Here is a 57671-nt window from a genome sequence, read left to right on the forward strand (position 1 = left end):
CCGTGTCCAGGAAGCCCGGCTTCTCGACCATGGCGATCCGCTCGACCAAGGATCGGTCGTGGTCCATCAAGATGTGGTGCAGCTTGTCCGCCACCGCCATCACCTGCCCGTCGACGGGCAATCGCTCCTGCTCATAGCTGTCCAACAGCGACGCCTTCGCCTTGCCCGTCGCTGTGAGTGCGAGTTTCCAGCCGAGGTTCACCGCGTCCTGAATGCACGCGTTGAGTCCCAAACCACCAGCGATGCTGTGGATGTGCGCGGCATCCCCCGCCAGGAAGATCCGCCCGCGCCGATAGCCCGGGCAGTCTCGCCGCCAAACGGTGAAGATGCTCAGCGAGTCTGGGTGACCGATCCTCGCCCCGGCCACGTGCCGATCGAGAACATGCTGAAAATCGTTTCGCGCGGTCGCCTCGTCGATCGCGGCGGCCCCTCCGGGCTCGCTGAGCAGAACGCGATAGGTCTCGCCGGGCAGCCGACACAGCAGCAGCATTCCCGCCTCGTCGATCAGATAATGCATCCTGTCGTCCGGGAGCGCGAGATCGGTGACCGGCGCGTTCATCATCCGCGTGCGTCCGGCGTAGGAGGGTCCTTCGAACTCCATCCCCAGCTGCTCGCGAACAGTGGAACGGAGGCCATCGCACCCCACCAGCCACTCGGTGCGCACCTCCTCGGTCGTGCCGTCCGGCCGCGACAGCACCGCGGTCACCCCGTCAGAATCCTGACGGACCTGCTGCAGGGCTGTGCCCCAGCGGACTGTGACCCCGCGCGCCGCCAGCCATCCACGCATCAGCTCCTCCGTCTGGTTCTGCGCGATGGCCATCACGTACCGGTGCCGCGTACCGGGCAACTGCTCGAAATCCAGCCGCGCGATCTTGTCGGTGCCCGCGAACCGGTAATCCATCGACCTGATTGGCTGGGCCTGCTCCAGGAAACCATCGACCAGCCCGATGGATGAGAGCCATTCGGCGGTGCGAGCATGAATCGTGAAAGCGCGAGACTGAGGGCACGACGACTCGGCGCTGTCCACGATCTCGAACGGCACACCCCAACGCGCCAACTCGATCGCCAACGCCAAACCAGCAGGACCCGCACCCACAATAAGAACTGGATTTGAAACAGTTCGAGACATAGAATCTCCTGAAATGTCAAGTCGGCCCTAAAGTATCGGCGTCGGAGACGATCGAAACCGGCTTGAGCGGCCCTCACCACGAACTGGGCACTCTTACCCGGCTCGTATGAATGTCGTCAGCCACCATCCCCGGCTCTGGTGCATGCCGCCTGCACCATGCGGTCGAGAATATGGACCGTCGGGGTCAGGCTCAATCGCTATGCACGTACCGGAATTAATTTCCGCGCCTGAATCCCTCGGCGATACCGTTCAGGAAGCAACGGGCCTCGTCGCGCCATAGTGCGTGGGAGCTGAAGAATTCGAATAGGGACAGATAATGAGATGTATCCTTCGGATCACGCAACACGAGCTGACCTGTGAAAAGCTCGATGGTCACCAGTCGTGTGCCATAGACCACGAAGGTGTGATAAGCCCCGTCCGGGATAAGTGCCGACAGAGGTATCACACCGATCTGGATGTTGGGCAGGCGGGATAGCGAGATCAGGCGGTCGATCTGCACCGCCATTATAGAGGCCGTGCTCAGTTGCCATCGCAGGGCTGATTCTGTCAGCAGAAAATCGAACCTTTTGCCCTGATCGTGCAGTACAGCTTGCCTGCGAAGCTTCAGAGAAATCGCTGATTCCGTATTTGCTGTCGCCGGCGCTATCGGCGTGTTCATTGCCGCCTGCATGTACTCTGGGGTTTGAAGAAGGCCGGTAATGAGCGTGGGAAGAAAATACCGGATGTGGGCGGTGCTGCGTTCTAGCGAGGCTAGTTCGCGCTGCCGGTGATGCAGTCCACGGCGTACCGACGCGCGTACGTCTTGATATTCGGAGTTGGCTACTTGTGTGAGTGCGAGTAGCTCGTCTCGGGTTCCCTGATCAACACCCAGGCCGGCGAGAATTTGCTCTACATCGGTCACGGAGGGAAGTAGGCGGCCAGTTTCTATTCTAGATATTTTGCTCTGGCTCAAACCGCAGCGCCGGGCCAGACGGTCGCCGGAAAGGCCCGATGCGGCGCGCAGGTTTCGCAGAGCGGACGCCAAACTTTGGCGGTCCCGCCCGGCCTCTGCTGGGTCGAATTTCACATTTGCAGTCGCGAGCAGTAACTGGTGAACGGCTCTGCATGCTGCAATGCCGTCTGCTTCCACTTGATGTAGGGTGTCGGATTTGCATCTCCGAGCAGCTCTCGTCCGAGCTGGCCGCCGTCGGCATCGTAATCCATCCGCACAACAGCGGTGTTGTCAAAGAGCCAGAAATCTTGCTCCGGAAGTCCTGGGTTCGTCGTGCCGGTCAGATCAAGAATTCGCACGTCCTCCCCGGCCGCAACGGTGTGCCGATAAACTGCGAACTCGTACTGCAGGTAATCTGTCAAGGGCCTGGTGATTACATGGACACGACTCACTTTCCGCCCGGTTTCCCGGAAGCGACGGATCCGCACTAGCCACGGGTCGTCGTCCGGAATATCCAAACGGCCTGTCCGCTGGAAGTCTTCGAACTCGTCCTTCTCGCTATCCACCTTGTAGCTGGGAAGGGTTTCGAGTCGAAAGGCTTCCTGTGTGAATGAATTGAAGAAGTTCCGCCAGGCTTCACCATCCAAGCGCACGGAATGCCTCCCGCAGCACATCCATTGGTATTTCGACGACGGCTTCCCCCGACGGTGTCTCTTTGTCCACGACGTCGCCCTGGACTGCAATTTTTCCTGTCTCAGTTGTGAAAATTGTCGGACAGTCGTCTCGACCGCAATTGCCGCCAGCGATCTTTGTGAACTCCATAACCAACTCCTGATTATGCGGATACGTGACTCGAACGATTGCATATGTCCGGCGAAGCCGTCAAGCGTCATGCACGAAACCGCATAAACGGTACATGGTTGGGTTCGCGGGGCCAGCCTGGGGGCAAGCCGACCGCCTTCCTGTGTGGACGCTGCGATCGACAAGCTGCTCACCAGTGAATGGTCGATCACGGGATGGCGTGGCTGCTTCGGCAACCTCGATGCACCCGAAGGATTTACGGCAGGGCGGTCAGGGTGCTGGGGCTGGAACCTCATACCCGGACGAGAGCAGGGCGTTCCGCAACTGGCGGCCCTCGTCTCGAATGGGCGTGGCTGGTTCGACGGTGTCGAGGTAGTCGACTGCTTCTGCAAGGGCGGCGGCGGTCCGGGTGGAACGTATCTCATCGACGAGGGGCAGTATCCGACAGATGGTATCGGCGGCGTCCCGCCATGCCTGCGCGCGAATCTGCGCGTTGAGGAGTGACGCGAGATGGATGTAACGAGAACGGGTTTGGTCGATCGGGATCGCTTCAACGGAGGCGCGGAAGACGTCAGCGGATTTGGTCCAATCGCCGCGGTCAGCCAGTATGGTTGCCTCGTGCCAGCCCAGTTCATGGTCGCTGATCCACCACACCCACGGGGGATCGTTGTCCTGAATACCGTCGAGGTATAGCGATCGGGCCTTCGCAAGTGCGCGCGCGGAGGACGTTTCGTCGCCGAGGGATGCCAGCGCGCGAGCCTCACGGACGCGAAACATCGCCTCCAGTCGAGGTGACGGGGGCTGTTGCTCTAGGACCATCTGCGCGATCCGCAGCGCTTCAACCGGGCGCCCGAGGTACACCGCGTGCATAGACACGTTCTGCAGGGTGAGCAACTCCATGGTGCGATCGCCTGCCAGCTTGCTCAAATGTAGGGCCTCGTTGTTCACCCGGCGTACCAGCTCGTGCTCGCCCGCGTCGTAGAGCAGCCATCCGGTGACTTCGCCCAGCTCGCCTGCAGCAGCGTAGAGATCGCGCTCGTTCGCCGCATCACATCGCGCCACTCCAAGCTTTTGATGGACGGATCGGAAATATTGCAGCGCCAACCCTGAGGATTGGTCACCGCCAAACGACAGGTCCAGCTGCACCAGCTGTCGGATACGACCGTGGAGGGTCTCGACGTAGTCGCTGCCGAGTTCGACCGGGAAGGCAGGCGGCGGCGCGGTGAACTGTAGACGTCCCGAGATGGATGTGATCTCGCTGGGTGGATGTTTCTTCGCCGTGGAAGGTCGGCTGCCACGGTCGCGCCATCCCGTCTCGCCAGCGGCCACGATCTGTTCGAAGCGTTCCCGGTCCTCCGGCGAAGTGTGCAATTTCAGCGTGGTGTCGAGGATGGCCTGCGTGCTGAATCGGGGTTTCACCGCGCTGAGGCCGTTGCGCCAGTTGGTGATGGTTGTGGTCTCGACACCGAGTAGGGAGGCGAATTCGCGCACGGATTTGCGCATGGCCTCTTGTAGCGCCACGGCTTCGAATCCTGTCCACTGCCTCCCGCGGAGCATCGCCTTCCCCTGGTAACTCGAACGCCCGACCCAGCTAGTACGCGCTTACGCCCACATTACGCCCACATCTCGCGGTTACGCCCGAAACCGCCTGTGCGCCAAGCTCGAAAGCGGTATCCGGCACTGGGGTGACGCCGTACTTCTCGCGGTGCACCGACCTGCCCAGTGGAACGGCATAGCCGGTGGTTCTGGACTTTCTGGAGCCCCCGGTGCCGGGACCTCTGCCCTGATCGACGCACCGTCCAACCCGGAGGTACCAATGGTTCACAGCCTTGCTATGCACCAGACCCTTGCTCTGAACGTACCGCAAACCCATACCGAGCCCGAGATACCGTTGGGCGTGGACGAGGCTCACCTGGAGATGCAGGTGCACATCGAATGCGATGCGAGCAGCTGCCCGCGGAAGGCCGCCGCGGTGCGGACCTTGACCGAGGCAGGGCGCATGGTTCCGTCGACGACCCACCTTCAGTGGTCGCGATGACCGTATTCGCGGACGACGACGACAATCCCCGCCGCGAACAATCGGATTGCTCGCTCGGTCGCCATGATTTGGCCGAGACCTTGGAATGGGCCCCGCACGAACCACTTCCGTCCAGCCAGTTGTTCCTGACGGCCTTCGCAGGGACCGCGCCGCTCACCGCATCAGATATCCTTGATCCCGCAGCCGACCTGGTGGCTTGTCATCGGCAGAGGCGGCTGGCGTTGGAAGTGCTCTCCAGCCGCACCGCGTCGCTCGAACAGCTACGTCACGCTGGCGGCGAACTCGTTGTGGCACAAGAAGATATCCAGATACTTGTCACCGTCATCGACGGTGCGGTGGCCAACCGTCTCACGCCGCTCAGCAGCCATACCGAGCAGATCGAGTCTGTGCTGGATACACAGCCTCTCATCAGAGGGCGAATTCCGGTCCATACCGAATCGATCGGTGAGATCGCTGCTCGGATGGCGCGTTGGTGGGAGGCAATCTTCGACAAGGCCCAGCATGGCCTGACCGAGGATTGTCCCGAAGTGGCGCAGTTGTACGAACTGTGTCAGGGATACGACTGCCTGGCGGCAGAAATCGAATGCGGTCGCCGCTTGCCCACCGGTATGTGATCCGTCATGCGGCCCCCACGGCAGCCTCGGAGGATCCGGCACATCCACATCGAATCTGGTCCCCTGAAGGTGGACTACCAAGCCCCGGCTGAGCAAGCTGAAGAGGTGGCCGATGAACTGGCGGGTCCGTTCGCCGACTTCGAAGTGGTGGTCACGGTCGACGACGAAGTCCGGCCAGACCTACCAACGCTTCCTTGTGGAGAGCTGTGGGACTGACTCCCACACACTGGGGTTGGCCCGGATTGTCGGCCGTCTCGACGGAGGCGTGGTCTGGTGGACGGGACGTCGCGCCAATGAATTGCGGACGCGATGGTTCGCAGGCCCGCGATGTTCACGCCGAGGCCGTCTAGGTACTCGTGGCCCTGTTCCACGGTGTCCAGGGCGCGAGTGTGGGAGCGGCTCGACCTCCGCGCGTGTCGGACCGGATGTGGGTCAGCGTGGCACCTTCGCTACGGCGTCTTCGGGGCTTGAGGCGGTGATCGCCGCGTCGAGGGGGTTGCCGTCCGCGTCGTGGATTCGCCATCCGCCGAGGGAGATGATCGGGACGTTGCCGCGTCGGTTCGCCAGTGCCAGTTCTGACAGGGTTCCCCAGGATCCGCCGATCACGATGACGGCGTCCGCGGACTCGACCAGGATGGCGTTGCGGGCTTCGCCCATGTTGGTGTAGAGGACGGCGGAGAGTCCGTCGCAGATCTTGTTGGGGTCGGTGTCGGGTCGTACGCCGATGACCAGCCCGCCGGCGCGGGAGGCTCCGTCGGCGACGGCGGCCATGACGCCGGTGCCGCCGCCACACAAGACGGTGGCGCCTGCTTCGGCGAGAAGGCGGCCCACCTCGCGCGCGCGGGCGGCGTCGGTGTCGGTGCAGTGGCGGGGGCCGCAGACGGCGACCTGCGTGGGGGGCACGCCTTACTCCTTTGGCGGTCGTGCGGTGTAGGCGCTGAAGAGGCTAATGCGCTCGGACAGCTCGCGCGCGGCGCGGGTGGTGGGCGCGATCGCGGTCAGTTCGGCTGCTGTCTTGGTGACGCGTTCGATGATGGGTGTTGTGCGTCGTTCGACTGGCAGCTGTAGCACCGTGGTGATGCGGTCGGTGGCCGCGTCGAGGTCGCCGAGACCCAGATGTGCTCGGGCAGCGTCGAGTTGGGCTGCGGCCACGAATTCCGCGGGGCTGTCGGTATCGAATTCCTGGAGCGCGTTGTCGGCGTGTTCGAGGGCTAGGCGGTGGTGGTCGCGGCCGCCGAGCGCGAGGTGGACTTCCGCGGCGTAGTAGCGGGCCTTGCCGGGGTGGAACCACATGACGCCCGGTTCCTCGTCGACGGGGCCGACGCGTTCGACGGCGTCGAGCGCGATGTCGAGGGCGGCGAGTGCGGCGTGTGGTTCGAGTTGCGCGGCGCGAGCGCGGGCGAGTTGGCTGGCCAGTCGTAGCCGTGTGGACGGGTCGGTCATGTCGGCGAGGCCGAGGTCGGCGTAGCGGGCTGCTTCGCGGTGGTCGCCTTGCCAGTAGGCGATGAAGCTCTGGAGCCAGCGTACGTAGGCCGCGAGATGCTGGTCGTGGGCGTAGTCGGCGGCGAGCCAGGCTGAGCGGGCGTGGATTTCGGCGTCGTGGGGCCGTCCGAGGTCGGCGCAGGCGTGGGCGAGCAGGGCACAGAGTTGTCCGGCGACCAGATATAGTTCGCCGAGGTATTCCGGACGTTGGCGGCTGTCGATCATCTCGAAGACGTCGCGACGCAAAACAGACAGGGCGGGGATCAGTTCCAGCGGCGCTCGGGTCAGGTAGTCGGCGGCGAAGCGCCGCACGTCGGAGTGGAGCTGGTCGAGGACGGTGCGGTCGACCGCACCGGCGCCGCGCCGAATCCAGCGTGCGGAGTCGTCAGTGGCCATTCTCAGCTCCTGGTCGAGCAAATCGGGTCGGGTCGAGAGCCCTTGTGGGCGAGTGGCTTCGGCCCCGGCGGGTGAGACCAGGACGTCATAGTCCAGTTTCCAGACTTGCTGCGCGACGCGCTTGGCGGCGGGGTGGGGGTGGATCACGGTTCCCGCCATCCAGCGGTGCAGCTGGCGGGGCGACAGCGTCACCGAGGTGCCGCTCTGCGCGGCAAGGGTGTTGAACATGCCGCACCACTCGTCGATGGTCCGGTTTCCGGCGTGGACGAGTCCTTCCAGCACGGTGCGGGGTGTGGCTGCTCTCATCGGCGAATTCACCTCGGTGATGTGCGGTGAAGCCACCGTATCCGCCGAGTGCCAAGTCGCGGGTGTCCTTCGAGCGGAATGTCAGATGGAGGTCAGACAAACGGCGCGACGGCGACATTGTGCCGTCAGAGCCATCCGCGCGATGGTTGTCCCAGCGCTCGCCGCCGTCGAATCCGTCGGAGCTTGTGGCTGGGTACCTGGCAAGAGTGACGCCGCCGACCAGCCGCTGAGCCGAACGTCGCGGCGGCGAGCGCCTTCCACGCTCTTGGGGCCTCCGCGTCTTTGAGGGCCTCGGCGTGGGGAAAGAGCTCGGACGACAGGGGAAGTGCCGGAAATGACACATCGGTATGACTGCATCGTCATCGGTGGCGGAGTCGCGGGATTGATGACGGCGGCGCGGCTGGCCGCTCGAGGTATCGCTGTGGCACTGCTCGAAGGTGACCGTCTCGGCGCGGGCGCGACGACCCGCAATCACGGGATGGTGCATTCCGGGGCGATGTACGCGCGCTGGCATCCCGAGATCGTGGCGGCATGTCGGCGAGCCCAGAGCGCCTACCGGGCCTCGTTTCCCGAGTGCGTGTCCGGCATCGAAACCTGTTGGTACATTGGGAAACCCGACACGATGGCCGAGTACGAGGCGAGGTGGCGGCACCACGACATCGCGGCCCACGGACTCGACGCCGGGCAGCTGCGGGAAGTGCTTTCCGCCGCTCCTGCTGCGGAGGTGCATGGTCGGGCTGTGCGCGAGGTGTTCATCGACACCCACCGGTTGATCATCGACTTGGCCGCGCGTTGCGTCGCGAGCAACGTCGCTGTTCTGGTCGGCGTGTCGGGCTTGCGGGTGGAGGCGGGTCCCGACGGTGTCCGCGGCGTCGAGACGGCCGCCGGTTTCCTTTCGTCGCCGAACGTGGTGTCCTGCAACGGGATGGGCGCACACGAACTGCTCGCTCGGTCGGAGTCGGTGGTGTCGGTCGAGTTGTCGTCCCGGCTCGAGATGATGATGGCTTTTCCCGGCGAATTGCCCTGCGCCATCACCGGTTTGGAATTCGGATGGCCTGCGGTGGCGCCTTCGGCCGCGGGAGGGGCGGTGCTGGCGTCCTGGTACGGCGCGCCGCAGCGGTTCGTGCACGCCCGGGCGCGCTGGCCGGTCCCAGCCGCCGACACCGCCGAGCTGGCCGCGGTCCTGCGGCAGTGGTTGCGGCCGGGCCTGATCGACACCTCGGCCGGGGTGGGGTGGATGTGCAGCAAAACCGAACACACCCGCGGGCGGGGCGATCAGTGGGGCACCGAGCCCGACTTCGCGGTCATCGATCATGGTGCGCGCGATGGGATCGCGGGGTGGTGGACGGTGCTGCCCGGAAAGATGACCCTCGCGTTGCACGCCTCCCAGGCCGTCGTCACCGCGATCGCCAGGGACGAGGAGCCGTTGCCGCTCCCGGGAGAGCATGACGGGTGCGGTGAAGACGTCGCCGAGCTGGTCGAGATCTCGCCGTGGCGTGCCCATTGCGAGGCGGTCGCGCGATGATCGAACCGTTCACCGCCGCGGTGCCCGAGGACGAGATCGCCACCGTCCTCGCCGCGAGCGAGCAGATCCTGCGATCGGGGCAGTTGGTGCTCGGCCCGCACACCCGGGCTCTCGAGGCCGCCGTCGCGGCGATGGCCGGAACAGGATACGCGGTCGCGGTGAACTCCGGGGCCAGCGCGCTGGAGATCATCTTCCGGGCCGTCGACGCGCGCCGGGGCACGGTCCTGATTCCGACGAACACCAATTTCGCCACCGCCGCCGCCGCGGTCAACGCCGGAGCCCGAATACGGTTCTACGACAGCGGCCTATATCCGGACGTGGCCGGGATCGAATGTGCCCTCGACGAGCAGGTCGTCGCGGTCGTCGTCGTGCATATCGGCGGATACCTCAGTCCGGATCTGCCGCGACTGACCCGGTTGTGCCATCAGGCGGGTGTGCGGCTGATCGAAGACGCCGCGCACGCCCACGGGTCGGCCCTCGACCAGCAGCCCGCTGGCGGTTTCGGATACGCGGGGGCGTGGTCGCTGTTCGCGACCAAGGTCGTCAGCACCGGGGAAGGGGGTGTCATCACCACCAACGATCCGGACCTCGATCGGCTCGCTCGCCAGTACCGCGATCAAGGCAAGGACGACCGGGGCCGACATGTGGTCTGGGGCGGAAGCTGGCGCATGACCGAACTCGGCGCCGCGCTCGGTGCCACCCAGCTCGATCATCTCACCCGAGACCGGGACCAGCGGCGCGCCGTGATCGACCGCTACAGCAGCGCGCTCGCCGACACCGGACTCCATTTCCCGACCCCACACGGCCCGGTCAGCGGCCACAAATGCATCGCGCTGCTCGCCGACGGTTCCGCCCCGGAACGGTTTCGTGCCGCGCTGGCGGCGCGCGGTGTGCGGCTCGCGCGTGGAGTCTACGAGCGGCCTCTGCACCGCCAGCCGATCTTCGACACCGTGAGCGTCGCGGAACGGTTCCCCGCCGCTGACGAGTTCGCCGCCCGCCATGTCTGCCTGCCCCTGTGGCGCGGCATGCCCGACGAAACGGTAACGCAGGTCATCGCCGCCGCCCGCACCGTCTTGGAGGAGTGAATTACGTTGCCCAACATTGTCATTCCCGGCGCCGCCGGTTTCGTCGGCACCCACCTACTGGCCCGAATTCTCTCCGATTCGCGGCTGGCCCACTACGAGCGCCTGGTGCTTATCGACCCGCTGCGCCACGGCATACAAACGATTCCGCCTGCGGTGGTGCGCGATCCGCGGGTGCGGTTTGAGGCACAGTCCATCTACGCTCCCGGAGTCGCCGAAAACCTGGTCGGCGCAGGTGATCTGGTGATCCACGTGGCTGCGGAGGCGAACACCGCCGACCACCCCCAGGAGTCCGTCGCCGACGAACCGCTGTCGTATCTGCGGGCGCTCGTCGACGCGGGCATCGGTCGGCTGCTGTTCCTGTCCAGCGCGGATGTCTACGGACACAACGACTCCGACGATCTGACCGAAACCGACCCCGTGCGGCCGACCACCATCTACGCGGCGGCCAAGGCGGCGTTCGAGGCGTACCTGTCGGCCTTCCACGCCCAGCACCGCCTGCCGGCAACGATATTCCGGCCGGTCACCATCTACGGGCCCGGCCAATTTCCCGGCTGGCTGATACCGGTCGTGATCACCCGAGCCTTGGCCGGGCAGCGGGTCACCCTCTTCGGAGACGGCAACGCCCGCCGGGACTGGATCCACGTCCACGACGTCTGCGACCTGCTCCTCGCCGCCGCCCGCACCGACCACGCCGACATCCACGGCCAGATCTACAACATCGGCACCGGCCACGAGTACACCGCCCTCACCGTGACCCGCCGCATCCTCGACATCATCGCCCACCCCGGCACCGGCATCGATTTCGCACCCGCCCGCCCCGGCGATCCGCCCCGTCAGATCACCACCGCGGCGAAGGCGCGCGCCACGTTCGCCTGGACCCCGCGCATCGATCTCGCCGCCGGACTGGACACCACCATCGCCGCCTACCGGGACCACACCGACACTCAGGGGTGACACCGCATGTACGTGTTGGGAATCCACGGCACCTTCGGTCGCGCCGACCACGACGCCGCCGCGGTCCTGATCCACGACGACCGCATCGTCGCCGCCGCCGAGGAAGAACGGTTCGTGCGCTACAAGCACGCCGTGGGCCTCATGCCCGATCACGCGATCCGGTACGTCCTCGGTCAAGCCGCGATCAGCATGCGAGAGGTGGACGTGATCGCCTTCCCGCGCGCCACCTGGCGCGACTTCGCGCCGCGCCTGGAGGCGTACCTGTGGTACCAATTCGGGCATACGCCCCAGATCGAATACGTAGACCACCACCTCGCCCACGCCGCCTCGACCTACCTGATCTCCGGCTTCGACGAAGCCCTCGTGGTGACCGCCGATCAAGCGGGCGACGGCATTTCAGCGGCCGTATTCCGCGCCGCCGCAGGCGAACTCACCGCAATCGAAACCATCGCGTTCCCCGACTCCATCGGCCTCTACGCCGCCGCGATGACCCAATACCTGGGATACCGCAGCAGCCACGACGAATACAAGGTGATGGGCCTGGCCGCACACGGCACCGCGTATGCCCGGCAACCTCTGATGACCGTCGACGCGGGCGTGCCGCATATGAACACCGCCCTGCTGCACCGCGAGGTCTTCCACCGCCACCCGCTGTTCCACACCGACCAACTGCCCATGATCGGCGTCGACGCGCTGCCCGGCTTCCCGCCCCGCCGCCTGCCCAGCGCCCCGCTGACCACCGAGCACGCCAACGTAGCCGCGACGACCCAAGCGGTCATCGAAACCGCCGTGCGCGCGCTGGTCGACCGTCATCGCCGACCGCGCGATAGGCACCTGTGCGTCGCGGGAGGCGTCATGGAGAACTCCGTCGCAGTCGGTGACCTTCTCACCCGCGCCGAATTCGCCGACATCTACGCCGCGCCCGCGTGCGGAGACGCAGGCACAGCCCTCGGCGCAGCCCTGGTGATCGCCGCCGCCAACGGCCATCGTCCCCACAGACTCGACCACACCCACCTCGGGCCCTCCTACACCGACAGCGATATCGCCGCTGTCCTGCGCGACTGCGCCGTTCCCGCCACCACGACCTCCGATCCCGCCGACGCCGCCGCCGAACTCCTCGTCCAAGGCCGGATCGTCGCGTGGTTTCAGGAGCGAATGGAGTACGGACCACGGGCTCTGGGCGCGCGATCTCTGCTGGCCGACCCGTCCAGCCCGGCGACGCGCGACCGGGTCAACCGCATCAAGCGCCGCGAAGAGTTCCGCCCCTTCGGGCCCTCGGTACTCGCCGAACACGTTCCGGAGCTGTTCGGCCGCAGCGACATTCACGCCCCGTTCATGTCGTTCACCCTGCCCACCACCGATCTCTCGCCGATTATCGCGGCGACCCACATCGACGGCAGCAGCCGACCACACACCGTACCAGCAGGCCCGGGCCTGTACCGGCGACTGATCGAACGGTTCCACGCCCGCACCGGGATTCCCGCGGTGCTCAACACCAGCCTCAACTCCGGATGGGAACCGATCATCGCCGACCCCCGACAGGCCCTCGCGTTCTTCTACTCCAGCCCGACCGACGCCCTGGTGATGGGCTCGCACGTCCTCACCAAACCCTCTCCCCGTCGGTGACGGCCGTGTCCGATCCATTGGCGCTGCTCGCCGCGCAGATCGCCACCCACACCCAGTACTCAGAGCACGACCTCGGCAGCGAGGTCCGTACGGCACTGGCACTCAACGGCACCGAAAGAATACTCGACATCGGCTGTGGCACAGGGCGATTCCTGCACACCCTGCGCGACGGCGGACATCATGGCGTGTTGGTCGGAACCGATATCCGCACCGCCGCCGTTGCCGCGGTTACCGCCCTGAACGCTGTCATCGGCGTCCAAGCGGACGCCGTGCGTCTGCCGTTTCGCGACGGAGTGTTCGACCGCGTGGCCGCGATGCACGTGCTGTACTACCTGTCGGATCCCGTGGCGGGGCTGGCGGAACTGCGTCGAGTGACCCGGCCAGGCGGCCGAATCGCGGTTACCCTCAACCACACTCCCACCGCGCCCCGACTACGCGCTCTCGTGACCGAACACGCTGCCCGCCGCGGATTCACACCGCTCTCCGCAACGGGGATATGGGCCGCCAGCACGACCACGGCGGCGTCGTTGGAAGTCGACACCGCTGCGGAGTTGATGCACATCGAGTTCGGGCATGTCACCGTGGACAGGCGAGACGACGCGCTGATCTTTCCCACCCCCGACACGGTACTGGCGTACGCAGACGTGCTGGCCCGCTTCGCCTGCGGCGTCCCAGAGGACTCGCCCCACCGGTCCCAGATCGCCCACAGCGTGGGCCTCGAAGTGCGAGAGTGGTTCCATCGACACGGCGGACCATGGCGCGACCCCAAGGGCTACACCGTGCTGACGGCCGCGCTCTAAACCCTCATCGTCTGCCGACTTCGATCCCAACCTGGCTCAACGGATCCCGAGAGGCACTCCGCTCGCACGGTGCCGAGCACCTGCCTCGCCCAGAGAGGTGGATACTCGGCCCGCCGCCGACCTCGCGCGCCAAACACTCGTCAGCGTGCCGCCGCCGCGTCGCCTGCCCTGCTCCAGTCGATGCCCAGTTCGCCTTTGTCGGCGAGGATCTGCTCCCACCACTCTCGGTGGTCGGCATACCACTTCACCGTCTCGGACAATCCGGCCTCGAACTCGTGCTGGGGCCGCCACCCCAATCCTTCGAGCTTCGCTGAGTCGATCACATACCGCCGATCATGGTTTGGGCGGTCCGTCGTATGCTCGATCACCTTCTCGGGATCGAACCCCAACTCGACGGCCACCCGGCGCGCGATCTCGAGATTGGTGACCTCACAGCGCGCGGAGATGTCGAAGATCGGCAACAGCCCTGGATCGGTCGCCGCCTCAGCCGGAATCGGATCGAGCTCGGCGTGCAACACCCGATGCACCGCGGCACAGTGATCCGCTACATGCAGCCAATCCCGGGTCTGCAGCCCGTCCCCGTAGACCGGGATCTTCCGGCCCCGCAAAAGGTTCGTCACCGCGAGGGGAATCAACTTCTCCGGCAGCTGATACGGGCCGTAGTTATTGGCGCAGTGCGTCATCCGGATATCGAGCTCCGGGTAGGTCTGCATGTAGGCGCGCACCATCTGATCCCCCGCCGCTTTCGCCGCCGAATACGGCGTCTTCGCGTTCAGCGGTGACCGCTCGGTGAACCACTTCTCGTCCGTCCCCAACTCGCCGTACACCTCGATCGTGCTCACATGCACATGTGCCCGCACGCCCACCAGACGGCTGCACTCGGCCATCACCTGCGCCCCCAACGCGTTGCTCCGCATGAACACCGACGGCGCCAGAATCGCCCGATCGTTGTGCGACTCCGCCGCGAAATTGACCACGAACTCCGGGCTGTACCGCCGGTAGACCGCCATCATCGCGTCCAAATCGGCGATATCGGTCCGCTCGAACCGAATACGATCGCGCACCGGCGCGAGGTTCGACAAATGCCCGGCATGACCGATGTAGTCGACAACGACCACCTCCGCGTCCGGCTCCCACTCTGCCAGCAGATGCACATAGTTCGCGCCGATGAACCCGGCAGCTCCGGTCACGAGGTAGGTCATGGTGAACGACTCTAGCCTCCAGCCAGCGGTCCAGTTGGTCACTCTCATTGCCGGGTACCTCAGCGGGACCCGCCCGTGATCGGTGATCACCGGTGTGGCCCTACCACGGTGTGAGCGGGTCTGCGCGCTGTTCGATGGATGCGACAGCGGCTCCCACGAACCTCGGGCGAATGGGGCGTGCCGGAATGGAATTCGTGCTGGCGGCCCCGCCCGAACCCGTCCGCGGGCGGGGAAACGGAGGCGAACGTGTCTATGGTCGCGGGCGTGACCGTCGATAAGGACCTTGCGTCCTGGAAAGTTGCCCACCACAACGCTATTCGAATCCTGTCTGCGATCCCGCCGCGTGACCGCGACATCCTGATCCTGGCCATGACCGGCGACTCCGTCAGCGACATCGCAGCCATGTCGGGCGTGGCGCCGATGAGCGTTTACCGGAGTCTGCTGAAAGCTCGGCGCGCGTGGGTGCGGTGTCTGGTGGCGCGCTGAGCAGGTCGTGCTACCGCCCGCTAGTCCGCACGTGCTGTCGGGAGCGAAACCCCTTGTGGCGAAGAAGTACGAGAATACTCCTGCCGGTCAAGGTTCTTCGCGTTCGTTACACAGGGTGTCGAGACTGTTCATCGTGCAGGTGTGTCCGCTGTCCGCGGCCTTGCGCAGCCAGATCTCTGCCTGGGTCCGGTCGCCGTCCTCGGCGAGCAGATGACCGAGGCTGGTCATCGCGTAGGTGTTTCCGGCGTCGGCGGCCTTGCGCAGCCAGATCTTTGCGTGGGTCCGGTCGCCGTCCTCGGCGAGCAGATGACCGAGGGTGAACATCGCAAAGGTGTCCCCGGCCTCGGCGGCTTTGCGATACCAGGTCTTGGCCTCGGCCCTGCCACCGCTTTCCTCCCACAGACGGCCGAGGCTGAACATTGCAAAGGTGTCTCCAGCAGCGGCGGCCGCGCGCAACCAGATCTCGGCCCGAGCGGGATCGCCGTCCTCGGCGAACAAGCGGCCGAGGCTGAACATTGCGAAGGTGTCCCCAGCAGCGGCGGCCTTGCGCAGCCAGATTTCGGCGTGGGCCCGATCACCGTCCTCGGCGAGCAGACATCCGAAGTTGGTCATTGCGTAGGTGTCCCCGGCCTCGGCGGCTTTGCGATGCCAGGTCTCGGCCTCGGCCCTGTCACCGCTTTCCTCCATCAGACGACCGAGGCTGAACATTGCGAAGGTGTCCCCAGCGTCCGATGCCTTGCGCAACCAGATCTCGGCTTGGGCCCGGTCACCGTCTTCGGTGAACAGACGCCCGAGGTTGAACATGGCGAAGGTATCTCCGGCGTCGGCTGCCTTGCGCAATAGGGTAAACGCCGCCGGGCGGTTGACACGGTCGTAAGCGACCAAGCCGACTGCTATCAGGGTGTGTGCGTCAGTGTCACGGGTCGCGTTGTGCCAGAAACTGTTTGGGATGGGGCGGGGTGCGCGGTGGGCTTGGCCGTCGTCTGCGGCGATGAGGTAGTCGAACGCAGTGTAGCCGCGGGTGCCGTCGTCGATATAGGTGGTCCGCAATGCCGCCGCGCGTCCTCCACCCGGGGGTGGTGTGCGTGCCACGCGAATGGCGTCGCGCACCCCCGTGGCGGTGGCATCGATGTGGGGGTGCGTGGTTCGCAGCTGTCGGAGAGCGAGGTCGATGAGGATGGGTTCTGGGATCGGGTCGGTACGCCCGATTCGAGCCCAGTCCACCGCGACCGCGATCACCGCATACAGCAGCGGGTCGGCGGCGCGGGCATCGTCGTAGCGGGCCAGCAGCTCCGGTGCTCCTGCCAGGACCTCTCCCAGCCCATGGTCACCACCGGCGCGCCCCCCGTAGGCGCGCGCCGCTGCGGCACGCTCGGCAGAGTCCTCGCTCGTGGAAGCCAGGTCGATGATGAGCGCTTGCTCCAGCAGCATTCGGGTCTCCAGCCGCAACTCACCCTCCGCGCGCAACCGTGCGCGCATCTCCGAACGCAACGTCGCCACCAGGATCGTGCGCCCTCGCCGCGCGCGCCATCGGGCGAGCACCGCAGGACTCAGTGGAACACCGCTGGTGAGGTAGATATGCAGGTCATCGAGCCACACCACCAGGGTGTCGCCGGTGTCGGTAACTCCCGGATGGGATGCGAGCTCGGCCATACCTTCTGCCACGGGCCACACCACCCGCGCCTCGCGGTCGAAGGCGCGAATCGCTTCAAACAGGGTGCGGGTCTTGCCCGCTTTCGACGGGCCCACCACGACCACGAGCCGGTTACCGGTCAACGCCTCCGCTAGCCGCTCGTCGACCTGGTTGGCGGTGCGCGGCACGTAGCCGTCGCGGTGGCCGTACTCCCCGGCACGGCCGAACGCCGAACTCGTCGCCCCCAACCGGTACGGATCTAGTTCACCGACCCTGAACAAATCCGAGGTCCCGAACACCTGCACCAAATCACGCAACGACCGCGACGACACCCCCGACACAGGAGTTCCGACGGTCACCGGCCCGTAGAACCGACTCCCGGTTGTGCTGAAACTCGTCCCGCCTCCAAGCGTGACCGGGGCGATCGGCGCGGGAGGTCCGGGTGTCAGTCCCGCGCCGTGGAAGGGCCCGGCGACTGCGCCGCTCCACCCGCCCGTACCCCGTAGATCTCGGTGGCACCCTGGATCCGGGAATCGCGCACCCGCACCCCGTCACCGGTGGAATCGACATCGGCAATCGTCAACGCCGCCGACACCAACCCCGCCACATCCACCCCGACCACCGCCTGGGGGGCGTGCTGCTGCACCGCCTCCAACACCGCGGCCGCTGCGGTCCCCAACTCGACATCACCCGCCGCACCGGCGTCCTCGAGGTCCTCGGCCAAAGAGTCCTTCTTCGACTGCGACTGCGGCTTGCGCTCAAGCGCCATCACGTCCACGTCGCGGTATTTGCGGGAAATCAGGGTTTTCAACCCCGCGTAGGCGTCCTTGATCGCCTGCGCCGCAGTGTCGCCCACCCCCGCGACCGCGCCTGCCGCGATCGCCGAAACCACCACTGCCGTCACCGGATCCATAGCGCTATCCTCCCACGGCACCGGCAAACTCCCCCCGGTTCGCGGACCTACCCCGATTGCGGAGATGTCAGGCCACCACTCGCCGTCCCTTCAGATCCGGGTGAAGTTCGCCCTGTTGGAGCGGGGTGCGCTCGAACCGCGAGCGGACCGACACCTTCAGCGCATCGCCTGAGCTGGGTGTTCTGCGGTTTGGCTACCGTGCCGCAAAGGTGCGCCGCTTCCGACCCTGCCCTCGTACAGGAGGTAAAGTAACCGCGGAAAGTTGAGACACGATTCCACGACGAATCGTATGCGAGATTTTCCGTGAAACTTCCGGGAGAGATCCCACACCGCGCGCTGGCGGCTCCTGGCCGGGGCCGAAGCGCTCGGCACCGAGATCACCGACCCGCTGCCGCCCCTGGTCCCCCTCAGCGTGACCCGAGCCCTGACCGGTAGCGCCGCAGCATTCGGCGCCGCCGAGCCGCGCTACACCTGGCTTCTGGCCACCCTGTGCGCGGCCTGGCACCTGATGCAGCAACCCACCCTCGCCGAGACATCCACCACCAGCGCCGACAAACGCACCGCCCGGGCGCTGGCCCGCGCCGCACGGCCCGCCCCCGCGGTGACCGTGGTCGAGTTGCGCAAGCGCTACCGTCCCACCCGAGCCCAAGGTCGGTCGCACCTACCACCACCGCTGGGTCGTCACCGGGCACTGGCGCAACCAACCCCACGGCACCGGCCGTGCCCTGCCCAAACGCATCTGGATTCCCGACCACCCCAAAGGACCTGACGACGCACCCCTGCTCGTCCACGAACGCGTCAACGTCTGGCGCCGCTGAACCAGCTGGCCACGACGCCCGGCAGCATCCGGAAAGCGACGCCCAGGCGATTCGGGCGCGCCGGGATGTGTCACATGGCAGGCTGTTTCGCGTGTCAGGGGTGGAAACTGCTGCGGTGCGAGGCGTGTCGTCGCTGCTGAAACCGGCAGCGAGGTGGGTGTGGAAGCGATGGCGGCCGGACACCAGCAGGGCAGCTCGCGCGGTACTGGCCGATAACCTGGCGGACCGGGTGCGGCGACAGGAGGAGCGGCTGCGAGATCAGCTGGGGGCGGGTCCTGGCGAATTCATGCACGTCGAGTTCACCGCCGTCGTGGCCCGCCCGCACCGCGACGGAACGATCGAGTCGGCCGAGGTATCGGAGATCGCTACCTACTTCGACCTGATGGCGGCACCGCGGCGGATGGTAATACTCGGCGAGCCGGGAGCCGGAAAGACCGTAGCGGCAACGCATTTGATGCTCGGGCTGCTCGACGCCCGCCGTGGGCTACCCGACGCGCGCCGCGCCGAGGAACCAGTTCCGGTCAAGGTCAACGCGGTGGGCTGGGATGGCACCGAAGCCTTCTCACGATGGTTGGCCACACGCCTGGGATTGGATTACCGGCTCCGTGCGCCGATCGCGCGGGCACTGATCGACGCGGGGTTGGTCCTGCCCGTACTCGATGGCCTCGACGAGATGGACCCCGACCACAGCGACGACCCCAAGGCCCGGGTGATGCTGGACCGGCTCAACGAGACACCGTGGAAGAACCGCCCGGTCGTGGTCGCGTGCCGCAGTGCCGAATTCGATGCACTGGCCCGCCGCGGTCACGACAACGGGCTGCACGGGGCCACCAGCATCACCTTGAAGCCCTTCTCGCAGGATCAGGTCCGAGCCCACCTGGCTGCGTACCGGCGGTCGATCGGCGCCACAGCCCCGGGCTGGGACGCGGTCGACGCCCGCCTCCGCGACCAGCCCGACGGGCCCCTGGCGGCCGCGTTGCGCACCCCGTGGATGCTCGCTCTCGCCGCGAGCACTCTGCGACACGACCCCGATACCGCCACTCGGCTCCTCGATCGCACCGACCTCGACGCTGTTCGCGATCTCTTGTTCACCGCGCAGATCCCCGCCGCGATCGCCGGTACCGAGCGGACCGGTCCGTACCGCGACTACACCGACGACAACGTCCGGGCCTGGCTGCTGGCACTGGCCGGATGTCTCGACCACCGTCGCGATACCGGCCTCGACGGCACCACCATCCGGCTCGACCAAATCTGGGAGATCGCAGGATCTACCCGCATCAGGGTCTTACACGGTGTTGCCGTCGGGCTCGTGTCAGGGCTCGTGTGCGGGCTCGTGCTCGGGGTCGAGCACGGTTTCGGGCGCATACTCGGGCTCACCACGGGAATCGGGTACGGACTCACAGCGGGGCTGATCAACGGCAGCGTTCGTGAGCTACCAGCACAGCGCATTGTGTTGCCAGCCCCGGATCTACCGTGGTGGCGCCGCGGGCCGGCAGTCGGCTCCGCGGCCGGGCTCGTGTTCGGGCTCGTCGTCGGGCTCGCGGCCGGGCCCGCGAACGGGCTGTCGGCCGGGCTCGTGTCCGGGCTTCTAGTCGGGCTCGTGGCCGAGCGCTCCCCCGAGCCCACGGACGGGCGTTTTGCGGATGAGAAGGGTGAGTTGCGTAACCCCGTTCCTGTCGACGAAACACGGCTGATCAAAGACGATATTCGGGCTGCGGCGACCGTAGTTGGATGGACGGTGGTCACATTCGCGCTCTTGGGCTCGCCCATGACCAGCCTTAAGTTCGGTCCCACTGCCTGGCTCGATAAACTGATTGCCTTCCTCGCAAACGGGCTCGCGATCGGGTTCGTTTTCGGGCTCACATTCTTCGGCGCCTCCGTGCGGTATTTCATCGCGACGCTGGTTTTTCGGTTCACGTCCGCCTTTCCTTCTCGACCTCGCCTGTTTCTCGACTGGGCTCGCCGCAGTGGCCTTCTGAGAGTCACCGGCGCCGCGTACCAGTTCAGGCACGAGACCTATCGGCTGTGGCTGCGTCGACATTCAGACCCGGGGACAAAGAACGCGAACCCCGAAGAACAACCGGACGCTACCGTCCTGTAGCTCGACGCCGATCAACAGATCGATGCGCGACCGCGCCATTTGAATGGCCCAGGCTACGTCACGGACTGCGACCCATCACGAAATGTCGGTAGCGTCTCGTCGCGAAATTTCCGCCGACGCCGCGCGGATCGTGTGGACCCATGCCTGCCAGTCGGCGACCGCTCGACCTGCCGCGCCCACACCGGATCGCAGACCAACTCGCCGTCGTACACCTCGCCCAGCGGTGACCCGCGCTCCGGTCCGCCGCGGGTGAGGGCGAGCAGCCAGCCGGGCTCGATTCCGGCCATTCCAAAGGACCCGACGACGCACCCCTGCTAGTTCACGAACGCGTCAACGTCTGGCGCTGAATCTGCCTGTTCCGCCCGGCGAGCGCGTCGCACAGCCCCTGCCGACCACGACCGGAGTGACAGTTCCCCCGAGATGGGGGTGGTGGTTTGTTTACGATACGGGTGCTAACGCACGAGGGGAAAGGGGTGGGGGCCGTGTCGCGTGTGTTCATCAGTCATTCCGGTCGTGACAGCGCGTGGGCGCTGGCTGTGGCGCGGTGGCTTGTCGCGGAACAGCCGGACTTGGCGGGGGAGATCTTCCTCGACATCGATCCCGAGACCGGGATCCGTTCAGGGCAACGCTGGAAGGATGCGCTGCGTACGGCCAGCCAACGCTGCGAGGCTGTAGTGTGCCTGGTGTCGCGGAACTGGTTGGAATCTCGGGAATGCGAAGCGGAGTATCGGGCGGCCGAGTATTTCGGAAAACGGATTTTCTGCGCGCGGATCGAACGTCCCGAGGGCGGGGAAGACATCACCCGCGAGTGGCAGCACTGTGATCTGTTCGGTGAAGGCCCCTACGTCGAGATAGACGTCGGACCGAGCCGTGAGCCGGTACAGGTGCGTACCGCCGGGCTGCAGCAGTTGCTGGCCGGGTTGCGAGCCGCTGGAATCGGCTCCGAGCATTTCTCGTGGCCCCCGCTCGATGAGCCGGATCGCGCGCCGTATCGAGGGTGGGTACCGTTCGCGCCGCAGGACGCGGCGGTGTTCTTCGGACGTGACGGCCAGATCCTGCGCGCGATGGACATGCTGCGGGTAATGCGAAATGACGGGACCCGGCCATTGTTCGTCGTCGTCGGCGCGTCGGGCACCGGCAAGTCATCGTTCCTGCGGGCCGGGCTTATTCCCCGACTGCGGCGCGACGACCGGCATTTTCTCGTGCTGGAAATGATGCGCCCAGGTCGTGACGCGCTCACCGGCACCCACGGACTGGCCGCGTCCCTCCACGCCACCCGTCGGCAATTGGGATTGCACACTCCGGATCTGGGTGTCATCAAAACAGCGCTTGCCCACCACGACACCGCGAGTACGCGGCGGTGGTTGCTCGACATCCAGCAGGCCGCCCACCAGCAACTCGTCGATACCGGTGCGGAGACGGCGACGCTGGTGTTGCCGATCGATCAGGCCGAGGAACTGGTGTCGGCCGACGCTGGAGCCGAGGGTCGCGTGTTACTGGCGTTGCTGGCGGATCTGCTGCGCGTTCCCGTGGATCAACGGCTGCCGCTGATCGTCGCGGTCACCATCCGGACCGACCGCTACCAGCACTTGCAGACTCACCCGGCTCTGACTGGCATCGACTCGGTGCTGTTCGATGACCTGAAACCGATGCCCCGCGACCGGTTTCGCGAGATCATCACCGGTCCCGTTCGCCGCAGTCCCCGTCATCTCGAACTCGCCGCGGATCTGGTCGACCGGCTGATCGACGACTGCGGTGAGGGGACCGACACCCTGCCGCTGCTGTCGCTGACCCTGGCTACTCTCTACCGCGACTACGGCACCGGCGGCGCGCTCACGGTGTCCCACTACACCCGCCTCGGTGGAATCGACACTATCGTCGCGACTGAAGTCGCTGGCGTGCTGTCCCGCGACCCCGCTGTCCGCCAGGAGGAGCTCGCGCTGCTCCGGTCGGCGTTCATTCCGTTTCTGGTCACGATCGCCCCGAATGGTGATCAGCCGCTACGGCGAACCGCGCGCTGGGACGATCTGCCCGCCGACGCCCGCCCGCTGATCGACCGCTTCGTCGACCGGCGCCTGCTCGTCAAGGATCACCGCACCCACGGCGGCCGTATCGAGACCGTGGTCGAGGTCGCGGTTGAGAGCCTGCTGCGGCAGTGGGACGACTTGGCCGCATGGCTGCGGGAAGAAGCCGACGACCTGCGAACCGCCGAGAACATCGAACGCGCCGCCGAGGACTGGCACCGCAACGCCCGCGCCGACGCCTGGCTGGCAACCGGCGCCCGCTTGATCGCCGCCGAAGCCCTGGCGGGCCGACCCGGCTACCGTGAGCGACTCGCCACCACCATCGACTATCTGGTCGCCGCACGGCAGCACGAAGACGCCCGCCGTGCCGACATCTTGCGCGAGGCCATCCGCCACGCCACCGCGTTACGCACCCGTGTCCGGATCGCGATCGCGTTCGCCACCGTCGCGGTACTGGTCGCTGTTACCGCGGGCTTCTACTATTTCCGCGCCGACGCTGCCGAACGCCACGCCACCAGCCTCGCCAACGCAGCCCTCGCCGCGCGCCTGCTGCAAGACGCCCAGCTACGCTTCACCGCCGGTCACCGCGACGACCGCCGCGCTGTCGTGGAAGCCCTCGCCGCGCACGCTCTGTCCCCCGATACCGCCGAGACCGGGCTGATCACCGCGCAATACCAGACCCGCAATGTTGCCAAGATCACTGGTAAGCTGCACATTTCCGCTTTGGCGGTGAGTGAGGAGACCCGCCGGATCGTCAGCGATGACGCTGAGGTGTGGGATCTCACGTCGGATGCTGGTCCGCGCGCGCTGCTCGGTACTAAGGACAGCCATGCCCTCGACGCCACGGCGATGAGCCCAGACGGCCGCTGGCTGGCCAGCGCGAGTAGCGACGTTGGAGTACGGGTGTGGGACCTTGCAACGGAGGCCGAGGCCCGTGTCCTGCCCGACTCAGCGACTCGCGTCGTCAGGGCTGTCGCAGTGAGCACAGATGGCCGCTGGATCGTCGCCGACGACAGCACGGGTGACAACGGGTCGATGCTGGTGTGGGATCTGGCGACGGGCGTCGGGCCCCGTGTCCTGCCCGGTCCCGGGAAGATCGGCACCGCCGCCTCCCTGGCGATCAGCCCGGATGGTCGTTGGATCGTCGCCGCTGGCTATTCGGCGGCAGATGAGTCGGTGCGGATTTGGGATCTTGCCACAGACGCCGGGCCCCGCGCCCTGCCTGATATCAAGCACCACAGCGTCGAGGCTGCGGCCGTGAGTCCGGACGGGCGCTGGGTGGTCACCGCGTACTACGGGGATGCGGTGCGGGTGTGGGATCTCGCAACGGGCGCGGCGCCTCGTGCCCTCCCCGAAACCGCGGCTGGCAACACCTATTCCGTGGCGGTAAGTCCAAATGGTCGCTGGATCGTCGGTGCCGACCGCGCGGGCACAGTGAGGGTGTGGGATCTCACGTCTGACGCTAGCCCTCGCGTCCTGCCCGATACCCGCAGTGGCACGGCCCGCTCCGTGGCGGTGAGTCCGGACGGGCGCTGGGTCATGGACATCGACTCGGAGGGGGTTGTGCGGGTGTGGGATCTCGCGACAAATGCCAGACCTCGCCCCTTGCCCGATCGTAAGACCTCCCCTCCTGAAGCTCTGGCGGTGAGTCCAGATGGTCGCTGGATCGTCGAGGCTGGGTCGATCAGCCCGGATGGTCGCTGGATTGTCGAGTCTGAGACAAGTTTCCAGGGTCGCTCGATCGTCCGCGGCAATGGCTCGGCGCGGGTGTGGGATATGGCGACGAACGCCGAGCCCCGCGTCCTGCACGGTGCAGGAGACGACTGGGGCGAGATTGTGGCGGTGAGTCCGGATGGTCGCTGGGTCGTCAGCGACACCAACGGGGTGGTACGCGTGTGGGATATGGCGACGAACGCCGAGCCCCGCGTCCTGCACGGTGCCGCAGACCACTGGGCCGGGACTGTGGCGGTGAGTCCGGATGGTCGCTGGATCGTCGACAGCGACTTCGTGTATGGGATAGTGCGGGTGTGGGGGGATCTCACGTCGAACGCCGAACCTCGTGTTCTCGACGAGCTGCGCTACACCCAATACCGGCTGACCGCTGTGGCGGTGAGTTCGGACGGGCGCTGGCTGGCCGGAGTCGACCAGGAGGGTGCGGTGCTGATGTGGGACCTCACCTCTCGCAATCGATTCCGTATTTTGCCCGGTCTCGGTTCCAAGGAGACCACGGTTGTGGCGGTGAGTCCAGACGGCCATCTGGTGGCAACCGGCGACGATACAGGTGGGGTGCACATCTGGAGTACTACTGCGAGCCAGGCCGAGACTGCGTCGATCCCGAGCGGCTTGGACGAAATTGGCGGCCTGGCGTTCGATACCGAGAACCGGTCGATCAACGTCGCATCGAGTGGTCGGGTGTCGCGGATCGTCAGTTTCGCCGATCTCCCCTTCGCGGTTCCGAACCCGAAGTCGTTGTGCGCCAAGCTGGCGACACCGATGACCGAGGGCGAATGGGACGCATGGGTGACACCGAGCCTGCCCCCCGCCCGGCTGTGCGACCCCCCGGCCTCACAGCCCCACCGGGGAAACTGACAACGGTCACGTCCGTAGCCGCCAAATCGCAAGCAAGCCGGTTCATCCCGATCGCGTCCAGCACCTTCTTACCTCGCGGCCACGGCCGTCTTTTCGAGTCAGAGCCGCTTCGATTGTCGGTCAGGCGGATGCGAACGGGCCATTGCTACGGCAATGCTCTACACCTCGCGGGGCGGGCGACGGGTTGAGTTATTCGGAGGGATTCGCGTTGCTCAGCGCGATGGTTGGCGTGCCGATTCCTCATGCGTGGTGCGTGGATGGGGAGGGGGCGGTGGTGGATCCGACCTGGGATGGGGCTGGCGCAGCCTACTTCGGGGTGGCGTTTTCCCAGCCAGCGCTCTCGCTGGTGGGCGGTAACGGATTGTTCGAGGACGTCGACATCGTTCTGCGGTTGTTGGAGTTCGGGCTCGGGCCGGCGCTGCGGAGCCGGGTTGGGCGTCGTCCCGAAGCTGGTTGCAGCCAGCGGATTTCGCGCCTTCTGGGCAGGGGAGGCTTCACCTGGGCCGGATGTGCCTGTGTGACTCGCCGCGGGTTCGGTCGGGCTTAGAGTCCGTGGTCGTTATCTTCAGCTACTTCCGGTGCAGCGGGGGCGCGGTATCCCCGGTGGTCGTCGGTGTCGGGTGAATGATGTTGGCGGAGACGATGTTCTGTCGCTTCTTGCTCGGGGGTGAGTTCGGTGCGGCGGTGCTGTTCTGCGCGTAGGTCCGCGAGTTCGCTGCGTAGCCAGCCGCGGGTGATCGTGGGGCGTTCTGTCTCGGTGTTGCGGTGTTGTGGTGCGGGGCCGAAGAGGGTGGCCTCCGTGTCCTGGAGGTCGATGCGTCGTTGGGTGTCGTTGATGTGTTGGCTGAGTTGCTGGTCGGTGAGGGCCTGGATGGGGTCGTTCGGGTCGAAGGTGAGTGTTGTGTCGGGGGTGGTGGTGTGAGGGAAGGGGTGGTTGCGGACCCAGTCGGCGATGGTGTGGCGGGCGCGGCGGGTGGGGGCGCGGCGCCAGTCGTTGCGGAGTTTGGCGTGTGCTGAGGGGACGGGGTAGGTGGTGGTGATGTGGTGGCAGCGGGCGGTTATGTGTTCGGCGGGGTCGTGGTCGGGGATGGGTGGGTGGCCGGTGTCGCGGCATTCTCCGCAGAGGCCGTCGTCGCTGCGGCGTCCATTGGTGGGTGTGGTGTCGTAAGCGGTGCGTTCGATTCCGCAGTGCAGGCACCCGAATCCGTGGTTGTTTCCGATGGCGGCTCGGTCGTAGTCGACGCGGTAGCCGTCGAGGTCTTCGCTGCGGGGTTTGGTCTTGGTGTAGTGGTGGTCGATGCCTTCGGGTATCGGGAGGTGGTGGGGGTCGTCGTCGATGGGGGCGCGGTCGGCGAGGTAGGTGTCGGTGAAGTCGCGACCCCGGTCCGGGGTGGGTGCGTTGTTGCGGCGGGTGGGGTCGGTGTGTTGGCGGTGGTCGTGGGCGGCTTCGTGGCGGCGGTCGCGCTGGTAGGTGGGTGCGCGACCGTTCGAGTCGGGTCGGTAGACGCGCGGGTCTTCGTCGGGTGTGCAGGCGTGGATGAGGTCGCGGTGGTGGGGGTTGCGGTCGGCGAGCCAGCGCAGTCGTGCGCGCGCGACGGGGAACGCGCGACTGTAGAGGATGGTGGCGACCTGTTCGAGAATGTCGCGTTCGGTGTCGTCGAGTTCGCGTGTGAAGCGGCGGAATTCGGTGACCGCGCGGTCGATGTGGCCGCTGGTGAAGAGGGCGGCGATACCGCGGATGTGTTGCGATGGTTCGGGTTTCGGGATCGGGACGTCGTTGTGTGGGGTGGGTGGTTCGGGGTGTGGGTGTGGTGTGGTGTTCATGGTGGTGGGGCTTTCGGGTTGGTGGGTGGGGTTGAGCAGGGCGGCGATTCGCCAGGCGAGGGCGGTGGCGAGCTGGTCGGGGGGTGGTGCGGTGGTGGGGTCGGGGTGCGCGGTGGCGAGTAGTTCGTGGGCGGTGGCGAGGATGTCGTGGGGGGTCCAGCCGACGGTGGTGGCGTGGTCGACGGCGGCGACGAGCCGGGGCCAGGCGGGGTCGGCGAGGATGTGGGTAAGGGCGTCGTCGCCGACGAGTGCTCCCAGGTGCGGGCTCCAATCGGGGGTCAGGTCGCGGCGGGTGGGGGTGGTGAGGGTGGAGAAGTCGAGGTTGAGGCGGAACCACAGGGCCGCAGCGGGCATGTCGTCGGGCAGCGGCCGGACGCCGGCGGCGTCGGGGAGGAGGGTGTCGATGTCGATTCCCGCGCGGGTGGCGGTGTCGAGGTGCTCGGCGAGGACGGGCCACCAGGGGTCGGTGAGGAGGCGGGAATTGATGTGTTCGGCCAGCGCCGACCAGGTGTGGACCGCGGCGTGCGGATCGCCGAGGGTGTCGGCGATCCGGGTGTCGAGCAGCTGCTGGTGGCAGCGTTCGAGGACGGGGTAGCGGGTGGGTCCGGTGGGGCGTGGGTCGGTGTCGGGGACGTGGTGGGCGGCGCGCCACACCGCCAGCTCGGCCACCAACTCGCCCGTATCGAGCAGCGGGCGTGCCCAGGGGGGCGCGGTGGCGGCGGTCCAGCCGCTGGCCTCGGCGCTGATCTGCTCGGCGAGGGTGGCGATGATGCGGGCGCGGGCGCGCAGCTGTTCGGTGACGAGCGTGTCGGGAAGCTGGTCGGGCAGGCCGCGTATCCAGGGCAGCGGCCCGCGGCCGGTGGAGTGCGCGCCGGTGGGATCCAAGCGCCAGTCCAGCACGGCGGCGGGATCTTTCGCGGTGTCGAGTTCGCGTTCGGCGATCGCGGCCGCCAGGTCGGTGATCGGGTCGCCGCCGGAGAGGGCGATGGTGGCCAGGTGCTGGCGCAGCACGGGCCACGCGGGGGCGTCGGTGAGGCCGGGGTGCAGGTGTTCGGCGGTGTGGTCGAGGTGGGTGAGGGTGTCGGCGCCGAGGGCGTCTTCGGCGGCGACGCCGATCGCGTCGAGGTGGATGTCGACCGCGCGGCCGAGGCGGTGGTGTGGGTCGAGCGCGTCGCGCAGTTCGGTGTGCGCGGAGATCTGGCTGGCGTCGCGGGCGAGGACATGTTGGAGGACTTCGACGGCGGTGCGGGGCATGAGGCCAGGTTCGGTCCAGAAGCTGGCCTCGCTGCCGTCGAGCGCGGTCGGGACGTAGAGATGGTTTGCGGTGATGCCGCGGGTGATGGCGACGTAGAGCTGGTTGCGGGATTCGTGCCCGGTGAGCACGATGTGGCAGGTGTCGGTGGTCACGCCTTGGGCGGAGTCGATGGTCATGGCGTAGCCCAGACGCACGTGCTCGCCCACATACGCCGCGGGCAGCACGACTCGGTCGCCGAGGCGGCGGCCCGGATGCAGGTGGGTGGCGGTGATACTGCCGTCGGCGTGCACGGATTCGACGACCCACCGGTACCCGTTGCGGACCCAATCCCGTTCGCCTACGCGCAGGCGGGGGTCGTTGCGGCGGGTGACGATGATGTCGCCCGCGGAGGCGGAAAGCTCGTCCGCCAGCTCGGTTTCGGGCCCGGTCGCGGTGCGGGCGAGGCGGTCGGCGCGGGCGCGGTCGTTGAGTTCGGTGACGAGGTCGTGGGTGGGGGCGAGCAGGATGGTGTCGCGGCCGTCGGTGTGGTCGGCGATCCAGCCGGTGTAGGCGTCGTCGTGGACGGCGGCGTGGGCTCCGGCGTGGACGCGGTGGTGGTCGAGGTAGTAGCCAAGACCGGCGGGGTCGCCGGTGCGCAGCAGCAGGCTGGCGGAGGCTTCGGCGCGGTCGGCGAAGCGCACCACGTGGCCCAACGTGAAGGCGCGGTCGGCGTCGGCGGTGTCGGCGGCCGTGCCGCCCGCCTCGATCGAGGGCAGCTGTTTGTCGTCGCCGACGCAGCGGATCGTCGCGCCGCGGGCGGCGAGGAACGCGAACAGACGCAGCCGTTTGTCGTCGCCGAGGCGCACGTGTTCGTCGACGATCACCACCGTGTCGGCACCGATCTGCAACACCCATTGCGGCAGCGACGGCTCCCGATCGGGGTCGCTGGACGGTCGGGGACGCGCCGGTCGGGGGCTGTGGTCGTCGATGAGGGTGAGGAGTTTGTCGACCGTTTCCGCGCGGGCGCCGGTGGCTTCGGTGAGGACGGCGGCGGCCGCGGCGGTCGGCGCCAGGCCGAGGACGGTGCCGCCGGAGGCGCGCCAGGCGTCGACGAGCACGCGCATCGCGGTCGTTTTCCCCGATCCGGCGGGCGCGTTGGCGGTCTCGATCCGCCACGGCGAGGTCGCGAAACCGCGCACGACCGCGACCTGTCCCGCGTTCAACTGCCGCTGCGCGTGAGCGGGATCGCTGTTGTAGCGGGCGATCGCGGCGTCGACGACATGGTCGGCGAGCACGCGGGCACCGTGTTCGAGGGACAGCTCGATCAACCGGGACGCGACCTCGAGCCGGTGCGCCGAGGTGTAGGACTGGTCCCCGGCACCGCTGTACACGCTGGTCCCGTCCGCGCGGGCGAACAGCGGCGCGACCTGTGCCAACGCGGGCTCGGCCGCCACATCGGGATCACCGCGCGCGATCGAATACGCTGGCGACAACGCCTCGGCGACAACGGCTTCGGTGACCTCCGACCACCGCTCCGGCGGTAGCAGACCCCGCACCTGTCGTTCGGTTTCGGCGCGAATGTGGTGTGTGCGCCACGTCGCCCGCTCCCCGGACACCGTCGCCACCACCCGCTCGGCCATCCCAGCGATCCACGCGGAGTCGGTGTCCGGCCACACCGGTGCGGGCTGCCCGAACACCTGAACCAGCATGTGTTTCACCGCTTTTCGGCTGCCGAGCACGGTCTCGGCGGCGGTGCGCCAGGCCGCGCGTTGCTCGGCCAGCGACCGCAGTAGGTGTTTGACCGGGCGGGTGTCGAGGGTGGCGCGTTCGCGCAGCTCCCACATTTCCTTCGGCGTCGGCTCGCGCCCGCACCGGCGCTGGAACGTGGCCGCGAGGTCGCCGAGGCGGGCGGTGATCGCGGCGTCACGGCGCGACCAATGCTCGATCAACGCGACTGGTACACCGACGATCTCGCGGATCGGGCGCTTGGTCGGGTCGGTGCCCGGCCGCGGCGCGAACGCCACGCCCACCTCGGCGCTCAGATGGTGTTCCAGGCGGGTGTTGTAGATCTCCGACACCGCCACCACCAGCCGGTAGATCACGCTCGCGTCCAGGGTCCGCCACCGCCCGTCCGCCGCGCGGACCCGGTTGGCGATCAGCATGTGCGTGTGCAAATCCGGGTCCCCGCAACGGCTTTCGCGATGAAAGAACCGCGCCGCGACGACCCCGTCCACATCGACTTGGCGCACCCCGTTACGCCCCAAACGGGTGTAGATGCCGTGGGTCTCGAGCCAGCCGATCGCGTCGTCGACGGCGGCCTCGTGCGCGGCCGCGATCCGGTCGGCGACCGCCTTCGGCGCCACCGCCCACAGCGCGCTCACCGACTTCACCGGACTCATCGTGATGTCGAAACCGGCCACCGCCGCCGAGACCGGACGCGAAATCTGCGCCACCCACCCCGACAATTCACGAACATCCAACGGCCCACGCTTGTAGTTTTCGGTGAACATTTCCCGCGCCACCTCGGTACGGATCCGCGCACGAACGTCCTCGCCGATCGCCGCTCCCGCCTCGAATCCCAGCTCGGAATTGTGTGCGCGAAACGCCTCAGCACACCGAATTCTGAACTCGTTGTCCCCGGAATAGACGCGAAAAGGATTCCCCAACCGCGTCGCCTGATCCGCGGCGCGGCGCGCGTCCTTGGGTTTGGCGCCGGCCGCGATCTCCGCGTCCAGGACGCGGGACTGTATCGCGTCCGCGTCGGGGTGGCGTCCTTCCCCGAACAACGCTCTCATCTGCGCTTCGGTCACCTGATCGCCCGGATCGAGCTCCAGCGCGGCCAGCCCGGCGCCGTGCCAGCGGCCCGGCGCCTCCCCGTGCGCGGAGTAGTAGTCGGCCAGCGCGTCGGTGCCCAGATCGGTGGAATCCGCGGCGGCGACCTGCCGCAGGTAATACAGATAGCCGTTTCCGGCCAACACTTTGTGCAGCGTTGCTGTCACCATTCCAGCCAACGCCCGAAAACGCGTTTTATCGAGAGTTCGAGGAGGTCATCTTTGTGTACATCTCCAGCATTTCCGCTGGTCGTTATCATATCGTTACCTGGGATGCAAGAGGTCTGCTAGTTCTATAAGGGCGTAAGAGGGATGGGGGTAATGAGGCGGGGATGTAATGGGTGGGTTCGATGCGTGAGATGGAGGTGTGGCGCGAGGACGGGAGGTAGGTGGGGAAGAAGGCCCGTGAGGCGGACGGGCGGTCGCCGCGCACGGTGGTGCGGCGGTCGGCGTAGGCGAGGGCGTTGTCCTCCGACAGGGGCCGCTCCCCGGCCAGAGCGAGCGCGTGGTGGTGCTGCTCGGCGACGTAGCCGACGAATTCGTGATCCCAGATCGACCGGGCTTCCTGGCTGTCGACCCGGCGCTGCTCGCCCCGGACGGGCGGTGTCGGCTCGCCGGGCTGGATCAATCCGCGCTCGAGCATACGGTCCTCGGCGGCCTGGCCGTCGGCGAGTTCGCGGGCCATGGTGTCCACGTACAAGGAGTCGGCGACATAGGCGGTGACCACGCGTGGCTCCGGGGACACGGGGCGGCGCTTGGCGCGGGCACGGACGCGGCGGGCGATCTGCTCGGGCTGCAACCGGGACTTGTCGGTCTCGCGCGAGGGCGGGGCGTAGAGCCGCGCCGGGGGAGTCCGCCATTGGCGCATCGGCACCCGCGGGGACTCGGTGACCGCCAGTGACACGTGTTCGGCGAAGGCTTCGTCCTCGACGCTGGTGTTGTTGCGGCGGGCGCGGTCCTCCAGCACGGCGACGCGATCGGCCCGGTCGGCGACATACAGGCCGGGGTCGGTGTCGGCGACCAGATTCACCAGCAGGTGGCTGTGGGCGGGGTCGCCTGCGAAGGCGGCCTCCAGGCGTCGCAGCGCCGACCGGAACGGGTAGAGCGTGAAGGTCTCCACCACGGTGTCGAGGAACGCGTGATCGTCGGGAGTGGCCAGGGCCAGGGCGGCGCGGAACGCGTCGCGGGCGGTGCGGGGGTCACGCGGGAAATCCAGGTGCAGATCGAGAACAGCGTCGTAGAAGGCGTTGGTGTCAGCCATGTCTGAGTTCCTGTTCTGGTTCGGATTCGTCGACCGGGCCCCTCGCTGGGCGCGCTGCGGCACCCGACACGGGGATGTCGGGCTGGTCCGGACGACCAGCCGAGGGCGGCCCGACCAGCTCCGGGCGCGACGCGCGGAGCGGGAACGCGCCGAAGCGTGCGGACCCGAATTCCCTGCGCAGACAACGACTTCTGGGCGAGCGTGACTGACGGCGCGCGGAGGGAATTCGGGTGCGCCGGGCGCGGGCCCGATCGGCGCGTCGCGCCCGGAGCTGGTAGCCCTCGGTGGGCTGGTCGTGCGGACCAGCACGACATCCCTCCCCCACCACCCCCTGTCTCGCGCCGGGCGCGTGAGCGCCCGGCACGACACCAGAGCGAACAGGGCGGTGGATCAGAATCCGGGCTCGTCGCCCGGACTGCCGAACCCGCCGCTGCCCGCCCCGACCAGCACCGGCGCGACGCGCGGATCGTCCTCGGCTCTCGCGGCGGCGAGGTCACCACTGGCGGGCGTGGCGCTGTGGTCGGCTCGGCCGAACCCGTTGCCGTCACCGGTGGCGGTGCTGCGCCGGGTGGTGGCCGCGCCGTTGAAGCCGGTGGTGGGGTTGCGTGTGACCGTGGCGGTCGCGTACCGCAGCGACGGCCCGACGTCGTCGACGTCGAGTTCGGTCACGGTGCGGTTCTCGCCCTCGGGCGTGGTGTAGCGGCGCTGCTTGAGCCGACCCGACACGATCACCCGCGCCCCTTTCGACAGCGACTCGGCCAGGTTCTCCGCAGGCTGCCGCCACAAGCTGCACCGCAGAAACAACGGTTCGCCGTCGCGCCACTCACTGCGGGCGCGATCGAACACGCGTGGGGTCTGCGCGATGGTGAAATTGACGACCGCGTCACCCGCGGGAGTGAACTTCAACTCCGGGTCCGCGGTCAGGTTCCCGATGATCGTCAAGACGGTGTTACCACTCATATCGCGGCCTCCTACAAGGGAAAGGGGTTGTCGCACAGCGGTTTCGCGGGGCGCAGCACGAGGCCGCCGCCTCGGCGGTGAGCGGAGGCGGCGGCGCGAGAAGGTGGGTGGTTGGTCAGGCGGCGGAATCGAGCTCGATGTCGTGGTAATCGATCAGGCCCGCCCCCGCGCGCTCGACCTCGGCGGGGAAGTACTTGTCTTCGTCCTCCCCGTCGACCTGCGCGCCGACCTCGGCCACGAATGTCAGGTACCGGACCTGCGCCCTGTCCGGTGTGCGCCACAGGCTCTTGTCGATCGGGTCCTCGTGGACGGCCAGCTCCATCGCCAGCACGATCATCCACGCGCGGTTGACCGAGGCCGAGGCGATCGCCTCGAGCAGCTTCTCGCGGGAACCACCGACGCCGAGCAATGTCGTCACCAGCTGCAACTGCCTCATGTCGAGACGATGCGCCAGGGACTCGGCCACGAACGCGGCGGCCCGCGCGGGCGGGGTCCGACCACGCAGGAACCGCACCAGGAACTCCACCCGGCGCTCGTTGGCGTCCACGCCCAGCTTGTTCAGCTCCCGCACCCGCCGCCGTTCCAGCCGCTCGCGCTCCCGCCGCACCGCGGCCTCCGCGGCCTCGGCGCGGGCGTCCTCGCTCGTCGACACGTCGCCGTCGCCGATGCCGGTGCGTCGCCGCAGTCCCGACCCCGGCAGATGCTCGGCGAGCAGGTAGTAGGACGGGGTCCACCGGTCGCGCCATTCGACGGCGTCAGCGGGCAGCAGCCCATCGGAGGCAGGCGAGTCGGAATCGGTGTCGGCGTCCCAATCGACGGTGTCGGGGTCGACCAGCGCCCCGGTTTCGCGATGCACCAGATCGGCGTCCTCGTCGACCTCGACCCACACCGCCCACCGGGCCGCCTCAGCGCGGACGGCGTCCTCGTTCACCGGCTCCCCGGCCTCGGTGACGACCTCGTCCCACGGCACGAACCGGTCCGCGTCGCCGAGTTCGGGTTCGCGGGTGAGCACCCCGAAACCGAGCGCGGCGTACGGCAGCGACGCGTGCAGCCTGGCGCGGTCCTCGCGCCGCGTGCGCGCGATCGCCTTCTCCCGCAACCCGAAACTGTAGGCCGAACCGGCCGACTCCAGATCCTCGACCGCCTCCTGGTCGCCCAAGCGCTCGTACTCGGCGATCACCGCCAGCTGATCCAGCGACAACCGACTGGAGTCCAGCAGCCGTGTCGCGGTGGGCGAGGATCCGACCGCGGCCTGCTTCTGCACCTGCGACCGTTTGCGCTGCAACCCCTTCGCGACGCGGGTGGCCGACGCGCCGAGATCGAGCATCAACGCCACCGCCGCGGCGTCATCGCCTCGCGTCATCTCCACGCGCCGATGGTTTTCCCGCAACTGCATCAACGCGGTACGGATCCGACGCTCGTTCTCCGGGACGGTCGCATCAGCATCGGTCACCCACACCGGGATCTCCTCCGTCCCGACCTCGGTGGCCAGCAGGGTGCGCAACTGACCCGCCACCACATGCAACCCGCCGTCGGGGTGCCGCTCGACCAACACCGGAACATCCACACCGAACTGGGCGATCGACTCGCGCATATCGGCGAACTCGGGCAGGGACAGGTCGAAGGTCTTGCGGACGTTGTCGGCGATCACCAGATCCCCGGGCGGCACCATCATCGCCTGCACCCGGGGCGATCCTGGACCCGCGGTGTCCGGGCCGCCGCTGTCCGCGGTGTCGCCCCGCACGGGACCGTCGAGGTGGTCGTCGCGGTCGGTGAGCGTGGTGTCAGGTTCGGATGGCGGGTCGATGACCGCGGTGGCGGTGGATGTTTCGGTCGATGACACAGAATGCCTCCTCGAAGAATGGACAACCGCGGGGCCGCCGACGATCCGGCACGCGAGCCGATCCGGCGGCCCCGCCGTTGCGGGACAACAAATGCGACACGGGACGCGGTCGGAGGACCGCGACGCTCAGGCGGCGTCGGGGCGCGGCCGCGCGGTGCGGGTGAGGTTGAGCGGGGCCAGCCGCAGCACACCGGACTCGTCCTCGGTGTAGGTCCAGTGACGGCCACGCCAGTCCGGCTGCTCGGCCCGCCAATCGTCCAGGGCGGGTGAGGATTCCAGGTCGGTGGCGTCTCCGGCCCGGCCGCGATGGGCCAGCTGCTCGAACTCCGAACGCGATACCGACGCAACGAGGGATACAGACATCAACGAACCTCCAATCAAAGGGGGGAATCTTCGGGATGGCGCGGATCGCCACCGAACGCTCACCTGGCCAGTGCGACCGCGGCGGCTGGGATCCCCGCGGGCGCACCGCGACCTGTGCAGCGCGAGGAGCGTTCGGTCATCGACGTTTGTGCGCGACCTTGCGCCGGTGCGCGCGGTCGGCGTCGCGTCGCGCGCCCGACCCCTCGCCGGGTGCGGCGGTGAGGCGGTCGGCGTGCTGTCGCAGCATCTGGCGGACCTCGTGGGGGTCCAGGCCGGTTCGCAAGGCGGCATCCAGGCCCGCGGCCAGCTGGTGGCCGGGATCGGATTCCAAGGCTGCGGCGAACGCGATCACCGCGAGTACGCCGTCGCCGCCGACATAGGCCGAGCAGCCGAGCAGAAACGCCGCGTGCGCGCGATCCGGGTCCGGCAATGTCCGCGCCAGAACACCCCACAGCTGTTGCGCCGCGGCGGCGTCCTCGGTGACGGCCACGGCGAGGAAGTAGTTGCGCACCGTCTCCTCACGCAGCGCCCGTGCGCACCGCGCGAGATCCGCCGGGCCCGGGGTCCGCCCGGCCGCGACCTCCGCCATACACGCGGTCACCACCGCGGTCCCCGGCAAACGGTCGCGGCCACACTGCGGGGCGTGTTCCTCCTCCGAGACGTTCGCGTCGCGCGCTGCCTCGCCCAGCGCTCGGCGCACCGCCTCGACCGCGGCCGGGTCGTGCCGCACGAGAGCTTCGAGGTCCGCGCGGGAGCGCCGGATGGAACCACCGTGCAGCGCGTTCGTGCACGCGATCGGAGAAGCGTCGGGATCCAAGACCTGGCCGTTGCGGTCGGGATCGACCAGGTCCCACCATGTTGCGTCGGCCTCGATCGCCTTCACCGCGAGGGTGTGCTCGAGCCGAATCCCGGCGGCGGCCAACGCGTTTGCGACATGGTCCATCAGCCCGCGCTGGTCGCGCTGCCAGGGCGTGCGGTCGTCGGTGGAGGGGTCCGGGGCAGCGCTGTCGACGAGGACCATGACGACCGCGGTGACGGCGGCTGTGTCGGCCGCGCAGATCCGGCAGATCTCGGTTGCGGTGTCCGCCAGGCTCGCCCGCGCCTGTTCCAGGTCGGTGCGTGCGACAATTCCGAGTTTCAGCGCCTTCTCGCGCTGCGGGCTCGGCCCGAACGTCACCACCACCAACGAATCGGCGGGATAGAAGCCCAGTATCGCGGGCACCGCCGCGATCAGCTCACCCGGATCGTCGAGACGAAACTTCGGTTGCGCCATCAGCTCTCCTTCATCGAAAACAACCCCGGACAAACGAGCGCGCAAGGCACAGCGGCGCGCCCCCGCACAGAGGTGACAAGCTCGAATGCTTCTGTCGCAGAGGGTGTCTCGCACGACCGAGGAATTCGCAGCACCGCTGCTGTCGAGGGCCACGCCGGAGCGGGGTAACCAACCGGACCCGGCAGTGGGGCGGTGGCGCGGCAGCGAGCCTGTGAATTAGCCGACGCCCCGACGCAAGCAGCGACGCGGCCCGACCGGTGGTGAGGGCGCGGTCACGGCGGCCCCGCTGCGTCGTCGCGGCCGACGAGCAGGTCGAGGACCTCGGTGACGGTGGTGACCAGTTGGGCGCGACCTTCACGGAGGAACCGGTGGCAACCGACGGAGGCAGGCGAATAGATCGAACCCGGCACGGCGGCGACTGGTAGACCCAACCGGTGCGCGCACCGCACGATGCTGTCGGTGCCCGATCTCACCCCTGCCTCACACACCACCACGCCCACGCCCAACGCGGCGATGAGCCGGTGACGGGCACCAGACCGGCCCGGGGTCGGCGCCACACCGGGCGGATACTCCGACACCAGCAGACCCGTGTCGGCGATCCTCGCGAACAGCTCAGCGTGCTGGTACGGGAACACGCGATCCACGCCACAGGGCAGGACCGCGAACGTCGCGGTGCCCGCGCGTATCCCGGTCTGATGGGCCGCCGCGTCGATGCCGAAGCCGCCGCCAGCGACGATCGTCCACCCCCGCGCGGCCAAGCCTCCCGCGAGATCGTTGGCTACCAGCACGCCGTAGTCGCTGGCCGCGCGCGCTCCGGTCACCGCGACCCGATACTGGGTGAACAGGTCCAGCCGCGCGGTGCCGCGCACCCACAACGCCACCGGCTCGAGCGCGCCCGCGCCCGGTAACCGGCGAAGGGCCACAGGCCATTCGTCATCGTCACGGGTGACCAACCGGCCACCGCATTCGGCCATGAACGCCAGATCACGCCGAGCCTGCACCGACGAACCCGGGACGCTCGAGGTGATCACGTGGGCGGCGTCGACCGGGTCGTGGTCGGCGAGCAGCCGGTGGACGCGATGCTCGTCCTCGACCGCGGCGCGCGACAAGACCGCCCACGCCCGGCGTCGCAGAGCCGAGCCCTCCTGTGTCACAGAAACATTCATCGACTCTGCCGCTCACCGGGTCGTTGCCCATGTGCCGAAACCGAACAGGGTTATCAACGCGAGCCAGACGATGGTGTCGGCCCACGAGTTGCCGGTGCAATGGGTGGCGGTGTGCTCGGCGAGGCGCATCGGTCAGTCCTTTCGGTCGGTGATGGAGCGGATTCGGTTCTCGGATATCGCGAGGGGCGTGCGGACGAGCCTGAGAACGACAGCCCGACAGTTCCGCACCCGACGGGGCGGACCCCTGGGACGACGACTTCCGCCGAACGAGGCGCAGCCCGGTGCGCTCTGCGGCCTCGAGCGAGAGGGTCTGCGCGCGAGGGGTTTGGTGGTTCGCGGGGACGGAAGCACGGTGGTCGCACCGGAGGTGCCGGTATGGTGGTGGGTGCGAGGGACTGACCGGCCGCCAGCCGTCAGGAGAAGCCACTATGCCCGCAGATCGTTCAGGCCGTCCGCGTTCGCGGACGCGGTCACCGGAATTGGTCGAGCGGTGGGAGCGTTCCCGCCAACGCATCCTCGAACAGCGTGCCGCGCAACGAGAACGCGAGAAGGCCGCCACCGCCGCCGTACGGGCCTACTTGGCCGCCTGGCACGTGGTCAGGATGACCGAGGAGCGCCGCGACCACGAGATCGCCGAACTCCGGCAACGCATCACCGAGATCACCAGCGACGCGACCACCGAGATCCGCGGTCAGGAACACGCCCAAGGGTTGGCCGCCAAGACCATTCGCGAACAGGGCTACAGCGAGGACGAGATCGCGGAAATGCTGGAACTCACCCCGAAGCGGATCCGCCAGCTACTCGCCCTCGCTCGCGAAACCCACGCCCCACATCGAGAGCGAAAAGCCCTGGAGAACAGCGCTGAAACAGCCGAGAAGACCAGAGCATCCGGGACTGGATCTGCTCACTCCGCGACAGCGCCAACGCAAGCCGAGCCGACCAGCAAGGCAGGGGCGCAGACGGGTACATCCCGCTAGGACTCGGTGAGAAAACCGCTCTCCCGAGCGGGGGCGCACGGCGCGGAGAACGCTTCGAGAGCGGCGAGGCTGTCGGCGGCGGCCATGTCGAGATCACGCAGTTCATCCGAACTGTGGGAAGCCCACCGTTGCTCGAAATTCGGACCAAGTTTCGGTCGTGCGGCGGCGGGCGCGGCGACGTAGAACTGCTCGAGCTGCGGATAAGTTGTCTGTCCGGGTGCGCGCTGGGCGAGCCAGAGCCGCTCGTGGTGTTCGTCGCTGGAGACGGCGAGCGATAGTTCGCCTGCGAGTCGGCGCAGGAGCTGTTGCTGCTGGTCGCGGGGACCGCGCGTGACGATCTCCAGCGAGCGGACTGCGGTGGCTTTGGCATGGTAGAGCCGCCGGACGCGGTACACGGCCCAATCGCAGGAGGCCATGTGCTGTTCGGCGAGGGTGAGGACGTCGATGGCGTCGCCCGCGCGAAGCCGATCGGCCAACGTTCCGGTGCGGCCGAACAGCGTGGAGTTCCGGTTGACCGCGAGGGCGAGGTATTCGTCGACGAGGTGACCGAACGCCTCCTCGGGAGCGGCGCGGTAGCGGGCGAGCTGTTCGGGCCACGACGGCACCGACACGAAAGGGCATTGACGACAGCACGATTTCGGCCACCAGACACCGAGCAAATCGAACAGATACTGTTGGCAGCGCTGTCGGGTCCAGCCGTCGGTGTAGAGCGGGTAGACCGGCGTGCGCTGGCCGCCGAGGGTGATCGCCCGGTCACGGTCGATCCGGTGCTGCTCGTCGAGGTTGTAGCCGATCGCGTGGAAATACGGTTGCGCGGCGAGGTGACGCTCCCGCCAGGTATCGAGGGGCCAACCCTTGGCCTTCGCGGAACATGTCCGACTGGCCAGGATCGGCATGACCGCGTTGTGGCGATGCTCGGTGATCAACGCATAGAACCCGGATTCCTCCGGATCGGGATGCATCCGTTCGGGGTGGCGCGTGTCTTGCAGTATGACGATGCCGTCGCGGCGCGACGGTCCCGCCCGCGCGACCTCCACGGTTCGGATTTCGAGCGCGCGTAGGACGGGCAGAACGTGGCGGGCCACAAGGTCGCAGGTGGACCGCCACTCGTCCCCGGTCTGGGCGGTCAGGATGATCAAGTTGGAGAAGTCGGGCTCGATTTCGGAGGGGCGGCAGCCGGGCTCGAGGATGGCCCGCATGATGCCCGCGGTGCTCTCCACACCCATTCCGTACGACCAGACATAAGGCAGCACGGTTGCTGTGGGCTGCGGGCACGGGCTGCTGAATAATGCTGGCTGAGTGGCTGATTGGTTATTCAACGTCACGTCTCGAACCGTGGTCGGTACGGCCTGCCTAGCCACTGCAACCCGATCGTGCAGCAGCCTCGATCGCCTTTAAGATCGCGTTGAGGACAGCTTTGTCATCGGCTCCGGATCGAAGAGCTTCCGTTGCTTTGTATTCGATCAGGACGATTGTGCGTCGGAATTCCTCGAGGCATTCCCGTTCGCGCTCCAGCTTCCGAACGCGACCCTGCTCGTCTTCGTACCTGTCTCTCTCCCATTCATTGGGAAGAGATCCGCCAGTTTCGACAATGTGGTCCGCGAGCATATCAGCTCGATGCTGAACTTCTCGGGTTTTCTGCTCTTGATTGCGTAATTGCAAACTCAGTATTTCTGAGTTCTTCTTCCACCATTCCTTGCTCAGGTACTCGACGCCTAGCGATCGAACCATAATGCCTCCCAATCTGTTAGATGCACTGTTTGAGCTGTAGCGAGAAGTCAACGTGGCCGGTCGGCATGCCAACGGATATTCCGTACTCCAGTGATTGGCGGGCTCATCTGGTCAGGGGGAGCAAGCGCGGGTTGCGGATCGGTCCGCGTGATCGGAGGGATCCGGTGTGTCGGCGAGGGCGAGCAGTCCGGCGCGCCATTCGAGGGCGAAACGGAGACAATTGGCTTCCGTCTCATGGGTAGGCGAGCATCGGGCCACCCAGCGTCCTTTCCACGACCAGGAAAGCGAATCGCCGGAACGAATCCGGCCTGCATATCTGCGGACCCCGGTGGGTTTGAGGCCAAGGACGTGCAGGTTCAGCTCGACATGGGAGAGAACGGTGACCAGGGTGGCGATCTGGTCGGTCGCCTGGCGTTGTGCCACGCTGCCCAGCGCAACGGTGTGATAGCGCGTCAGGTCGATTCCCCCTGCGGAATACCTGTCGAGACAACGCAGATACTCGTCCGGGGTCCAGCCTTGCAGGACGGGTACGAAGGGAAGCTCGGGGGCCTGTTCGCGCAGGCGCAGGAAGTTGTCGATCGTGCGGCGCTGGTGTTCACCGACATCGAGACCGGTACGCGCCAAGGCGGCGGGGCTGCATGGCCAGTCCATCGGCACGGCCCAGTCGAGATTGCCGATCTCTTCGGCGTAGCGACCCACTGCGGCGACGTAGGTGCCGAGGTCGATATTCCAGTGTCCGAACAGGACTAGCTCGGTATATCCCCCCGAATCCAAAGCCCACCGGGTGCGAGCGCGCGGCAGGCTGCGGCGGCCGGATAGGCGCCGATGCGAACAAATAGCGGCACATCAGTTTTCGTCAACCAATGCGCCATATGCGTGCCCAGATAGTAGGTTCTCACGCTTTGTCCTCCAGCGGGTCCGGCGATGCGGGACGTGTTCGGCGGGCCCCCGTTCGTGCGGCTGCCGGACCCGAACCCACAGTCGGCCTTCGGCGACAGCGCGAGGTCGAGTAGGCATTGAGGGGCGTGCTGGCCGGTAATCCGTGGTTCGACTGGATCAGGCGGTGGCCGGGCCGCTGGGGAGGTGGGGATGGGGAGACCACAGAAGTTCGGCGGGCAACACAAGGTCGAAGTTCGGGGGATAGAAGACGGCATCGAGATCGGGACGAAGTCTGCGGATCTGCGTTCGGAGCCGATTGTGGCGGGGAAGGGGTTCCCGAGCGGCGACGATCCACAGGCAGCCGCCAGCAGGGTCAGTGCGAACGACGGTGCCGACCGGGCTGTGGTCGAGCTGATCGCGGGTCTGGATACGCGGGTGCGCGGCGACGATCGCACGGCAGGTACGACACAGCGGGAGCGGACGGCCGTGGCGCGGTCCTGCCGCAGACGAGTCGAAACTGGACACCTGGTCGGGTCGTCCGCACAACTCGCAGGACGAACTTGCTGCGCTGGTCATCATGCCGTCCCTTCTGATTGAAACGGTCTGCGGTAGGGCGGGTTCGACTTCCGGGTGAAGGTCGCTGCGGCTGGCGGGCCGTGAGCGAATGCCGCGCGATCAGGAGTTGGAGGACTCAGGCGGGTCGACGGCGCAGCTCCGCCAGCGGGAGGCGATACTTGAGCCCGCCGCGCTGCTCGGTGAGGATCGAATAGTCCCCCAGTTCGGCCCGCAGCCGGTTCTCCTGCCGCTCGGCTTCGGCGAAGCGCTCGGGAAATGTCCTCAAGGTGTGTCGCCACTGTCCTTGTCCTGCGCGGACGCAGGTTCCGCCGCAGTTGTTGTGGCTGTAGCCGAGTTCGTAGAGACGGGGCGGAACAAGCCCGGCGGCGCGGCAGTCGGCGAGCATTCGGTCCTTGGTGAGGAGGGGGCTGTCGGCCATTGGGAACTCGACCCGCCACGGAGCCCACCCGCGCACTACGCCTTGTTCGCGGCGCAGCTCGGTCCAGTCCAGGCCGACATAAAGGATCGTGTCGGCGGGGTCGGCGTTATGGTCGAGCCATCGGCGGCACGGAATCTGTTTGAGCCATTTCGAACAGGGGGCGAGCCGCGAGTTGCCGAGATAACGGGTGTCGCTGAACACCTGCCACGGAGTGCGTCCGTCGCAGACGCGTACCAGCGGCACATCGAGATAGTCCACTGCGTCGGCCAAGAATCTGTACAGGTCCTCGTCTTCGATCAAGGTATCGGCGAACAGGAGCACCATGTCGTCGGTACCGAACCGCTGTGCGACGCGGGTTGCCGCGGCGAAGGACCCGATACCGCCCGACATCTGCACCACCCGTTTCACCGCCGCCTGCTCAGCCGCAACCGGGGTGAGGGGAGCCGGGAAGAGCGGACCGCGGCTGACCGGCGCCGCGACCGCGTGCTGTCCAGATCACGTCGCACGCGGTCGGTGAATGCTGCGAGAACGCTGTAGCCCCAGCATGATTGGTGGACGGACGCGCGGGTCACGGAACTGTCCATGAGAGGAGCTAGTCCTTCCTGCCGGTGAGTCGGTTCAGGCGTATCGCGGCGGCGAGGACGTCGAGGTCTGTGGGGGACGGCGTCATGTTCGCTGTTCCCGGGTTCGGGGGAGGCGTCGCGGACCTTCCGGATCGCCAGAGGGTGTACGTGGCGGAGGTCTACGCCGGTCAGCGTGGGGGTGCCAGCGTCGCCGGGTCGCTGACGGATCCGGTATTGGTCGGCTTCGAGCCACAGGGCGTACCAGCGGCCGAGCGGTTTCCCCGCTCGGACGCTGTCCTGCGCGGGATCCGCGGGTTGCCAGGCCGCGCAGTGGCAGGTGGGGTCGGAGCAGCGGTAGGTGCGGGCTACGGCCGGGTGGGACCGGTAGTGGGTGAGGACGCCGTTGAGCGCGGGGCAGCCTCGGGTGCTGTAGCGGGCGCATTCGGGGTGAAGCCCTGGCTCGGGACCCAGTCGGTGGGTCCAGTCGAGCGGTCGCACCATCACCACCACGCGGTCGTGGTCGGCGAGTGGTTTGTGGTCGGTGAGTGGGTCGCAGCAGACCTGACACAGCCGCCGCGCCCACACCCTGTGCAGCCGGACCGGGTCGATGGCACCCCAGACCGGTCGGTTGTCGCCGCGGTGGCGCAGGGTGATGTACGGGATGGTCAAACCGTGGGCGGTCGGCTGGTTGTGCAGACGCGCCAAGGTTGGGGGCCTGACCGAAGGAGACGGAAGGGCGGGATCATGCACGCGGGGATACCTCCTCAAGGGTCGGGGCCGGGCACCACTCGTGTGCAAGCCGAGACAACTGCTCGTAGGGCGGGACTCGAGTCGTGGGTGAGATGGATTGGGCCAGCGCGGAAAGGCCGGTACCGACGACCGTGCGGTGGGTGCTCGGGGCTATCGGCGCCAGTGGCGTTGTGCCCCGGTGTGCGGGTCGCGGTCGTGGACGGGCACCGTCGGTGGCGCGGTGGGGACGTGGGCGAGGACGGTGCGGGGCAGGATCGCTTCGTATCCGCTAGCGGCCCATCGTCGCTCGGTGAGCCGGAGGTGGCCGTCGGGTGCGGGCTCGGCGGGGGTGAGGTACCAGTGGAAGCCGGTGCGGCCGAAGATGGCGAACGGGTCGGCCTCCCACTCGGTTTCGGTGCTGCCGTCGGGCCCGGTGGTGAGGACGGCGGTGGCGATTTCGACCGCGATCAACGCCATGGGCGCCAGCGCGGAGCGCTGTGCGGTGTGGGTGTCGATGCCGCGGAAGGCGGAGATGACCGTTCCCGGGTCGGGGTGGGTGGCGAACGCGGCCCGGTAGCCCAGGACCAGCACCGCGGCGTGAGGGCCGGGATCGGCGAGGACGTCGGCGTAGCCGGGTGGTACCCGCAGCCGGGCCGTGTAGGAATGGTGACCGATATTCATGGCGAGGGGCCTCCCTTGGTCGGAGACGTGTCGGCGGGCCGCCATCCTCGACCGCGGTGACGGCCTGGTGCCGCCGTCGGCGAGCGAGGACAGGCTGCGGTCAGCAGACGGGATGCCGGGTCCGAACATGAAAAGGATTGCGCGACAGTGATTGTGGCGATTTCGGTCCCGCGCTCAGGAAGGCGACTCTTCGGAGGCGCGGGCCGGGGAGGTCAGGCAGAGCGTTCGGCGAGGATGTCGAGGTCTGCGTAGCGGGTCTGCCCGTCGAGGTTGGGGCAGGAGCAGTGCGGGAACCGGCGGAAGCAGCTCTGGCAGTACCCGCAGAAGGTGCAGTGCGAGCCGACCTGGCGGGGGTCGAGTTCGTCGCCGCACATCCCGCAGTAGGGGTCGTCGTCGTCCCACCAGGCGAGGGAGTTCGACGCCCATCGGTAGGAGGTGTTGGAGTACCAGACCCCGTCGGGGCTGTAGTGGCCGAAGTGCTCGTTGAACAGGTAGGCGGTGTGCTTGTAGTCGGGATCAACGGTGAGCAGCACCATCTTGTCGCTGCCCATCCAGCGTTCGAGGCCGTCCCGCCCGGCCCAGGAGTCCAAGGACCCGAAGGGCTGGCGAGGCAGGAAGTCCTCGGCGGCGATGCGAGTGTCCGAGCGCGGGTCGTCCTTGGCTGGTTGCACGTTCTTGGGCAGGATCCCGTTGTGGGCCAGCACGGTTCGCTTGTCGCCGCCGACGTAGAACGGGTGGCAGTTGTCGGTGGTCACGGTGCCGTGGGTGGCCAGGCGTGAGTGGAACAACGCGAAGCTGTCGGGGAACGCGGCGCGGGCGGAGACGAATTCGGTGATCACCTCGCGGGGGTCGAGGCCGTGGCCGACGAGGATGCGGTCGTCGGCGACGAGGGCGTAGCCGTGACCGTCGGGGTTGGCGAAGGCGCCGGCGGCGAGGGCGTCCAGGTCGGGGGTGATGCCGGGGCGGTAGAAGGTCAGGATGCACATGCGAGGTCCTCCAATTCGGCCAGCAGCGGGGCGTAGCAGGGGCGTGCGCGCAGCCAGGTGACGAACGCGGTCCATTCCCAGCCGCGGCGGCGCGCGACGTCGGCGCTGGTGAGGGTGCGGGTGTAGTCGACCGAGGCGGCGACGAACGCCAGCGCGGCCTGAACCTGTTGCGGCTTCAGGGAACTGGCGAAGATCCGTACCTCGAACGTGTCGGGCGGCAGGGTGTTGATGGCCTGGTAGCGGCCGAGCCCGGCGAGCCCGTAGTCGCACTTACCGCTCTTGGCGAACTCGCCGATGTCCAAGCGGGCGTCGGGATCGAAGGTGGCCCACTCGTGCGAGGTGCGCCGCGCCAGGGTGGTGGCGTGGGATTCGTTGCGGTAGACGAATTTCATCCACCGGTAGATGTGCGCCGGGGAGCCGAAACCGGCCCGCGACACATGCACGTGGATGCCGACGGAGTCGTCGACGTACGCCCCGCGAGAGGCCAACTCCGCCAACACGTCCCAGGGGAACCGTTCGAGGGCGTACGGGTAGGACATCGGGTGGGTGACCAGTTCGAACCCGTACGGGATGGATCCGTCCTCCTTGAGGTAGGCCAAGCCGTCGAGCTGGTCGAGGGCGCGATAGGCGCAGTCGTCGAGACCGCCGCGGGGGCATTTGATTTCGAGTTCGAGCCCGAGGAACACCGGGCCGTCGCCGTGGAACCGCGGGGTGGGCCGGTAGCTGTAGTCGTGGATGCGGCTGCTGGTGCACCAGTCGGCGCAGGTGGAGCAGTAGCTGGCGCTGGTGGTCAGCCGGAAGCAGTTGCCGCACTCGCGGAAGTCGTTAGCGCAGCTCTCGCAGACCTCGCTGCCGTTGTCGACCGAGTGGGGTTCTTCGGTGAGCAGTTGGCACTCGGCGCAGGGGGTGTAGTCGGGTTCGCACCCGTCGCAGACGGCGCCGTCGTAGACGGTGGCGTGGGCGTGGCGGGTGTAGAGGTTGCAGGATCGGCAGCGACGCCACCCGGTGGCGCAGTCGCGGCACAGCTGGCCGTCGTCGACGGTGTGCCGGGGCACGGGAGCGGGCAGGCCGCACCCGTCGCAGACCGGTGCCTGAGCGCATCGGGTGCACAGGGTGTCGGTGCTGGGCGGGTCGGTGGGCAGCAGCGAGGTCGAGCACGCCGAGCAGCGCAGCTGGGTTGGGGCAGCGGGCATGAGCGATCGCCTCCAAGGGGACGGATGAACAGGGGCCGGACACGACAGCGCCCCGCCGTCCCGGCAGTCGGGAGGGCGGGGCGCGGGCGAAACGCAGAGCGCTCAACGCGAGCGGATCATCAAGGCAGAGCGGCAGTTCCGGTCGGGATCGACGTCGCGGACTCGGTCGGGTGGCTGTGCGAGGCCCTCTCGAGCGCCCGCGCGGCGCAGCGGGTCAGCGGGGGACAGTCGCAATCCGGGAAGGGGGACAAGCAGTAGGAGCACCAGCCGCAGGAGGGGCAGTAGCGGCGCTGGCGGCGCGGCTCGTAGCGGCCGCAGCCCCAGCAGGTGGAGAGCCAGCGCAGCTGGTGGCGGGGGCTGTCGGGGAGGTAGCCGCTGTTGGAGTACCAGATACCGCCGTCCCAGATCCCGGCGTTCTCGTTGAACACATACCCCGACCGCAGATAGGCCGGGTTCACGGTCAGCAGGACGAGTTTGCTTGTGCCCAGCCAGGATTCGAGCCCCCGACGCCCCTCCGGGGTGTCGAGCGATCCGAACGGGCGGCCGGGCAGATACCGTTCTGCGGCGATGCGGGTGTCCGAGCGCCGGTCGAAGCCGCGGGGCTGAACCCGCCGCGGCAGGACTCCGTTGTGCGCCAGTACGGTCCGGTGATCACGGCCGAGGTGGAACGGATGGCAATTGGGAATGCCGACGATCCCGTGCGTGGCGAAGCGACTGTGGAACAACGCCGGGCCGTCGAGGAACCTCGCGCGGGCGCGGGCGAACTCGTCGATGACCTGCTCGGCGTTCATCCCGCGCCCGATCACCAGGCGCGACCCGGCCACGATCGCGAATCCGTGCCCGTCGTCGTTGACCCGTGCCCCCACCTCCAAGGCCGTGGTGTCGGGGGCGATCCCGGCGGGAACGTAGGTCAGCAGGCACATGCGAGGTCCTCCATCTGCGCCCACAGCGGCGCGTACTCGGGGTGCTCACGCACCCAGACGGCGAAGCGCGGCCACTCCCAGCCCGCGTGGTGCAGCACATCGCTGGCCCGCAACGCGCGCGTGTATTCGACGGTGGCCGCGGTGAATCCGAGTGCGGCCCGCACGTGGAGCGGGTCCAGCGATCCGGCGAACACCCGCACCTCCAGGGTGTGGCGCGGGAGTGGGTTGATCGCCTGATAGCGGTCGAGGCCGAATCGGTGCATGTCGCCCTTGGCGGAATCCTTGATCCGTGCTCGCGCGGTCGGCGAGAACCCGGCGTAGGCGTTGCAGCGTCGCCGAGCCAGCGCGACGGTGTGGGATTCGTTGCGGTACACGAACTTCGCCCACCGGAAGATATGGGCCGGTGAACTGAAACCCGCCCGCGACACGTGTACGTGCAGCCCGACCCGGGCATCGGACTCACACCCCAACTCGCCCAACTCAGCCAGCAGCGGCCACGGAAACCGCTCCATCGCGAACGAGTAATCCATGGGATGGGTGACCAACTCGAATCCCAGCGGCTGGATCGAGGAATCGTGCTTGAGGTACGCCAGTCGGCCCAGCTGCTCAGAGGCGGTGTTCACCGCATCGTTGAACCGTTCGCTGGGCACGATGATCTCCAACTCCCAACCCAGAAACACCGGTCCCGAACCGAAGAAGCGGGGATCGGGCTTGTAGGAGTAGTTGCGCACCCGAGCGCTCAGGCTGCACTCGCCGCAGTCGGCGAAATCCGGCAGCAGCGTGCCGCAGAACTCACACCGCTGATAGCGCTCAGCGCAACTCGGGCACACCCGCGGGCCGCCGGAGACGTAGCGAGAATCCGTCGTCATCCGGCAGCACGACCCACACGTCTCGTACCACCGCCCGGCGCAAATCGGACACGCGAACCCGCCGGAGTCGGTCGGCAACGACGGCATCGTCAGATACCGGCACCGAGCACACTCCACCCAGCCACGAGCACAACTCCGACACCGCCGCTGACCCTCGAACGACAACACCAACTCGCGGGTACGCGCCCGGCATTGGTCACACGCGGGCAGCTCCAATGCGCAAGCGGCGCACAACAGTTCGTCATCGACAGTAGGGAGAACCTCCGCGGGGCAGTGGGAACCGCACATCGCGCACGACCGCGTATCCGTACGGGGAGAAGGCACGGCAAATCACCTCCGATCGAGGTAGAGGGTGAAAAGGGAAATCAAAGGTGTGAAAACGACAAAGGCCGCAACAGCGCTGAGCCCGTTGCGGCATGGGATGAAAGAAAACCCCTACGGCGAGCCGTAGGGGTTATGGCGAAACGCCAGTTGAATTGGGCGGAGTGCGGGAGAGGCCGAAGGTGTCAGGTTCGGCGGGTGTCTGGGGCGTGGACGGGCGTAAGGGCCCTCAAGTGAGCCCGTTATGCCCCGGCGTATCCGCCGACGTTCCACACCACCCACCGGAACTCTGCTGGTAGAAGCGGACGACGAATGGGGACACCGGGAACCGTGGCGGTCGGCCAGAAGGCGTACCCGCACCGGTGGCAATAGAACCCCGCACGCCAAACCTCGCATGCCGCTCCCCGCCCTCGGCTGATGCGACCGTTGCGTCGGACGCGGCCGGTGGCGATGGCCAACAGGAGAATTGAGGGAGAAGCAAGCACCAGAACAAAGGCGGCGGACACGACGACCGTCGATGCGATCGAAAGACCGGGCTCGGCGGGAGCGAAGATCGCGGCGGCACCATATACCAGGGCAGGCAACGCGGCGATAAGGCCCCAAAGGATGAGTCCTGTCGTCTTCTGTTGGGCCGGTGCGAATCTCAGGTCCTCGGCGAGCAAGGTGGTCTGTGTTCGGGCGATCGTCGCCGAACCGACCACCGGCAGAAGCCCATTGGACGCGATGCCGATGCCGGAGTAGTAGTCGGTGCCGCGAACGGTCGACGTGCCACTGGCGTAAAGGGCGGGGACGTTCTGGACACAATCGTCGTACCCGCAGGTGGGACAGCTGATGTCGAGGCTCATGCCTTGGTCCCCTTCGAGTGGGATTGCTGGACGGTTGCGACGGGCCGCGCAGCAACGGATCGGTTGGTGACAGGTGGTGCGATGACACATCGATGGAACACCGACGGGTCCCCGTTGTCTACCGCTATTGAGCAGCGGGAAGGCATGTTGACATCACCAACCCCTTCCGGGATCCGGCGAGTGTTGCGTCGCGATTACCAACGAGCGGGCCGATCGGGCTACCAGGAGCCTCGGATTCGTTTGACGCCGTCAGCAGCGGGGCGCTAGTCTCGTCTTGAAAAATTCGAAGAGTTCGCCTGAACTCGCTGTTTCCCCATCTTGGCAACCAGTCACCTGCGGCGGGCCCATGGGCCAATCGCTAGAGCACTGCCTTTGCAAGGCAGGGGTTAGGGGTTCGATTCCTCTTTCCAGGCTAAGCTGTTGCACCCGTCTTGTGAACCAAGTCTAAGCGATTGTCGAAGTGTCTGCCACTGTGTTATCGTCGGCTCTTCTGCTGCCATTTTCGCAGTTTGTCTCCCTGCCATTGATTCTGCGTAATTGAAAGTTAATTGGTTCAGGGCGTCGGTATCGGTGCTACCTCGCTTCTTCGCGAACGCGAGAACTTGTGCTTGCGAGTGGTCTCCCGGTGCGAATCAAGTTCCCGCGAGAAAGCCTGCATGGCCGTTCTGCGGCAAATATTCCGCAATTACTCCGTGTTGGCGACGCGCAGAACTCCAACCCTTTTCGGGGACTGGGCCGTCACCGTATTCGAGACCGGCTCGTGGTCGAAGTCGCGCGGAGGCAGATCTGTCGCGTCGTCGACTTCGCCGATAGGGGGTGAGCCTTGCGCGGTCGTTTCGGTGGTGTCGAGCCGAGTCGCCAGGGAGATGATCCTGCTGACGGTGGATCGGCTTCGGCCGGTTCGCTGCGCGATGTCGGTCGGGGTTCGGTGTTCGACGAAATGCATGACCAAGATTCGCGTCACCGTGTCGGGGTCGCGGCGGCGGGAGGGGTCGCGGCGGCAGATGAGCTGCGCGAGATCCGACCACCGAGGCCCCTGCTCGTCCGGGATGCCGGTGCCATTGTCGTTGCTCACGAGGGGTGGTGAGGGCGGCACCGAGGTGAGGGGGCGAGGGGCGGCGGGCACGGTGTCGGGGGGAGCGCCGACGGTGTCGTGGGGGCGGGCGAGGGCGATGAGTGCGACGGTGGCTTGGGCCATGGATCCTTCGATGATCAGCGGCCACAGCCATGCCTGGTGGTGGGGGATTCCGGCGAGTTCGGCGAGTGCGCGCAATGCGGTGAACGACAGCCAGAACGCCCCGCCCGCGATGAGCGCGGTCATCGTGATCGCGAGCAACTGCGCCGCGGAGGCACGCGTGCGACTCCGCTGCAGCACCGTCACCCCGTGCACCGCGGTCAGCAGTGCGAGCGGTGGCACCACAGCGACCGCCGCCGCGATCGGTGCGACCGGAGTGTGCAACACCGCGTGCACGGCGTTGCCGATGACACTGATCGCCGCGGACGCGGCGAGCACACACCAGAAGAACGCGTGCGCACCGTGCGACTGCTGTGGGCGCACAGGCGGTTCGAGCGTCGACACCGTGCGCACGCCGAGGTCCGCCGAAGACAACGGTGCTCCTGCCGGTGCGGAGAGTGTGCAGAGGTCGGTCGGTGCTGTGCGCGTCATCGGTGGGCCTCCGGGGCCGAGGTGAGCGGGTGCGGTTCGCCGGTGAGCACCGACACCGCCGCGGCGACCTCGAGGAGGTCGGCTTTGACGTAGGTGGCGGTGGTGCCGTGCGCTTTGCCGCTGTGTCCGGCGTAGGCGCTGGCGACGGCGTAGTTGAAGGTGCGTTCGACCCAGGTGAGGGTGGTGTGGCGCAGCCAGTGCGCGGTCACTCCTTGCAGCGCGATCCATGGCAGTTCCTCGCCGAGGCGGGCCCAGAGGTGGTCGTAGCGGCGGGAGGTGATCGGGCGTCCGTCGCGGTAGCGCAGCAGCCGCTCGGACTGGGGTGCGCGTCGGTCGCGGGCGTGCTGTTGCAGGTGCCGCATCAGGGTGGGAGAGACCGGTTGCCAGCGGTCGGTGCCGCCCTTTTCCCGCAGCCAGATCACGCAGCGGTCGGGGTCGAGGTCGTGCGGGCGCAATGCCAGCGCGCCACTGCGGCGGCACGCGGTCTCGATGTGCAGGCGCAGGATCAGCGAATCGAGATCCGGGTCGTTGCCCGAGCGGGCGGCGACGGTGCAGATCTCGGCGAGTTGGTGCGATGGGATCGCGTAGCGGTGCGACGCTCGGCGGGGCGGTTTGGCGAGCGCGCGGGCGGGATTGTCGCCGGGGCGGATCCGGCCTTGGGCTTCGGCGTGGCGGTACACGCAGCGGATCGCGGCGATGAAGTGTTCGACGGCGCTGCCGCCCCCGCGTGAGGCGCGGTTGGTGCGGGCGTTCGCGCGGACCGCGCGGGCCATGTCCTCGACCTCGCCGCGGGTGGGCTCGTCGAGGCGTCGTGTGCCCCATTCGGTTTCGAGCCGGGCGAGGTGTACCCGGTAGGTGCGCAGCGTCCCGTCCGACAGGGTGGCGCGGACTTTCGGGATCACCTCGGCGAACGTCGGCGTCGTCACGGCGGCGACGAGATCGGCGGGGGTGATGCCCATCTGGGACAGCAGCAGCCGGGCCGCGGCCACCGCCTCGGCCGTCGGCGCGGCAGGCGTGGATACCGCGAGCGGGCTGGTGGTCGATGGCTGAGTCGTCTGGGTCATCGGCGTCACCGCTCCAGCAGGCGCAGGCTGGGGGCGAACAACTCCTGCATCGCCGTGGGCGGGTGAATCGCCAACCGGCCCCGCGAGATCCGGCCCAGGAGCAGCACCCGGTCACCGAGGAACAGCCCCGCGCGCCGCCGCACCCGATACGGCACCCGGACGAAACCCTCGTGCACGACCACCGGTCCGTCGGGGTCGCGGGACACCACGAGCACATCACCGTCCGTGCGGTCGATCCGCACCCGCTCGCCGGGGTGCCAGCCCAGCCGGGCGAACATGCGGCGGTCGACCACGCGCCCGCCCTGCCCGACCGTCGACAGCCCGTACACCACATCGTCATCGCGGGTCGCCACCACGGCCGGGGTCGGCATCGTGCCGTGGATCAACTGCTGCAACGGAGCCTGCGGCGGAACGACCGGCGCGATCACCGTGCCACCCCCACGGCCGGGCGCGGCCCGAAGGCCGGAGAGAAGGGGCGGAAACCTGACAAACGCGCCACAAAACGGCGCTGGTCGTACCGTGTCACCGGTGTCCTTTCCGCGTGCGCGAGGGCACTCGCACACGCTGCACGTGGACGTGTCACCGATGAGCCGTTTTCGTGCGCGAGGGGGGACTTGAACCCCCACGTCCGAAGACACTGGAACCTAAATCCAGCGCGTCTGCCAATTTCGCCACTCGCGCGTGATGGTACGGCCGTCCAAACTCTACCGGGCTTGACCGGGTTCGCGAAGAGGTGGAGGGGTGTTTCCTACTGGTGAGTAAGGCCACCTGGGATTATAACAATTTGGTAACGGGCAATGTGAGGGGTCCTCGGGTTTCCTACGCGTGGGTAAGGGGGTGGGAGCAGGGGGTTTGAAACATGAGGCGGGGTCATGTTTCGGGGGATTCTTGGACGTGTGTACCGGAATACTCGGAGGTAACCCTTGCACCGCGGAAGGAACATGAGGAATCCCTCATGATTCTGTGTCATCCTCGGCTCTATTCAGGTCCTCAGGGGCGAGGGACACCTGCGCACGGAGGAGCGGCCCCCACGAGGGACGAGCCGCCATGAGAAGGAAGTCGAAACGTCTTGACGATCAACGAGAGCACCGGGACCGGAGCGAACGCGAAAGTGGCTGGGGGAGCCGCGGATAGGGGCGCCAAGTCTTCGCTACTGGATCGTCTGCTGGCCGGTGAGACGTACGCGCTGGCCTTCGGCGGACAGGGGGCAAGCTGGCTGGGCGAACTCGAGGAGATCGTGCGCGACGGCGCGCTGGAGCCGGAGCTGACCGCGCTGGTCAACGAGGCCGCCGAGAAGCTGGAGCCGGTGGCGGCGCGGCTGCTCATGGTGCGGCCCTTGGGTTTCGACCCGATCGCGTGGATGCTCGAGGACGATCTCGCCGATCCGGATCAGGACGAGATCTCCGCCGCGCCCTCGGAGCAGGTGCTGCGGTCGGCCGCGGTCTCCATGCCCGGCGTGTTCCTCACCCAGGCCGCCGCCCTGCGCGCCCTGCGGATGCAGGGCCTGGACCCCGCCGCGAACGCCCCGCTCGCGATCGTCGGCCACTCCCAGGGTCTGCTGGCCGCCGAGGCCGCCCGCACCGGCGGTGAGCGCGATGTCGAGCTGCTCGCGCTGGCCCAATTGATCGGCGCCGCAGGCAGTTTGACGGCGCGCCGCCGCGGCCTGATCCCGGTGGGCGAGCGCTCGCCGATGGTCGCGGTCTCCAATGTCGATCCCGACCAGCTGCGCGCCATCGTCGCCGAGGTGTCCCAGGGCCTGGAACCCGCTGTCGCGCCGGTGGTTTCGATTCGCAACGGCCGCCGCCGCGCGGTGCTGTCGGGCACCGTCGACCAGCTCGATCGGGTGCGCGCGCGGTGCGCCGAGATCCACGACGAGCAGACCCGCGAGCGCGAGGCCAAGAAGCGCGGCGGCGCGGTGTTCGCCCCGGTGTTCGAGGACGTCGAGGTCGAGGTCGCCTTCCACCACCCGGCGCTCGCCGACACCGTGGAACTCGTTGTGGGCTGGGCGAATCAGTGCGGCATCGACGCCGAGCTGGCCGCCGAACTCACCAGCAAGATCCTGGTCGAGCCCGTGGACTGGGTCGCCACCGTCGACTCCGTCGTCGCCACGAACGCGCACTGGATCCTGGACCTGGGTCCGGGCGATCTGCTGAGCCGCCTCACCGCGGGCTCGCTGAAGGGCACCGGCGTCGGCATCGTGGCCGCCGCCACCCGCCCCGGCCAGCGCAGCCTGTTCACCCCGGGCGCGGCCCCCGAGATCGCCCCCGCCTGGCGGGATTTCGCGCCCAAGCCGGTGCGCCTGCCCAACGGCCGGATCGTGGTCGAGACCTCCTTCACCCGCCTCACCGGCCGCTCGCCGATCCTGCTGGCGGGCATGACCCCGACCACCGTCGACGCGAAAATCGTTGCGGCCGCGGCCAATGCGGGCCACTGGGCCGAGCTGGCGGGCGGCGGCCAGGTCACCGAGCAGATCTTCGCCGACCGCGTCGCCGAGCTGAAGACGCTTCTGCATCCGGGCCGGTCGGTGCAGTTCAACTCGCTGTTCCTGGACCCGTACCTGTGGAAGTTGCAGCTGGGCGGCAAGCGCCTGGTGCAGCGGGCCCGCGCGGCGGGCGCCCCGCTGGACGGCGTGGTCGTCACCGCGGGCATCCCCGAACTCGACGAGGCCGTCGCGCTCATCGAGGAGCTGTCCGAGGTCGGCATCACCCACGTCGCGTTCAAGCCGGGCACCGTCGCCCAGATCCGCGCCGTGCTGCGGATCGCCGACGCCGTGCCGGACTACCCGGTGATCATGCACATCGAGGGCGGCCGGGCCGGGGGCCACCACTCCTGGGAGGACCTCGACGACCTGCTGCTCGAGACCTACGGCGAGCTGCGCAACCGCGGCAATGTCGTGGTCTGCGTCGGCGGCGGCATCGGCACCCCCGAGCGCGCCACCGAGTACCTGACCGGCGAATGGGCCACCGCGCACGGCTATCCGGCGATGCCGCTGGACGGCGTGCTGGTCGGCACGGCCGCCATGGCCACCCTGGAGGCCACCACCGCGCCGGAGGTCAAGCAGCTGCTGGTGGACACCCCCGGCACCCCGGACTGGGTCGCCGCGGGCACCGCGACCAACGGAATGGCCTCGGGCCGAAGCCAATTGGGCGCCGACATCCACGAGATCGACAACTCCGCCTCGCGCACCGGCCGCCTGCTCGACGAGGTCGCGGGCGACGCCGAGGCCGTGGCCGCGCGCCGTGCCGAGATCATCGAGGCGCTGAACCGCACCGCCAAGCCGTACTTCGGCGACGTCGCGACCATGACGTACCTGGACTGGCTGGAGCGCTACGTCGAGCTGGCGGTGGGCCTGGACCGCCGCAAGGACTTCGACTGCGGCACCGACTTCGGCGGCGCGATCGCCGACGCCACCCGCTCGGTGTGGCTGGACATCACCTGGCGGGACCGCTTCGCGGAGATGATGCGCCGCGCCGAGGCCCGCCTGCATCCGGCCGACCGCGGCGAGATCGGCTCGCTGTTCGCCGACGACTCCGCCTTCGAACAGCCCGTGCAGGCGATCTGCCGACTGCGCGAGGTCTATCCGGCCGCCGAGCGCACCGTGCTGCATCCGGCCGATGTGTCGTTCTTCGTGTCGCTGTGCAAGACCCCGGGCAAGCCGGTGAACTTCGTGCCCGTCGTCGACGCCGACGTGCGGCGCTGGTGGCGTTCGGATTCGCTGTGGCAGGCCCACGATCCGCGCTACGCGGCCGATCAGGTGTGCGTCATCCCGGGCACGGTGTCGGTCGCGGGCATCACCCGCGTCGACGAGCCCGTGGGCGAGCTGCTCGACCGGTTCGAGCAGAACACCGCCTACTCGCTCATGCGCGAGGGCGTCGTGCCCGAGGCCGTGGACGGCCGCCGCCGCGCCGGGGTCACCGCGGGCGCGATCGACGTCGTGCTGGCCGCTGCCGACGTGCAGTGGGCCGGGCGCACCGTCGTCAATCCGATTCACCGCCTGGGTGATCTGGGCGAGTGGACCACCGACGAGAAGGGCGCGGTGCATCCGCCGACCGGCGCGACGTTGGTGCCGACCGAGGGGCCCGAGGAGCACGCGTACGTCGAGCTGACGGTGCCGCTGCTGGGTCGCGACGTGGTGCGTATTCGCCTCACCGTGCCCGCGTCGGTGTACAACGGCGGCGCGCCCGTCGTCACCGAGGCCGACGCGGAGGCCGCCATGGCGGCACTGCTGGCCGTGGCCGCCGGGCGGGAACTGCCGGAGGTCAAGTCCGCCAACGGAACCCATGTCGCGCACGTGAACCTGGCCTGGACCCCCGACCTCATCGCCGACCACGCGGGCGTCACCGGTTCCGGTCTGCCGCACCACCTGAGCACCATCGGGCGGGTCGTGCCCGACGTGCTGGTCGGCGCGTGCTGGCCCGCCGTCTTCGCGGTCCTGGGCGCCACCCGCACCGCCGACGGTCTCGGCGTCATCGAGGGCATGCTGGATCTGGTCCACCTCGACCACCGCATCGAGCTGACCGACGAATTGCCCGCCACCACAAGCGTTCTCGCGGTCCGCGCCGAGGCGGGGGAAACCCTGGACACCGATCTGGGCCGCGTCGTCGAGGTGCGGGTCAAGATCACCGCCATGTTCGACAAGGTCGAGACCGGCATGTCCATGCCGACCCTGGCCACCCTCACCGAGCGGTTCGCCATCCGCGGCCGCACCGGCGCGGGCGAGCTGACCGATCCGCCGCGCGCGGGCGGTACGGTCTCCGCCGAGGCCACCGACACCCCGCGCCGCCGCCGTCGCGACGTCACCATCACCGCCCCGCGCGCCATGGCCGCCTTCGCGCAGGTCTCCGGCGACCACAACCCGATCCACACCAGTCCGGCCGCCGCCAAGCTGGCCGGACTCGGCGATCCGATCGTGCACGGCATGTGGCTGTCGGCCGCCGCGCAGCACGCGGTCTCGGCCGTGGATCCCGAATCCGCCACGCCCGCACGCACTCTCACCGCCTGGACCGCCCGCTTCCTCGGCATGGTCCGGCCGGGCGCGGAGA

At 67.8% G+C, this 57671-nt stretch carries 42 protein-coding genes and 2 tRNA genes (2 of these 44 cut by a window edge); 13 read left to right on the top strand and 31 right to left on the bottom strand.

Annotated elements, in window-relative coordinates:
* From ACWDSJ_RS26260 to ACWDSJ_RS26275, 4 genes are all read right to left on the bottom strand, one after another.
* On the bottom strand, positions 1 to 1129 hold the 5' portion of the coding sequence (locus ACWDSJ_RS26260; protein WP_450034981.1) for an FAD-dependent monooxygenase. 464 nt of this gene lie to the left of the window's left edge; 1129 of the gene's 1593 nt are visible here — the first part of the coding sequence; the start codon lies at positions 1127 to 1129; its stop codon lies off the left edge, out of view.
* A gap of 214 nt (positions 1130 to 1343) precedes the next feature.
* Entirely contained in the window at positions 1344 to 2258 is a 915-nt protein-coding gene (locus ACWDSJ_RS26265) for a helix-turn-helix domain-containing protein (protein WP_450034983.1), read from the bottom strand.
* The gene (locus ACWDSJ_RS26270) at positions 2192 to 2713 is read right to left on the bottom strand and encodes a DUF6879 family protein (RefSeq protein ID WP_450034984.1); all 522 of its coding nucleotides are present in this window, start codon (positions 2711 to 2713) and stop codon (positions 2192 to 2194) included. Before ACWDSJ_RS26270 ends, ACWDSJ_RS26265 begins: the two co-directional genes overlap by 67 nt.
* Positions 2714 to 3131: 418 nt before the next feature.
* Positions 3132 to 4382 carry a hypothetical protein gene (locus tag ACWDSJ_RS26275; RefSeq protein ID WP_450034986.1) on the bottom strand — a complete coding sequence of 417 codons (1251 nt, stop codon included), beginning with the start codon at positions 4380 to 4382 and terminating at the stop codon, positions 3132 to 3134.
* 513 nt (positions 4383 to 4895) lie between these two features.
* Between ACWDSJ_RS26275 and ACWDSJ_RS26280 the strand changes: the two genes are divergently transcribed.
* On the top strand, positions 4896 to 5513 hold the full coding sequence (locus ACWDSJ_RS26280) for a hypothetical protein (protein WP_450034988.1): 618 nt from the start codon (positions 4896 to 4898) through the stop codon (positions 5511 to 5513).
* Positions 5514 to 5945: 432 nt separating this feature from the next.
* Here the strand turns inward: ACWDSJ_RS26280 and ACWDSJ_RS26285 are convergent, their stop codons facing one another.
* Positions 5946 to 6416 carry an SLOG cluster 4 domain-containing protein gene (locus ACWDSJ_RS26285; protein WP_450034989.1) on the bottom strand — a complete coding sequence of 157 codons (471 nt, stop codon included), beginning with the start codon at positions 6414 to 6416 and terminating at the stop codon, positions 5946 to 5948.
* 3 nt (positions 6417 to 6419) lie between these two features.
* Complete coding sequence (locus ACWDSJ_RS26290; RefSeq protein ID WP_450034990.1) at positions 6420 to 7697, bottom strand: hypothetical protein; 1278 nt, start codon at positions 7695 to 7697, stop codon at positions 6420 to 6422.
* A 334-nt stretch (positions 7698 to 8031) separates the two neighbouring features.
* On the opposite strand from ACWDSJ_RS26290, the gene ACWDSJ_RS26295 reads away from it, so the two are divergent.
* The 5 genes from ACWDSJ_RS26295 to ACWDSJ_RS26315 are packed head-to-tail and all read left to right on the top strand — an operon-like array spanning position 8032 to position 13687.
* On the top strand, positions 8032 to 9222 hold the full coding sequence (locus ACWDSJ_RS26295; RefSeq protein ID WP_450034992.1) for an NAD(P)/FAD-dependent oxidoreductase: 1191 nt from the start codon (positions 8032 to 8034) through the stop codon (positions 9220 to 9222).
* Positions 9219 to 10307, top strand: a complete 1089-nt coding sequence (locus tag ACWDSJ_RS26300) for a DegT/DnrJ/EryC1/StrS family aminotransferase (RefSeq protein ID WP_450034993.1) — start codon at positions 9219 to 9221, stop codon at positions 10305 to 10307. Before ACWDSJ_RS26295 ends, ACWDSJ_RS26300 begins: the two co-directional genes overlap by 4 nt.
* A 6-nt stretch (positions 10308 to 10313) precedes the next feature.
* Positions 10314 to 11261: an NAD-dependent epimerase/dehydratase family protein gene (locus ACWDSJ_RS26305; RefSeq protein WP_450034995.1), complete on the top strand. Its 948-nt coding sequence runs from the start codon at positions 10314 to 10316 to the stop codon at positions 11259 to 11261.
* A 6-nt stretch (positions 11262 to 11267) separates the two neighbouring features.
* The gene (locus ACWDSJ_RS26310; RefSeq protein ID WP_450034996.1) at positions 11268 to 12887 is read left to right on the top strand and encodes a carbamoyltransferase family protein; all 1620 of its coding nucleotides are present in this window, start codon (positions 11268 to 11270) and stop codon (positions 12885 to 12887) included.
* A gap of 5 nt (positions 12888 to 12892) precedes the next feature.
* Positions 12893 to 13687 (top strand): class I SAM-dependent methyltransferase, encoded by a 795-nt coding sequence (locus tag ACWDSJ_RS26315; protein ID WP_450034997.1) that lies wholly within the window; start codon positions 12893 to 12895, stop codon positions 13685 to 13687.
* A 140-nt stretch (positions 13688 to 13827) separates the two neighbouring features.
* On the opposite strand, the gene ACWDSJ_RS26320 is transcribed toward ACWDSJ_RS26315, so the two are convergent.
* Positions 13828 to 14889: a dTDP-glucose 4,6-dehydratase gene (locus ACWDSJ_RS26320; RefSeq protein ID WP_450034999.1), complete on the bottom strand. Its 1062-nt coding sequence runs from the start codon at positions 14887 to 14889 to the stop codon at positions 13828 to 13830.
* Positions 14890 to 15153: 264 nt separating this feature from the next.
* Here ACWDSJ_RS26320 and ACWDSJ_RS26325 point away from each other — a divergent pair, with 264 nt between their 5' ends.
* Positions 15154 to 15375, top strand: a complete 222-nt coding sequence (locus tag ACWDSJ_RS26325; RefSeq protein WP_450035000.1) for a hypothetical protein — start codon at positions 15154 to 15156, stop codon at positions 15373 to 15375.
* Between the two features lie 87 nt (positions 15376 to 15462).
* On the opposite strand, the gene ACWDSJ_RS26330 is transcribed toward ACWDSJ_RS26325, so the two are convergent.
* Both ACWDSJ_RS26330 and ACWDSJ_RS26335 read right to left on the bottom strand, forming a co-directional pair.
* Positions 15463 to 17313: a tetratricopeptide repeat protein gene (locus tag ACWDSJ_RS26330; protein WP_450035002.1), complete on the bottom strand. Its 1851-nt coding sequence runs from the start codon at positions 17311 to 17313 to the stop codon at positions 15463 to 15465.
* A 140-nt stretch (positions 17314 to 17453) separates the two neighbouring features.
* Positions 17454 to 17921, bottom strand: coding sequence for a hypothetical protein (locus ACWDSJ_RS26335; protein WP_450035003.1), 468 nt, complete (start codon positions 17919 to 17921; stop codon positions 17454 to 17456).
* 412 nt (positions 17922 to 18333) lie between these two features.
* On the opposite strand from ACWDSJ_RS26335, the gene ACWDSJ_RS26340 reads away from it, so the two are divergent.
* Both ACWDSJ_RS26340 and ACWDSJ_RS26345 read left to right on the top strand, forming a co-directional pair.
* Entirely contained in the window at positions 18334 to 18690 is a 357-nt protein-coding gene (locus ACWDSJ_RS26340) for a hypothetical protein (protein ID WP_450035005.1), read from the top strand.
* 173 nt (positions 18691 to 18863) lie between these two features.
* Positions 18864 to 20840: an NACHT domain-containing protein gene (locus ACWDSJ_RS26345; RefSeq protein WP_450035007.1), complete on the top strand. Its 1977-nt coding sequence runs from the start codon at positions 18864 to 18866 to the stop codon at positions 20838 to 20840.
* A 53-nt stretch (positions 20841 to 20893) separates the two neighbouring features.
* Here ACWDSJ_RS26345 and ACWDSJ_RS26350 read toward each other — a convergent pair whose 3' ends face one another.
* Positions 20894 to 21127: a hypothetical protein gene (locus ACWDSJ_RS26350; RefSeq protein ID WP_450035009.1), complete on the bottom strand. Its 234-nt coding sequence runs from the start codon at positions 21125 to 21127 to the stop codon at positions 20894 to 20896.
* 195 nt (positions 21128 to 21322) lie between these two features.
* Between ACWDSJ_RS26350 and ACWDSJ_RS26355 the strand changes: the two genes are divergently transcribed.
* Positions 21323 to 25453: an nSTAND1 domain-containing NTPase gene (locus ACWDSJ_RS26355; RefSeq protein ID WP_450035010.1), complete on the top strand. Its 4131-nt coding sequence runs from the start codon at positions 21323 to 21325 to the stop codon at positions 25451 to 25453.
* 543 nt (positions 25454 to 25996) lie between these two features.
* On the opposite strand, the gene mobF is transcribed toward ACWDSJ_RS26355, so the two are convergent.
* The 7 genes from mobF to ACWDSJ_RS26390 all read right to left on the bottom strand — a co-directional run bounded on the left by mobF (position 25997) and on the right by ACWDSJ_RS26390 (position 38196).
* Entirely contained in the window at positions 25997 to 31513 is a 5517-nt protein-coding gene (gene mobF / locus ACWDSJ_RS26360; RefSeq protein ID WP_450035011.1) for a MobF family relaxase, read from the bottom strand.
* 85 nt (positions 31514 to 31598) lie between these two features.
* Positions 31599 to 32603, bottom strand: a complete 1005-nt coding sequence (locus ACWDSJ_RS26365) for a hypothetical protein (protein WP_450035012.1) — start codon at positions 32601 to 32603, stop codon at positions 31599 to 31601.
* Between the two features lie 390 nt (positions 32604 to 32993).
* The gene (locus ACWDSJ_RS26370) at positions 32994 to 33563 is read right to left on the bottom strand and encodes a single-stranded DNA-binding protein (RefSeq protein ID WP_450035013.1); all 570 of its coding nucleotides are present in this window, start codon (positions 33561 to 33563) and stop codon (positions 32994 to 32996) included.
* A 115-nt stretch (positions 33564 to 33678) separates the two neighbouring features.
* Positions 33679 to 35406, bottom strand: a complete 1728-nt coding sequence (locus ACWDSJ_RS26375) for a ParB/RepB/Spo0J family partition protein (protein WP_450035014.1) — start codon at positions 35404 to 35406, stop codon at positions 33679 to 33681.
* Positions 35407 to 35532: 126 nt separating this feature from the next.
* Positions 35533 to 35769 carry a hypothetical protein gene (locus ACWDSJ_RS26380; protein WP_450035016.1) on the bottom strand — a complete coding sequence of 79 codons (237 nt, stop codon included), beginning with the start codon at positions 35767 to 35769 and terminating at the stop codon, positions 35533 to 35535.
* A 136-nt stretch (positions 35770 to 35905) separates the two neighbouring features.
* Positions 35906 to 37042 carry a DUF4192 domain-containing protein gene (locus ACWDSJ_RS26385; protein ID WP_450035017.1) on the bottom strand — a complete coding sequence of 379 codons (1137 nt, stop codon included), beginning with the start codon at positions 37040 to 37042 and terminating at the stop codon, positions 35906 to 35908.
* A gap of 272 nt (positions 37043 to 37314) precedes the next feature.
* Positions 37315 to 38196: a DNA-processing protein DprA gene (locus ACWDSJ_RS26390; RefSeq protein ID WP_450035019.1), complete on the bottom strand. Its 882-nt coding sequence runs from the start codon at positions 38194 to 38196 to the stop codon at positions 37315 to 37317.
* A 440-nt stretch (positions 38197 to 38636) separates the two neighbouring features.
* Here ACWDSJ_RS26390 and ACWDSJ_RS26395 point away from each other — a divergent pair, with 440 nt between their 5' ends.
* Positions 38637 to 39185: a hypothetical protein gene (locus ACWDSJ_RS26395; RefSeq protein WP_450035020.1), complete on the top strand. Its 549-nt coding sequence runs from the start codon at positions 38637 to 38639 to the stop codon at positions 39183 to 39185.
* Here ACWDSJ_RS26395 and ACWDSJ_RS26400 read toward each other — a convergent pair.
* The 10 genes from ACWDSJ_RS26400 to ACWDSJ_RS26445 all read right to left on the bottom strand — a co-directional run bounded on the left by ACWDSJ_RS26400 (position 39182) and on the right by ACWDSJ_RS26445 (position 49899).
* Positions 39182 to 40405 carry a hypothetical protein gene (locus ACWDSJ_RS26400; protein WP_450035022.1) on the bottom strand — a complete coding sequence of 408 codons (1224 nt, stop codon included), beginning with the start codon at positions 40403 to 40405 and terminating at the stop codon, positions 39182 to 39184. The two genes, ACWDSJ_RS26395 and ACWDSJ_RS26400, sit on opposite strands and share 4 nt — an antisense overlap.
* A gap of 133 nt (positions 40406 to 40538) precedes the next feature.
* Positions 40539 to 40916, bottom strand: a complete 378-nt coding sequence (locus ACWDSJ_RS26405; protein WP_450035023.1) for a hypothetical protein — start codon at positions 40914 to 40916, stop codon at positions 40539 to 40541.
* A 111-nt stretch (positions 40917 to 41027) separates the two neighbouring features.
* Positions 41028 to 41753, bottom strand: a complete 726-nt coding sequence (locus tag ACWDSJ_RS26410) for a deazapurine DNA modification protein DpdA family protein (RefSeq protein ID WP_450035109.1) — start codon at positions 41751 to 41753, stop codon at positions 41028 to 41030.
* A 733-nt stretch (positions 41754 to 42486) separates the two neighbouring features.
* Positions 42487 to 43197 carry a hypothetical protein gene (locus ACWDSJ_RS26415; RefSeq protein ID WP_450035024.1) on the bottom strand — a complete coding sequence of 237 codons (711 nt, stop codon included), beginning with the start codon at positions 43195 to 43197 and terminating at the stop codon, positions 42487 to 42489.
* Positions 43198 to 44252: 1055 nt separating this feature from the next.
* A complete protein-coding gene (locus ACWDSJ_RS26420; protein WP_450035025.1) occupies positions 44253 to 44762 on the bottom strand; it encodes a hypothetical protein in 510 nt (169 codons plus the stop codon).
* Between the two features lie 212 nt (positions 44763 to 44974).
* Positions 44975 to 45748 (bottom strand): class II glutamine amidotransferase, encoded by a 774-nt coding sequence (locus tag ACWDSJ_RS26425; RefSeq protein ID WP_450035027.1) that lies wholly within the window; start codon positions 45746 to 45748, stop codon positions 44975 to 44977.
* Positions 45736 to 46941, bottom strand: coding sequence for a hypothetical protein (locus tag ACWDSJ_RS26430; RefSeq protein ID WP_450035029.1), 1206 nt, complete (start codon positions 46939 to 46941; stop codon positions 45736 to 45738). Before ACWDSJ_RS26430 ends, ACWDSJ_RS26425 begins: the two co-directional genes overlap by 13 nt.
* Positions 46942 to 47060: 119 nt before the next feature.
* Positions 47061 to 47864 carry a hypothetical protein gene (locus ACWDSJ_RS26435; RefSeq protein WP_450035031.1) on the bottom strand — a complete coding sequence of 268 codons (804 nt, stop codon included), beginning with the start codon at positions 47862 to 47864 and terminating at the stop codon, positions 47061 to 47063.
* Entirely contained in the window at positions 47852 to 48733 is an 882-nt protein-coding gene (locus ACWDSJ_RS26440) for a hypothetical protein (protein WP_450035032.1), read from the bottom strand. The genes ACWDSJ_RS26435 and ACWDSJ_RS26440 overlap by 13 nt, the downstream gene beginning before the upstream one ends.
* 563 nt (positions 48734 to 49296) lie before the next feature.
* On the bottom strand, positions 49297 to 49899 hold the full coding sequence (locus tag ACWDSJ_RS26445; protein ID WP_450035034.1) for a hypothetical protein: 603 nt from the start codon (positions 49897 to 49899) through the stop codon (positions 49297 to 49299).
* A 350-nt stretch (positions 49900 to 50249) separates the two neighbouring features.
* Between ACWDSJ_RS26445 and ACWDSJ_RS26450 the strand changes: the two genes are divergently transcribed.
* Positions 50250 to 50313 (top strand) — tRNA-Ala (locus ACWDSJ_RS26450).
* Between the two features lie 271 nt (positions 50314 to 50584).
* Here the strand turns inward: ACWDSJ_RS26450 and ACWDSJ_RS26455 are convergent.
* From ACWDSJ_RS26455 to ACWDSJ_RS26470, 4 genes are all read right to left on the bottom strand, one after another.
* On the bottom strand, positions 50585 to 51508 hold the full coding sequence (locus ACWDSJ_RS26455; RefSeq protein ID WP_450035035.1) for a DUF2637 domain-containing protein: 924 nt from the start codon (positions 51506 to 51508) through the stop codon (positions 50585 to 50587).
* Between the two features lie 53 nt (positions 51509 to 51561).
* A complete protein-coding gene (locus ACWDSJ_RS26460) occupies positions 51562 to 52629 on the bottom strand; it encodes a tyrosine-type recombinase/integrase (protein ID WP_450035037.1) in 1068 nt (355 codons plus the stop codon).
* A gap of 5 nt (positions 52630 to 52634) precedes the next feature.
* Positions 52635 to 53057 carry a hypothetical protein gene (locus ACWDSJ_RS26465; RefSeq protein WP_450035039.1) on the bottom strand — a complete coding sequence of 141 codons (423 nt, stop codon included), beginning with the start codon at positions 53055 to 53057 and terminating at the stop codon, positions 52635 to 52637.
* Positions 53058 to 53228: 171 nt separating this feature from the next.
* Positions 53229 to 53310: transfer RNA gene (locus ACWDSJ_RS26470), tRNA-Leu, on the bottom strand.
* 388 nt (positions 53311 to 53698) lie between these two features.
* On the opposite strand from ACWDSJ_RS26470, the gene ACWDSJ_RS26475 reads away from it, so the two are divergent.
* Positions 53699 to 57671: the start of a fatty acid synthase subunit beta domain-containing protein gene (locus ACWDSJ_RS26475; RefSeq protein ID WP_450035040.1), read on the top strand. 5330 nt of this gene lie beyond the right edge of the window; the window shows 3973 of its 9303 coding nt (coding positions 1–3973); its start codon is at positions 53699 to 53701; its stop codon lies off the right edge, out of view.

The sequence above is a fragment of the Nocardia sp. NPDC003482 genome, from assembly GCF_053588115.1.

Coding starts and splice junctions, on each gene's coding strand:
- ACWDSJ_RS26445 (WP_450035034.1), bottom strand. CDS start 49,899: ATGAGCCTCGACATCAGCTGTCCCACCTGCGGGTACGACGATTGTGTC.
- ACWDSJ_RS26460 (WP_450035037.1), bottom strand. CDS start 52,629: ATGACCCAGACGACTCAGCCATCGACCACCAGCCCGCTCGCGGTATCC.
- ACWDSJ_RS26395 (WP_450035020.1), top strand. CDS start 38,637: ATGCCCGCAGATCGTTCAGGCCGTCCGCGTTCGCGGACGCGGTCACCG.
- ACWDSJ_RS26405 (WP_450035023.1), bottom strand. CDS start 40,916: ATGGTTCGATCGCTAGGCGTCGAGTACCTGAGCAAGGAATGGTGGAAG.
- ACWDSJ_RS26430 (WP_450035029.1), bottom strand. CDS start 46,941: ATGCCCGCTGCCCCAACCCAGCTGCGCTGCTCGGCGTGCTCGACCTCG.
- ACWDSJ_RS26420 (WP_450035025.1), bottom strand. CDS start 44,762: ATGAATATCGGTCACCATTCCTACACGGCCCGGCTGCGGGTACCACCC.
- ACWDSJ_RS26280 (WP_450034988.1), top strand. CDS start 4,896: ATGACCGTATTCGCGGACGACGACGACAATCCCCGCCGCGAACAATCG.
- ACWDSJ_RS26295 (WP_450034992.1), top strand. CDS start 8,032: ATGACACATCGGTATGACTGCATCGTCATCGGTGGCGGAGTCGCGGGA.
- ACWDSJ_RS26335 (WP_450035003.1), bottom strand. CDS start 17,921: ATGGATCCGGTGACGGCAGTGGTGGTTTCGGCGATCGCGGCAGGCGCG.
- ACWDSJ_RS26290 (WP_450034990.1), bottom strand. CDS start 7,697: ATGAGAGCAGCCACACCCCGCACCGTGCTGGAAGGACTCGTCCACGCC.
- ACWDSJ_RS26380 (WP_450035016.1), bottom strand. CDS start 35,769: ATGTCTGTATCCCTCGTTGCGTCGGTATCGCGTTCGGAGTTCGAGCAG.
- ACWDSJ_RS26435 (WP_450035031.1), bottom strand. CDS start 47,864: ATGTGCCTGCTGACCTACGTTCCCGCCGGGATCGCCCCCGACACCACG.
- ACWDSJ_RS26320 (WP_450034999.1), bottom strand. CDS start 14,889: ATGACCTACCTCGTGACCGGAGCTGCCGGGTTCATCGGCGCGAACTAT.
- ACWDSJ_RS26440 (WP_450035032.1), bottom strand. CDS start 48,733: ATGACGACGGATTCTCGCTACGTCTCCGGCGGCCCGCGGGTGTGCCCG.
- ACWDSJ_RS26385 (WP_450035017.1), bottom strand. CDS start 37,042: ATGGCGCAACCGAAGTTTCGTCTCGACGATCCGGGTGAGCTGATCGCG.
- ACWDSJ_RS26425 (WP_450035027.1), bottom strand. CDS start 45,748: ATGTGCATCCTGACCTTCTACCGCCCCGGCATCACCCCCGACCTGGAC.
- mobF (WP_450035011.1), bottom strand. CDS start 31,513: ATGGTGACAGCAACGCTGCACAAAGTGTTGGCCGGAAACGGCTATCTG.
- ACWDSJ_RS26300 (WP_450034993.1), top strand. CDS start 9,219: ATGATCGAACCGTTCACCGCCGCGGTGCCCGAGGACGAGATCGCCACC.
- ACWDSJ_RS26350 (WP_450035009.1), bottom strand. CDS start 21,127: ATGGCCGGAATCGAGCCCGGCTGGCTGCTCGCCCTCACCCGCGGCGGA.
- ACWDSJ_RS26310 (WP_450034996.1), top strand. CDS start 11,268: ATGTACGTGTTGGGAATCCACGGCACCTTCGGTCGCGCCGACCACGAC.
- ACWDSJ_RS26370 (WP_450035013.1), bottom strand. CDS start 33,563: ATGAGTGGTAACACCGTCTTGACGATCATCGGGAACCTGACCGCGGAC.
- ACWDSJ_RS26365 (WP_450035012.1), bottom strand. CDS start 32,603: ATGGCTGACACCAACGCCTTCTACGACGCTGTTCTCGATCTGCACCTG.